The organism is Sphingomonas faeni, from assembly GCF_040407505.1.
GTDB lineage: Bacteria > Pseudomonadota > Alphaproteobacteria > Sphingomonadales > Sphingomonadaceae > Sphingomonas > Sphingomonas faeni_E.
In genome coordinates this window covers 1-56,174 of sequence record NZ_JAPZPQ010000008.1, presented here as the reverse complement: position 1 = coordinate 56,174, position 56,174 = coordinate 1, and the positions used below count along the sequence as shown (strand labels likewise).

General features: G+C 61.7%; 55 protein-coding genes, 1 tRNA gene and 2 pseudogenes (1 of these 58 running past the window's edge). 26 read left to right on the top strand and 32 right to left on the bottom strand.

All coding sequences use genetic code 11. The annotated features are described in order from the left end of the window. A protein-coding gene (locus tag O6X71_RS18600; RefSeq protein WP_235654548.1) for an AraC family transcriptional regulator crosses the window boundary here: on the bottom strand, positions 1-103 show its 5' portion. 674 nt of this gene lie to the left of the window's left edge; the window shows 103 of its 777 coding nt (coding positions 1-103); it begins with the start codon at positions 101-103; the stop codon falls past the left edge of the window. Positions 104-191: 88 nt separating this feature from the next. Between O6X71_RS18600 and O6X71_RS18595 the strand changes: the two genes are divergently transcribed. From O6X71_RS18595 to O6X71_RS18580, 4 genes are read left to right on the top strand one after another with little or no spacing between them, the layout of a single operon-like run. Next, positions 192-2,291 (top strand): FUSC family protein, encoded by a 2,100-nt coding sequence (locus tag O6X71_RS18595; protein ID WP_353467185.1) that lies wholly within the window; start codon positions 192-194, stop codon positions 2,289-2,291. Continuing rightward, a complete protein-coding gene (locus O6X71_RS18590) occupies positions 2,288-2,503 on the top strand; it encodes a DUF1656 domain-containing protein (RefSeq protein WP_097383938.1) in 216 nt (71 codons plus the stop codon). The genes O6X71_RS18595 and O6X71_RS18590 overlap by 4 nt, the downstream gene beginning before the upstream one ends. After that, positions 2,500-3,390: a biotin/lipoyl-binding protein gene (locus O6X71_RS18585; protein WP_097383939.1), complete on the top strand. Its 891-nt coding sequence runs from the start codon at positions 2,500-2,502 to the stop codon at positions 3,388-3,390. Before O6X71_RS18590 ends, O6X71_RS18585 begins: the two co-directional genes overlap by 4 nt. Further along, positions 3,387-4,793: an efflux transporter outer membrane subunit gene (locus O6X71_RS18580; protein WP_353467184.1), complete on the top strand. Its 1,407-nt coding sequence runs from the start codon at positions 3,387-3,389 to the stop codon at positions 4,791-4,793. Before O6X71_RS18585 ends, O6X71_RS18580 begins: the two co-directional genes overlap by 4 nt. 174 nt (positions 4,794-4,967) lie before the next feature. On the opposite strand, the pseudogene O6X71_RS18575 reads toward O6X71_RS18580, so the two are convergent. The 3 genes and pseudogenes from O6X71_RS18575 to O6X71_RS18565 form a co-directional block, all read right to left on the bottom strand. Continuing rightward, positions 4,968-5,570 (bottom strand): annotated as a pseudogene (locus tag O6X71_RS18575) (integrase core domain-containing protein); the annotation flags it as partial. A 226-nt stretch (positions 5,571-5,796) separates the two neighbouring features. Continuing rightward, entirely contained in the window at positions 5,797-7,041 is a 1,245-nt protein-coding gene (locus O6X71_RS18570) for an FAD-dependent monooxygenase (RefSeq protein WP_097383940.1), read from the bottom strand. A gap of 296 nt (positions 7,042-7,337) precedes the next feature. Then, a complete protein-coding gene (locus O6X71_RS18565; protein WP_150131241.1) occupies positions 7,338-8,105 on the bottom strand; it encodes a MipA/OmpV family protein in 768 nt (255 codons plus the stop codon). Positions 8,106-8,299: 194 nt separating this feature from the next. On the opposite strand from O6X71_RS18565, the gene O6X71_RS18560 reads away from it, so the two are divergent. After that, the gene (locus O6X71_RS18560) at positions 8,300-8,839 is read left to right on the top strand and encodes a TetR/AcrR family transcriptional regulator (RefSeq protein WP_353467182.1); all 540 of its coding nucleotides are present in this window, start codon (positions 8,300-8,302) and stop codon (positions 8,837-8,839) included. A 245-nt stretch (positions 8,840-9,084) separates the two neighbouring features. Here the strand turns inward: O6X71_RS18560 and O6X71_RS18555 are convergent, their stop codons facing one another. From O6X71_RS18555 to O6X71_RS18545, 3 genes are all read right to left on the bottom strand, one after another. Continuing rightward, positions 9,085-9,390: a hypothetical protein gene (locus O6X71_RS18555; RefSeq protein ID WP_353467233.1), complete on the bottom strand. Its 306-nt coding sequence runs from the start codon at positions 9,388-9,390 to the stop codon at positions 9,085-9,087. Beyond that, a complete protein-coding gene (locus O6X71_RS18550; protein ID WP_353467231.1) occupies positions 9,275-9,625 on the bottom strand; it encodes an NAD(P)H-dependent oxidoreductase in 351 nt (116 codons plus the stop codon). The genes O6X71_RS18555 and O6X71_RS18550 overlap by 116 nt, the downstream gene beginning before the upstream one ends. A gap of 69 nt (positions 9,626-9,694) precedes the next feature. Beyond that, the gene (locus O6X71_RS18545) at positions 9,695-10,255 is read right to left on the bottom strand and encodes a TetR/AcrR family transcriptional regulator (RefSeq protein ID WP_097383943.1); all 561 of its coding nucleotides are present in this window, start codon (positions 10,253-10,255) and stop codon (positions 9,695-9,697) included. A gap of 76 nt (positions 10,256-10,331) precedes the next feature. Between O6X71_RS18545 and O6X71_RS18540 the strand changes: the two genes are divergently transcribed. Further along, a complete protein-coding gene (locus O6X71_RS18540) occupies positions 10,332-11,381 on the top strand; it encodes an aldo/keto reductase (RefSeq protein ID WP_097383944.1) in 1,050 nt (349 codons plus the stop codon). Positions 11,382-11,627: 246 nt separating this feature from the next. Here the strand turns inward: O6X71_RS18540 and O6X71_RS18535 are convergent, their stop codons facing one another. Next, a complete protein-coding gene (locus tag O6X71_RS18535) occupies positions 11,628-12,473 on the bottom strand; it encodes an oxidoreductase (RefSeq protein ID WP_097383945.1) in 846 nt (281 codons plus the stop codon). 107 nt (positions 12,474-12,580) lie between these two features. On the opposite strand from O6X71_RS18535, the gene O6X71_RS18530 reads away from it, so the two are divergent. Beyond that, a complete protein-coding gene (locus O6X71_RS18530; RefSeq protein WP_353467181.1) occupies positions 12,581-13,108 on the top strand; it encodes a TetR/AcrR family transcriptional regulator in 528 nt (175 codons plus the stop codon). Between the two features lie 43 nt (positions 13,109-13,151). Here O6X71_RS18530 and O6X71_RS18525 read toward each other — a convergent pair whose 3' ends face one another. From O6X71_RS18525 to O6X71_RS18515, 3 genes are all read right to left on the bottom strand, one after another. Beyond that, positions 13,152-13,712, bottom strand: a complete 561-nt coding sequence (locus O6X71_RS18525) for an NADPH-dependent FMN reductase (RefSeq protein WP_353467180.1) — start codon at positions 13,710-13,712, stop codon at positions 13,152-13,154. A 27-nt stretch (positions 13,713-13,739) separates the two neighbouring features. Then, positions 13,740-14,561, bottom strand: a complete 822-nt coding sequence (locus tag O6X71_RS18520; protein ID WP_353467178.1) for an aldo/keto reductase — start codon at positions 14,559-14,561, stop codon at positions 13,740-13,742. 137 nt (positions 14,562-14,698) lie between these two features. Further along, positions 14,699-15,655 carry an aromatic alcohol reductase gene (locus tag O6X71_RS18515; protein WP_309737037.1) on the bottom strand — a complete coding sequence of 319 codons (957 nt, stop codon included), beginning with the start codon at positions 15,653-15,655 and terminating at the stop codon, positions 14,699-14,701. Between the two features lie 70 nt (positions 15,656-15,725). On the opposite strand from O6X71_RS18515, the gene O6X71_RS18510 reads away from it, so the two are divergent. After that, on the top strand, positions 15,726-16,166 hold the full coding sequence (locus O6X71_RS18510; RefSeq protein ID WP_309703872.1) for a winged helix-turn-helix transcriptional regulator: 441 nt from the start codon (positions 15,726-15,728) through the stop codon (positions 16,164-16,166). 408 nt (positions 16,167-16,574) lie between these two features. On the opposite strand, the gene O6X71_RS18505 is transcribed toward O6X71_RS18510, so the two are convergent. Continuing rightward, the gene (locus O6X71_RS18505) at positions 16,575-16,901 is read right to left on the bottom strand and encodes a putative quinol monooxygenase (RefSeq protein ID WP_353467176.1); all 327 of its coding nucleotides are present in this window, start codon (positions 16,899-16,901) and stop codon (positions 16,575-16,577) included. A 181-nt stretch (positions 16,902-17,082) separates the two neighbouring features. On the opposite strand from O6X71_RS18505, the gene O6X71_RS18500 reads away from it, so the two are divergent. Continuing rightward, on the top strand, positions 17,083-17,358 hold the full coding sequence (locus tag O6X71_RS18500) for a winged helix-turn-helix transcriptional regulator (protein WP_353467175.1): 276 nt from the start codon (positions 17,083-17,085) through the stop codon (positions 17,356-17,358). Positions 17,359-17,638: 280 nt separating this feature from the next. Here the strand turns inward: O6X71_RS18500 and O6X71_RS18495 are convergent, their stop codons facing one another. From O6X71_RS18495 to O6X71_RS18485, 3 genes are all read right to left on the bottom strand, one after another. Next, positions 17,639-17,806: a hypothetical protein gene (locus O6X71_RS18495; RefSeq protein ID WP_156359564.1), complete on the bottom strand. Its 168-nt coding sequence runs from the start codon at positions 17,804-17,806 to the stop codon at positions 17,639-17,641. A gap of 113 nt (positions 17,807-17,919) precedes the next feature. Continuing rightward, entirely contained in the window at positions 17,920-18,423 is a 504-nt protein-coding gene (locus O6X71_RS18490; protein ID WP_056413624.1) for a methyltransferase domain-containing protein, read from the bottom strand. Positions 18,424-18,660: 237 nt separating this feature from the next. After that, positions 18,661-19,578: an AraC family transcriptional regulator gene (locus O6X71_RS18485; protein ID WP_320482208.1), complete on the bottom strand. Its 918-nt coding sequence runs from the start codon at positions 19,576-19,578 to the stop codon at positions 18,661-18,663. Between the two features lie 169 nt (positions 19,579-19,747). Here O6X71_RS18485 and O6X71_RS18480 point away from each other — a divergent pair, with 169 nt between their 5' ends. Next, on the top strand, positions 19,748-20,320 hold the full coding sequence (locus O6X71_RS18480) for a DUF2306 domain-containing protein (RefSeq protein ID WP_056413621.1): 573 nt from the start codon (positions 19,748-19,750) through the stop codon (positions 20,318-20,320). 17 nt (positions 20,321-20,337) lie between these two features. Then, on the top strand, positions 20,338-21,324 hold the full coding sequence (locus O6X71_RS18475) for an SDR family oxidoreductase (protein WP_353467229.1): 987 nt from the start codon (positions 20,338-20,340) through the stop codon (positions 21,322-21,324). Positions 21,325-21,426: 102 nt separating this feature from the next. Here O6X71_RS18475 and O6X71_RS18470 read toward each other — a convergent pair whose 3' ends face one another. The 3 genes from O6X71_RS18470 to O6X71_RS18460 all read right to left on the bottom strand — a co-directional run bounded on the left by O6X71_RS18470 (position 21,427) and on the right by O6X71_RS18460 (position 24,064). After that, positions 21,427-22,341: an SDR family NAD(P)-dependent oxidoreductase gene (locus O6X71_RS18470; protein ID WP_056413614.1), complete on the bottom strand. Its 915-nt coding sequence runs from the start codon at positions 22,339-22,341 to the stop codon at positions 21,427-21,429. Beyond that, a complete protein-coding gene (locus O6X71_RS18465) occupies positions 22,338-23,063 on the bottom strand; it encodes an SDR family oxidoreductase (RefSeq protein WP_056413668.1) in 726 nt (241 codons plus the stop codon). Before O6X71_RS18465 ends, O6X71_RS18470 begins: the two co-directional genes overlap by 4 nt. An 83-nt stretch (positions 23,064-23,146) precedes the next feature. Then, the gene (locus O6X71_RS18460) at positions 23,147-24,064 is read right to left on the bottom strand and encodes a LysR family transcriptional regulator (protein ID WP_353467174.1); all 918 of its coding nucleotides are present in this window, start codon (positions 24,062-24,064) and stop codon (positions 23,147-23,149) included. Between the two features lie 92 nt (positions 24,065-24,156). Here O6X71_RS18460 and O6X71_RS18455 point away from each other — a divergent pair, with 92 nt between their 5' ends. Both O6X71_RS18455 and O6X71_RS18450 read left to right on the top strand, forming a co-directional pair. Then, positions 24,157-24,615 (top strand): ester cyclase, encoded by a 459-nt coding sequence (locus O6X71_RS18455; protein WP_056413609.1) that lies wholly within the window; start codon positions 24,157-24,159, stop codon positions 24,613-24,615. Then, positions 24,612-25,538, top strand: coding sequence for an NADP-dependent oxidoreductase (locus tag O6X71_RS18450; RefSeq protein ID WP_353467173.1), 927 nt, complete (start codon positions 24,612-24,614; stop codon positions 25,536-25,538). Before O6X71_RS18455 ends, O6X71_RS18450 begins: the two co-directional genes overlap by 4 nt. Before the next feature lie 828 nt (positions 25,539-26,366). Here the strand turns inward: O6X71_RS18450 and O6X71_RS18445 are convergent. The 7 genes from O6X71_RS18445 to O6X71_RS18415 form a co-directional block, all read right to left on the bottom strand. Further along, entirely contained in the window at positions 26,367-27,068 is a 702-nt protein-coding gene (locus tag O6X71_RS18445) for a DUF2971 domain-containing protein (protein ID WP_353467172.1), read from the bottom strand. A gap of 41 nt (positions 27,069-27,109) precedes the next feature. Continuing rightward, positions 27,110-29,056 carry a DUF3732 domain-containing protein gene (locus O6X71_RS18440; protein WP_353467170.1) on the bottom strand — a complete coding sequence of 649 codons (1,947 nt, stop codon included), beginning with the start codon at positions 29,054-29,056 and terminating at the stop codon, positions 27,110-27,112. Beyond that, the gene (locus tag O6X71_RS18435) at positions 29,053-29,553 is read right to left on the bottom strand and encodes a three component ABC system middle component (RefSeq protein ID WP_353467169.1); all 501 of its coding nucleotides are present in this window, start codon (positions 29,551-29,553) and stop codon (positions 29,053-29,055) included. The genes O6X71_RS18440 and O6X71_RS18435 overlap by 4 nt, the downstream gene beginning before the upstream one ends. 6 nt (positions 29,554-29,559) lie before the next feature. Next, positions 29,560-30,753 (bottom strand): ABC-three component system protein, encoded by a 1,194-nt coding sequence (locus O6X71_RS18430; RefSeq protein WP_353467168.1) that lies wholly within the window; start codon positions 30,751-30,753, stop codon positions 29,560-29,562. Positions 30,754-31,134: 381 nt separating this feature from the next. Then, complete coding sequence (locus O6X71_RS18425) at positions 31,135-32,808, bottom strand: EAL domain-containing protein (RefSeq protein WP_353467167.1); 1,674 nt, start codon at positions 32,806-32,808, stop codon at positions 31,135-31,137. A gap of 26 nt (positions 32,809-32,834) precedes the next feature. Continuing rightward, on the bottom strand, positions 32,835-33,683 hold the full coding sequence (locus tag O6X71_RS18420; RefSeq protein WP_353467166.1) for a hypothetical protein: 849 nt from the start codon (positions 33,681-33,683) through the stop codon (positions 32,835-32,837). Between the two features lie 605 nt (positions 33,684-34,288). Then, the gene (locus O6X71_RS18415; RefSeq protein WP_353467165.1) at positions 34,289-35,197 is read right to left on the bottom strand and encodes a hypothetical protein; all 909 of its coding nucleotides are present in this window, start codon (positions 35,195-35,197) and stop codon (positions 34,289-34,291) included. A gap of 2 nt (positions 35,198-35,199) precedes the next feature. Here O6X71_RS18415 and O6X71_RS18410 point away from each other — a divergent pair, with 2 nt between their 5' ends. The 5 genes from O6X71_RS18410 to O6X71_RS18390 all read left to right on the top strand — a co-directional run bounded on the left by O6X71_RS18410 (position 35,200) and on the right by O6X71_RS18390 (position 42,174). Beyond that, the gene (locus tag O6X71_RS18410) at positions 35,200-35,700 is read left to right on the top strand and encodes a hypothetical protein (protein ID WP_353467164.1); all 501 of its coding nucleotides are present in this window, start codon (positions 35,200-35,202) and stop codon (positions 35,698-35,700) included. A 460-nt stretch (positions 35,701-36,160) separates the two neighbouring features. Continuing rightward, positions 36,161-36,922, top strand: a complete 762-nt coding sequence (locus tag O6X71_RS18405; RefSeq protein ID WP_353467163.1) for an ImuA family protein — start codon at positions 36,161-36,163, stop codon at positions 36,920-36,922. Between the two features lie 163 nt (positions 36,923-37,085). Beyond that, a complete protein-coding gene (locus O6X71_RS18400; RefSeq protein ID WP_353467162.1) occupies positions 37,086-38,627 on the top strand; it encodes a Y-family DNA polymerase in 1,542 nt (513 codons plus the stop codon). After that, entirely contained in the window at positions 38,624-41,887 is a 3,264-nt protein-coding gene (locus O6X71_RS18395; protein ID WP_353467161.1) for an error-prone DNA polymerase, read from the top strand. Before O6X71_RS18400 ends, O6X71_RS18395 begins: the two co-directional genes overlap by 4 nt. Then, complete coding sequence (locus O6X71_RS18390) at positions 41,887-42,174, top strand: hypothetical protein (protein WP_056056312.1); 288 nt, start codon at positions 41,887-41,889, stop codon at positions 42,172-42,174. The genes O6X71_RS18395 and O6X71_RS18390 overlap by 1 nt, the downstream gene beginning before the upstream one ends. Positions 42,175-42,245: 71 nt before the next feature. Here O6X71_RS18390 and O6X71_RS18385 read toward each other — a convergent pair whose 3' ends face one another. Continuing rightward, positions 42,246-42,470, bottom strand: coding sequence for a hypothetical protein (locus tag O6X71_RS18385; protein WP_353467160.1), 225 nt, complete (start codon positions 42,468-42,470; stop codon positions 42,246-42,248). A gap of 178 nt (positions 42,471-42,648) precedes the next feature. After that, the gene (locus O6X71_RS18380; RefSeq protein ID WP_353467159.1) at positions 42,649-43,428 is read right to left on the bottom strand and encodes a SirB1 family protein; all 780 of its coding nucleotides are present in this window, start codon (positions 43,426-43,428) and stop codon (positions 42,649-42,651) included. 387 nt (positions 43,429-43,815) lie between these two features. Between O6X71_RS18380 and O6X71_RS18375 the strand changes: the two genes are divergently transcribed. Continuing rightward, a complete protein-coding gene (locus O6X71_RS18375) occupies positions 43,816-44,307 on the top strand; it encodes a nucleoside deaminase (protein WP_055879861.1) in 492 nt (163 codons plus the stop codon). 424 nt (positions 44,308-44,731) lie between these two features. On the opposite strand, the gene O6X71_RS18370 is transcribed toward O6X71_RS18375, so the two are convergent. The 3 genes from O6X71_RS18370 to O6X71_RS18360 are packed head-to-tail and all read right to left on the bottom strand — an operon-like array spanning position 44,732 to position 48,375. Beyond that, the gene (locus O6X71_RS18370) at positions 44,732-45,691 is read right to left on the bottom strand and encodes a TniQ family protein (RefSeq protein ID WP_353467228.1); all 960 of its coding nucleotides are present in this window, start codon (positions 45,689-45,691) and stop codon (positions 44,732-44,734) included. 15 nt (positions 45,692-45,706) lie between these two features. Further along, positions 45,707-46,618, bottom strand: coding sequence for a TniB family NTP-binding protein (locus O6X71_RS18365; protein WP_147079688.1), 912 nt, complete (start codon positions 46,616-46,618; stop codon positions 45,707-45,709). Continuing rightward, on the bottom strand, positions 46,615-48,375 hold the full coding sequence (locus O6X71_RS18360; protein WP_082463427.1) for a Mu transposase C-terminal domain-containing protein: 1,761 nt from the start codon (positions 48,373-48,375) through the stop codon (positions 46,615-46,617). The genes O6X71_RS18365 and O6X71_RS18360 overlap by 4 nt, the downstream gene beginning before the upstream one ends. A 117-nt stretch (positions 48,376-48,492) precedes the next feature. On the opposite strand from O6X71_RS18360, the pseudogene O6X71_RS18355 reads away from it, so the two are divergent. The 3 genes and pseudogenes from O6X71_RS18355 to O6X71_RS18345 all read left to right on the top strand — a co-directional run. Then, positions 48,493-49,173: pseudogene (locus O6X71_RS18355) on the top strand (ATP-binding protein); the annotation flags it as partial. A gap of 66 nt (positions 49,174-49,239) precedes the next feature. After that, positions 49,240-49,324 (top strand) — tRNA-Leu (locus O6X71_RS18350). An 86-nt stretch (positions 49,325-49,410) separates the two neighbouring features. Then, entirely contained in the window at positions 49,411-50,082 is a 672-nt protein-coding gene (locus O6X71_RS18345) for a cell wall hydrolase (protein ID WP_353467158.1), read from the top strand. Between the two features lie 4 nt (positions 50,083-50,086). On the opposite strand, the gene O6X71_RS18340 is transcribed toward O6X71_RS18345, so the two are convergent. Both O6X71_RS18340 and gntA read right to left on the bottom strand, forming a co-directional pair. Further along, complete coding sequence (locus O6X71_RS18340) at positions 50,087-50,674, bottom strand: DUF1989 domain-containing protein (RefSeq protein ID WP_176498659.1); 588 nt, start codon at positions 50,672-50,674, stop codon at positions 50,087-50,089. Continuing rightward, on the bottom strand, positions 50,667-51,353 hold the full coding sequence (gene gntA, locus O6X71_RS18335; protein ID WP_056051135.1) for a guanitoxin biosynthesis heme-dependent pre-guanitoxin N-hydroxylase GntA: 687 nt from the start codon (positions 51,351-51,353) through the stop codon (positions 50,667-50,669). The genes O6X71_RS18340 and gntA overlap by 8 nt, the downstream gene beginning before the upstream one ends. 131 nt (positions 51,354-51,484) lie before the next feature. On the opposite strand from gntA, the gene O6X71_RS18330 reads away from it, so the two are divergent. From O6X71_RS18330 to O6X71_RS18315, 4 genes are all read left to right on the top strand, one after another. Then, positions 51,485-52,201 carry a Crp/Fnr family transcriptional regulator gene (locus tag O6X71_RS18330; RefSeq protein WP_353467157.1) on the top strand — a complete coding sequence of 239 codons (717 nt, stop codon included), beginning with the start codon at positions 51,485-51,487 and terminating at the stop codon, positions 52,199-52,201. A gap of 53 nt (positions 52,202-52,254) precedes the next feature. After that, positions 52,255-52,437, top strand: coding sequence for a hypothetical protein (locus O6X71_RS18325; RefSeq protein WP_353467156.1), 183 nt, complete (start codon positions 52,255-52,257; stop codon positions 52,435-52,437). 103 nt (positions 52,438-52,540) lie between these two features. Further along, positions 52,541-54,673: a M3 family metallopeptidase gene (locus O6X71_RS18320; protein WP_353467155.1), complete on the top strand. Its 2,133-nt coding sequence runs from the start codon at positions 52,541-52,543 to the stop codon at positions 54,671-54,673. Then, the gene (locus O6X71_RS18315; protein ID WP_107952251.1) at positions 54,673-55,962 is read left to right on the top strand and encodes an MFS transporter; all 1,290 of its coding nucleotides are present in this window, start codon (positions 54,673-54,675) and stop codon (positions 55,960-55,962) included. Before O6X71_RS18320 ends, O6X71_RS18315 begins: the two co-directional genes overlap by 1 nt. The last annotated feature ends 212 nt before the right edge of the window (positions 55,963-56,174 follow it).

Sequence of the window (56,174 nt, the reverse complement as noted above, 5' to 3'; positions counted from 1 at the left end):
GGACATGGGTGGGCACTTCGGCGGCATGGTCGGTGAAGTCTAGCCGGTGCGCGATCGCGGTCGCGTCCGCCGCGTCCGGATCCAGGATGGCAGTGGCTAGCATAGGTCGTGACATCAAGATGGCAGTTTATAGGGATAGATTGGCTGGATAGCTAATATCATCGCTTGCTGAGAGTGACTATCAATAAGCGATGGGATATTGGCTTTTCTGGTATGGCGGGTGGATCGGACCCGAAATCGCGCTGCCCCAGTGGCAGTGGCCGCGATGGCGGAACCCGCTGCGCAATCCGGTCGTCAAGACGGATGTCGAGGCGCTACTGTTCGCCGCCAAGAGCTTCGTTGCCGCGCTGCTGGCCTATTATGTCGCGCTTCGCATCGGGCTGCCGCGCCCGTCCTGGGCGATCGTCACAGTCTACCTCGTGTCGCAGCCTAGCGCCGGAGCCTCGCTGGGGCGTGGCGTCTACCGGCTGGCGGGCACGCTGGTCGGTGTGATCGCGACGGTGGCGATCATCCCGATATTCGCGAACGAGCCGCTGGTGTGCAGCGTGGTGCTGGCCGGATGGATCGGCCTGTGCCTGTTCCTGTCGCTGCTCGACCGGACACCCCGCGCCTATGCCTTCGTGCTGTCCGGTTACACCGCCAGCCTGATCGGCTTCCCTGCCGTCGCGGCACCGGACACGATCTTCGATACCGCATCGGTGCGGGTGCAGGAGATCGCACTTGGGATCCTGTGTGCGGTGCTGGTCCATCGCTACGTGATGCCTCGACCGATGACCGGCCAATTCAAGGCGAAGCTGGCGGCGACGTTGCGCGATGCCCGCCAGCTCGCTGGCGACGCGCTGCGCGAGGTTTCAGAGAACGAGCGCCGCGAGGATCGCCACCGGCTGGCCCTGGACCTGCTCGCGCTGCGGGGGCTGGCGACGCACCTTCCTTATGATCCGGTCGCGGGAAGGCCGAGTGCTGCGTCGGTGCAGCTGATGCACGACCGACTGGCGCGGCTGCTGCCGCTCCTCGCCGACGTCGAGGAGCGGATCGATGCCCTTCGTGCCCGTCGCTTGGGCATGCCGGTGGAACTGGCGCAGCTCGTGCTTGACGTTCGCGCCTGGATCGCCTCGGACGAACTTGTCGAGCGGGAGGCGGGCGCGCTCTGGTTGATCCGTCATGCCCGTTCGCTCGCACACGGTGGATCCGACACCGGAGATGCGCTGTCGGCCAATGTCGCGGGGCACCTCGCCGACCTGGTCGGCCTGCTCCACGACGGCGACCGGCTTGGGCATGAGGTAATCACGGGGGCGTCGGCGTTCGCGGTAGAGCCGCTCTTCGTCAAGAAGCGGGTTAAAGGCTACGTTTTCCACCGCGATCCCGTCATGGCGGCACGCGCCGGGGCGGGCGCCATCGTCGGGATCACGCTCGGCTGTTTCGCCTGGATCTGGTCGGCATGGCCCGATGGCGGGCTGGCTGTATCGGTGCTGGGGGTCACCTGCGCGCTGTTCGGCAATGTCGACAACCCCGTTCCCTTCGTCCGAAAGTACATTGTCGGCTCGATCTACGGCGTCGCGATCAGCCTGGCCTACAGCTTCGTCATCCTGCCGCGCGTCTCCGACTTCCCAACCCTGCTCGCTGTGCTTGCACCCACCTTCCTGTTCGCCGGATCTTTGCAGGCGCGGCCCGCGACCGCCTTCATGGCGCTCGGCGTGACGTTGACAATTCCGATCCTGGTCGGGCTGGGGGCCGAATATGGCGGCGATTTCGCCGACGCCGTCAACAGCAGCATCGCCCTGTTCGTGGGCGTCGGCTTCGGCACGGTGAGTATGGCGCTGTTCCAGACCGTCGCCCCCGATGCCGCGATCCACCGCCTGCTGTGGCTCGGTCGCCGCGACGTGGCACGCCGCGCGCGAGGCGGTGGTCCGGCAGAGGCGGCATGGACCGGGCTGATGATCGACCGCGCCGCGCTGCTGATGCCGCGGCTCGCCCTGTCGGCGCGGCCGACGAAGGCGACGCTGGACGAGACCTTGCGCCACCTGCGCATCGGGCATGCGGCGGGACTGTTGCATCGTCGGCTCGGTCGGCAGGGCGGAGCGGTCGCGGACGACGCGCGGGCGGTGCTGGCGGACGTCGCTGCACATTTTGGGAGTGCCAGCGCGCCGAGCCTCGCCGAACTCAGCCGCAGTGTCGACGCGCTGGCTGTGAGGATCGCCGACGCGGCAGAGGCAGATCGCTCGCTGCTCGACCCACTCACTGACCTGCGGTTCGCGCTGGCTCCGGTGCCACAGGGCGAGGTCGCGGCATGATCTCCGACATCGTCATCGGTGGCGTGCTCATTCCCGGTCTGCTGGCAGTCGCCTGCTTGGCGCTGGTGCTGACAGTCGCGATTCTTCGTCTGCTTTCTGCCACCGGCGCATCTCGGCGGCTCGCCTTGCCGCCCGTCGTCGAGCTTGCCGTCCTCGTCATCGTCTTCGGCCTGCTCGTGCAGAGCCTGCCTGCCACTGGATTACTCCAATGAAGCCATATTTCGCCTTGCTCGGGCGCTACGCCGTTACGCTTTCGCTTGTCGCTATCGCCGCGCTGGTGGCGCTGCACCTGTGGGACCGTCACCAACGCACGCCGTGGACCCGCGACGGTCGTGTCCGCGCCGACGTGGTGCGCATCTCGACCGACGTCGGCGGTCTCGTCACCCAGGTGCCGGTCCGCGACAATCAGGTCGTCCGTCCCGGGCAGTTGCTAATCGTCCTCGACCGGCCACGCCTCACCGCCGCTATCGGCCGCGCCGATGCCGCCATCGCCGAGGCTCAAGCGCAGCTCGAACAAGCACGTAAGGAAGCGCGTCGCGATCTTGCGCTCGGAGATCTCGTCGCGACCGAGGCGCGCGAGCAGAATGTCGCCAAAGTCAGGACAGCCGAGGCGGCACTGGCGCGCGCGATCGCCGACCGCAACGTCGCGATGGTCGATATGCAGCGTACCGAAATCCGTGCCACTGTTGCCGGCACCGTCACCAACCTCGACATTCACCCCGGCGACTATCTCGCGGCGGGGGCGCAGGCGATGGCGCTTGTCGACACCGCCTCGCTGCGGATCGAAGGCTATTTCGAAGAGACGAAGCTGCACAACGTGGCCATCGGAGATCGCGCCCGCATTCGCCTGATGGGCGACGATGGCGAGATCCTCGGCCATGTCGAGAGCATCGCCGCTGCGATCGCCGACGACCAGCGCGACGATACCGGCAACCTCCTACCCAAAGTCGCGCCGACCTTCTCTTGGGTACGGCTCGCCCAGCGTATCCCGGTCCGCGTGCATATCGACCGGATGCCCGCGACGACGCGCCTGATCGCGGGGCGGACCGCAACGGTCGAGATCGTGCCCGCCGCGATCGCGGCGGGAGGCCGCCCGTGAGGCGCCTGCTCGCACCCCCCTTCGTGGCGAGCCTTGCGCTGCTGTCCGCCGGCTGCGTAGCGGGACCGGACTACCGCATGCCGCCCGCAGCCATCGTCAATCGACCACAGGCGTCCGCGCCGTTCTTGGGCAGTCGAGATCCTGCCGTGACCCAGGCAGACCTGCCACCGCATTGGTGGCGTCTCTACGGCGATCCCCGGCTCGATGCCTATGTGACCGAAGCACTTGGCGCCAACACCGATTTGCGCGTGGCCGATGCCAATCTGCGCCGGGCGAGCGCGATCGTGCGCGAGGCCGCGGCCGCGCGCACGGTCACGACAGGCATCAGCGGCCAGGCGGCGGGCGCCCGCATCGGCGGGCCGACCGGGACCTTGCCGGCGCCGCTCAGCTACGCGCTCGGCTTCGATCTCAACTATCCGCTCGATCTGGCGGGCGGCATCCGCCGGGGGATCGAGGCGGCGAACGCACAGGCAGAGGCGACACTTGCCGCGCGCGACCATGTGCGCGTGGTGGTGGCGGCGGCTGTCACCCGCAATTATGCGCGCGTCTGCGCCGACGGCGTCGCGCTCGCCGCTGCGCGGCACGTCGTCACGATCCAGCGTTCGACCCTCGACGTGGCGTTACGAATGGTGCGCGGCGGCCGCGGCACACGCTTCGACAGCGATCGCGCACGCGCGGCCGTCTTCGCCAGCGAAGCCACCATCCCCGACATCCTCGCCGACCGGCGTGCCGCGTTGTTCGCGCTGGCGGCGATGATGGGACGCGTTCCGGCCGACTATCCACGCGAGCTGGAAGGCTGCACGACAATACCGTCGCTCCGCCGCCCGCTGCCGATCGGCGACGGTGCGATGCTGCTCAAGCGCCGCCCCGACATCCGGCGAGCCGAACGGCTGCTGGCCGCCGCAACCGCCGGCATCGGAGTCGCCGAAGCCGATCTTTACCCCCGTATCAGCCTCGGCGGTTCGGCGGGAACCGCTACGTCAGTCGGCCGTGCGCTGGCGCCTTCGTCGTTCGGCTTCAGTCTCGGCCCGCTGGTCTCCTGGTCCTTTCCGAACCGCAAGGCGGTCCGTGCGAGGATCGATGAGGCCGGTGCTGATGGCGACGCCGCGCTCGCGGGCTTCGATGGTTCGGTGTTGCTGGCCCTTCAACAGACCGAAACCGCCCTGTCCGCTTATGCGCGGTCACGCGACCGACTGGACGCGCTGGAACGGGCGGCGGGAGCTGCCGACAAGGCAAGCGGGGACGCCGAAAAGCTGCAACGCTTCGGTCGCACACCGTTCCTCGACGTATTGAACGCGCAGGCCAGCTACGCCGACGCGCAAACAAGCCTGTCGTCCGCGCGCGCCAGCCTGGTCGATCGGCAGATTGACCTCTTCCTTGCACTCGGCGGCGGTTGGGAGTGAGGCCGATAAAACTTGTGGTTCAAGCGCTACATCCTGATTATCCGCGCTTGCCTGAGGCCAAGCGCCGTTGTTTGGGCGGTCGACACAGACTCAAGCAATGAATGGCCGTCATTCGGGAACGTTTATGAGAGCCGTTCCGCTTTCCCATAACTCGATTGACGTGACCCCGGTCTTTCATCCAACGGCAACCAGAGACCGACCGGTGTTGTCGCGCATGAGCGCGGGTGAAGCAACGGGCGGGGTTAACCCCGCCCGTTGCTGTTCGAGCCCGGCAGCGAAGGCTGCCGGGGTAGCGTAGCCGAGCGACGAGTGCGGCCGCTCGGTGTTGTAGTCGTCGACCCAGCGCGCCAGGATCGAGCGGGCCTGGCGAACCGTGAAGAACAGCGTCTCGTTGAGCAGCTCGTCGCGCATGCGACCGTTAAAGCTTTCGACGAACCCGTTCTGCGTGGGCTTGTCCGGCGCGATGTAGTGCCACTCGATGCGGGCATCGCCGGACCAGGCGAGCACCGCGTTCGACGTCAGTTCGGTCCCGTTGTCGCTGACGATCATCGTCGGTTTGCCACGCTCGGCGATCAGATCGGTCAACTCGCGAACGACCCGCCGGCCCGAGATCGAGGTGTCCACTACCGCCCGGAGGCACTCACGCGTGACGTCGTCGACGATATTGAGCACGCGGAACCGCCGGCCGGTGACGAGCTGGTCGTGCACGAAGTCCAGGCTCCAGCGCTGGTTGGGGAGCGCCAGCACCGGCGCGGGTGCGCCCCACGCGACAACACGCGGCTCACCGGACGCTTACGATAGGACAGATGTTTTATTGCACTGCGTTGCACCTGTGCGGGAAGCGACGCGCCGCCTCCCGTCGGATTGACAGCTTGCTCGGGAATACTGCGGAAATCGGACCTCCCGGCGCGACGGGAGCAAAGACGGGTGCAGGTTCGAACTTCGACCGAAACTGGAAAAGCGGCGGTGCGAAACGCCTAACTACGCCTCGCGGTGACCTGCCTCATCCGTTGCGCAAGTCATCGTGATACTCCGACAGATCCAGCGCACTGTGTTCTGGCCGCGCAGTATCGCCGTCGAGGGCAGACGTGCCAGCGATTTCCTTCAGACCCACGGCACGCTGTTCCAACTGCTCGGAAGTGGCTGGTATCATCCCGACCATGCCCTGCGCCACAGTCGCCTGGTTCACCTCGACGAACGGGCGGAGCTTTCGCTCGTAAGCCGTGAAGGCGTCCCGATGGTCGGGATGGCGGGCGAGCTCACTGGCCAGCACATAGGCGCCAGTGAGCGCCAGGCTCGATCCCTGCCCGGTCAGGAAAGACGGTGCGTAGGCTGCATCTCCGACCAGGGCGACCCGGCCGCGTGTCCATGCGGGCATTCTGATCTGTTCGACATGATCGAAATACAGATCATCCGCCGTTTGCATCGCCCTCAATAACTCGGGAACCTGCCAGCCCGCACCTGCAAACGCCTTGGCAGTGAGGTCACGCTGGAATGCCGGGTCCCGCGCGTCGCGCCCGAGCCGGTAAGGATGTGCGAACGCCATCAGCACGAACACCTTTTCTGGCAAACTTCCAGCTGCGTAGATCGCCACCATCCGGCCCGGTACGTTGGAGATGAGGGCCTCGCGGTCCAGACCAAGCGTGTTGGAGATAGAGAAGCCTGCGAAGCAGAAGCCGATAGGCTTGGAAAACTGGGCTTCGTCACCAAAGACCAGAGCGCGCGTGTTGGAATGTACGCCATCGGCACCGATCACGATGTCGAACCGTCCCCGCGACCCATCGTCGAAGGTGACTTCAACGCCTGTGCCATCCTCTTCCAGGGCCGCGATCGAGGTATTGAACCGCCGGGGAATCCGATCCTCGGTCAGGCCGGAAAGAAGCGAGGTCAACTCGCCGCGCGCGATTTCGACGTCGCGGCCGGGGACGCCACCATGGATCCACTTGGGATCGAGTGCGACAACCACATCGCCATCACCATCAAGGAAGGTGACTCGCTGCGAGTCTATATCGGCATCAAGCAGGGCGGGACGAAGGTCCATTTGCTCGGCGACGTCCATCGCGACAGCTCTCAAATCGATAGGATAGCCGCCCAGCCTGATTGTGGCTGCCTTTTCGACGAGGGTGACGTCGAACCCATACCGATCGAGCCAATAGGCGGTAGCCGGACCTGCGATGCTGGCACCGGAGACAAGGACGCGGCGCCCGTTTGCGGGGCGGGAGGGCGGGGTGGTACTAGCTTTGTTCACGTCGAAAGCCTTTCGTCACATGTTGCAAGATGGAACTGCTATCTCGAAGTTGGGCGCGATCTGATCTCACGGGGCCAAAGCAATGGCAGAACCGGAAGCAGGAATGTGCCCATCATCACGGCGGCGATTGCCGGGTCGCCAAGCACCGACCACAACCACACAAAGAACGCGATTCCCCCGCTGACGGGGACGCCCGCCAACACCGCGATGACCGCAAATCGTCGGGCGGCACCAAGGCTGAGGCGCGATCCGCGATAACTTCGCGCTTTGCGCATGGCTTGTGATCCGCGCCTGCGTCAGAAGGCGTAGCCGAAGCCGAGCACCGCCATGGGCGACCAGCCACGCTGATTGAACGGACTGTCGGCTACCCGATCGAGGTTGCGAACGAGCATGCCAACACCCACGAGGTTGACCCTTTGCGTCAGTCGGTAGCTGACGGCCAAGCGGGCATCGACATCCTTGAATCCGCTCGACGGGCGATAGATGGGCAGGCCCGATGCCGCCGACTGCTCCTCGTCGACGCCGAAATATCGCCGCAGATGCTTCGCGTCGGCCCAGCTCACGCCGATGCCCGGACTGATCGTCACTTTCTCGCTCAACCGGAAAGAGCGGGAAATGCGCGCGTTCACGATGACCCCTTTCGCATCGCCGCCGAACACTGGTGATGTCACGGACAGGTTGCCGGTGAAGCCTGCGACCTGCCCTGTCACGAAAGCCCGCCCACCGAAGGTATCGTTCAGCTTTCCGATACCATCGGGTACATCCTTTCGATCATAGCCGAGCATCCAGGTTACACTGACGCCCGCTTGTAGCTTCTCCTGATTGATCAGGTACAGACCGATGCCTTCCCCTGCCTTGGCGAAGAACCGGCCCTGTTCGACGTCTATGACCAGGGCGGGCTGAACCTGAAAATCGCGCGAACCCTGAAATTGCGGAAGGACCATCGTGCCCATGCCGACGACGACATGATCGCGATTATTCCGCTCGACTTCCGGCGCCGGCGAGATCGTCAACCCATCATCCGCCTGTTTAGCAGCCGCAGGCGAAGAAAGCCCGATCGTCAACACGCACGCGCTGGATGCGAAAAGGACGCGCGGCCACGGCCACGGAAGTGCGGCTATTGTCACACTGAAACTCCCGATATAAGATGCGACCCGGCATCTACGAGAATGTCTGCATTGGGTCAAGATGCATTAGCGCATCTTATATGGGGCGAGATGTGACTGAGCGAAGGCGGGGAGCAGACCTGGAACATGCATTGCTAGATGCAGCGTGGCTGGAATTGACGCTAAGTGGCTACACAGGGCTGACGATGGAAGCGGTCGCGGAACGTGCCGGTACCAGCCGTCCAGTGATCGCGCGTCGCTGGGACGGGAAGGCAGCGCTGGCGGTTGCGGCTATCCGCCAACAGATGTCGCGATACTCGCTCGATGTACCGGATTGCGGTGATGTCAGAACGGAATTACTTCAGTATCTTGCGCGCGCGTCGCAACGCGCGGAAGGTATTGCTGCGGCACTTTCGCTATTCACCAGCGAGTATTTCTCGGAAGATGGATCGAACCCCGAAAGCTTGCACAATGCGCTGATCCGTGGCGAACAGGAAATCGAGACGGCAATCCTGAAGCGGGCGGTTGCTCGGGGTGAAGTGTCTAAGGATAAACTGGTTCCACCGGTCTTGACATTGCTTGGTGATCTATTTCGGCATCACGTGATCATGAACTTCGCCGCGCCTTCGGAGATCCTGCGAGCAGCTTGGGTCGACTCGATCTTTCTTCCGCTGATCCGAGTAGACCGATAGGTGCAGACGCCGGTCGCAATAGCGTACTGAACACATAGCGTTGTCGGATCGCCCAAACTTGGCGTCGCGACCAAACGGTTGCGACGCCAATCATCGCCGTTCAAAGCGCTTAACCGGCGTCGATCGTATTCTCGATTGATGCTGTGCTGTGGTTTTGGGAAGCCTTAGGCATTCCCGGAACTCGATCCCAATGAGAACGCCCCAGCAGCCGTCTCGCTGGCCGTTCCCAAGTGGGAACGGCTACGCTAGCTTTGCAGATGCGCCGCAAACCCGGTCAGGGTAGGTGCGGCGGCCTCCTCCCGTAGTTCCATGGAGGGGATGGCATAGTCGCCCGCGTTCTGTCGGCGGTATGGAATAGGCTCGTCGGTGAACAGCGCGCGCATCCGGCCGCGCAACATGTCGGACGTGGCGCGAGGTCCGTCGTCGTCCATTCGATCAGCTTGGTAGACAACGAATGGCGGCAGCACGTCGTAGCCCGGATAGAACAGCACGCCGTGGTTGATCGGGAACACCAGATCGTCGATCGGGCTGTTGATGCCGCGGCCCGTCATGTGGCTCCCAACCACCGGCAGTGACGATCAGCATGGCGCGCTTGCCGGCCAGCTTCCCCTCACCATAGCGATCACCCCAGCGCTGGTCGCTATGCTCGCCCACCCCGTAGGCGAAGCTGTGGGAATAAACCCGGTCGATCCCGCCCTTCAGGATCGCCGGCATCGAGAACCACCAGAGCGGGAAGGTCAGGATCAGGGCGTCGGCCCACAGCAGCTTGTCCTGCTCCGCGACCACATCCTCCGTCGGCGTGCCGTGGGCGAACGCGTGGCCCGATGCGGCGGGCACGCGCCAACGCTCGCGTCGCTATCCAAGCGCTGGCCCCATCGCTCGGAACGCCATCTCGACCAATCGGGCTTCCCGCGCAGTGCCTTCCGGATCATCGGGAAGTTGAGTCAGCAGCGCGAGCAATTGCAGGAAATCGTCGGCATCTAGCGGCTGGGCCAAGGCGCCGGTTCCTGCACAAGCCTGCATCAATTCTCGCACCGCACTCGCCAAGGCCTGGTAAGTCGCTGCAAATTCCCGATCGGACATGACCGCGCGGACCATGTTCGCAATGCCGTGCTTCTTTCGGCTGTAGTCGCTGAAACGTCTCGTCCAAAGCCGGAGCGCATCGAGCGGCGGATGCTCGACAAGCAGCCTCGGCGCCAGCGCCGCCAGTTCGTCGATGCTGTCCTGATAAACGGCGAGGACCAGCGCTTCGCGGCTTGCGAAATGGCGATAGAGCGTACCTTGCCCCACCCCCGCCAGTTTGGCGATCGCATGCAGCGACACCAATGGATCATGGCCTAGCGCATCCCGCGCTATCGCAACCAGCCGTGCACGATTGTCTCTCGCATCGGCACGCATTTTATCATCGTTACGCATCGCATCCTTGCTAACCGGACAGCTGTCCGTTAAGCGCTAAGCGGACATCTGTCCGCATGTACTACAGGAGGCTGCGATGCTCTATCAAAAATTAGGCCGAACCGGGCTTGATGTGTCACCGATCTGCATCGGGAGCATGGGGTTTGGAGAGCCTGGGGAAGGTCATCCTGCCTGGTCGCTCGATGAGGACACGTCTCGTGGCATCATCCGGCACGCGCTGGAGGCGGGAATCAACTTCTTCGATACCGCGAACCTGTACTCGCGGGGCACGAGCGAGGCGTTTCTCGGTCGTGCGATTAAGGACTTCGTCAACCGGGATGCGGTGGTCATCGCCACCAAGCTGTCGGCGGGAATGCGAAACGGTCCCAACGCCGTCGGCCTGTCGCGCAAGGCGATCATGATCGAGGTGGACAACAGTCTCCGCCGGCTCGGCACCGACTATATCGATCTGTATCAGATCCATCGGCGCGATCAGATGACGCCGTGGGAAGAGACGCTCGAAGCCCTTCACGACATCGTCAAGGCCGGCAAGGTTCGCTATCTCGGCGCGTCGTCGATGAAGGCTTGGGAATTTGCCAAGGCGCTCCATCTGCAAAAGGCGCATGGCTGGACGCGCTTCGTCTCGATGCAGCACAATTACAATTTGCTGGCGCGGGAGGAGGAGCGCGAGATGATCCCGCTTTGCGCGGACGAGGGCGTGGCGACGCTGATCTACAGTCCGCTCGCACGCGGCAAGCTCGCCCGTCCCTGGGGAACGACGACCGAGCGTATGCAGACGGAACCCGCGGGTGCCGAACAGAACCCGGCCACGATCGAAAGCGACCGCGCTATCGTGGAGGCGGTGAACGCGATCGCCGCCGAACGCGGCGTTAGCGCGGCGCAAGTCTCGATGGCATGGCTATGCCGCAATCCCGTCGTCGCGGCACCGATTGTCGGCGCTCTCAAGCCCAAGCACATCGACGATGCGGTCGCGGCGCTGACACTCCGTCTCACGGACCTGGACGTAGAGCGGATCGAGAAACCCTATACGCCCAGGCGGGATGGTCAGGGCGTGTCGGATCCGGCGCTGATCCACCGCGCCATGGAAGCCGCCACAGGCTTCAAAGCCGACGCGCCGCTCATCTGAGATGATGTCGCGCCATCGTCCCGGGTGGCGCGACAGCGATCGACAGGAAGCGTCTATTGTCGCAAACGAATGGCACGTTGTGCAATCGCGCGGTAGGTAGGCCGAACGGCCGAAATCTGGCCGCGTCGCCGACTCGCGAGCCGCGACAACGGCCTTTCGACCTCCTGAATCTGTCCTTCCATTCAAGGCGTTCAGCAAATCAGCGCGACGTGCCCTAAGCAACCATTCGCATGGCTCCGTGGCCAGTCACGATGCGAAGCTCGTCGATCGGGAAAGCGCGTCCCACCGGTCGCGTTCTTCTTTCATCGCCTCCAGCTTCTGGTCGACCAGGCCAAGCGCGTCGGCGCCGAGGAACAGCCGCGTCGGCGGCGTTTCCGCGTCGATCAGGGTAAGCAGCGCCTGCGCGGCCTTGGCCGGATCGCCCGGCTGGTGGCCGCTCTTGGCCTGCCGTGCCGCGCGCAGGGGGTCCATGACCGCATCATAGTCGGCGATACTGCGCGGCGTGCGGTCCATCGAGCGCCCCGCCCAATCGGTGCGGAACTGACCGGGGGCGAGCGCGGTGACACGGATGCCGAAGCCGGCAACCTCCTTGCCGAGCGCTTCCGAGATACCCTCCAGCGCGAATTTGCTGCCGCAGTAGAAACCGATTCCCGGCATGGTGATGAACCCGCCCATCGAGGTCACGTTGACGATATGGCCCGCCCGGCGCGCGCGCATGCCGGGGAGCACCGCCTTTATCATCGCCACCGGCCCGAACACATTGGCGGCGAACTGGCGTTGGAGATCGTCGATCGACGATTCCTCGACCACGCCCTCGTGACCATAGCCGGCATTGTTGACCAGCACGTCGACCGCACCCGCCCTCCGCTCCGCGCGGGCGACGGCGTCAGGGATGGCGGCATAGTCGGTCACGTCCAGCACCAGCGGATGAGCGCGATCGGGATCGAGCGCCGCAAACGCATCGGCGTCGCTCTCGCGCCGGACGGTGCCGATGACCCGGTGCCCGGCATCGAGCGCCCCTTTCGCGAAGGCGCGGCCCAGGCCCGAGCTGACACCGGTGATGAGGAAGGTCTTTGGCGCGGCGGAGTTCATACGATAACCCTGTAAAACCGAATAACTATATCACGATATAGGTGCGTATGACGTTAAGCAAGCCCAACGGCTCCCCCGGCGAACGGGGAGAACCCGTCCGCCAGCGGGTGCTCGAAGCGGCGGAACGGCTGCTCCGCTCAGGCAAGGCCGAATTTTCGATGCGCGATCTGGCGGCCGAGGCGGGGGTCAGCTTTGCCACCCCCTTCAACCAGTTCGGCAGCAAGGCAGGGGTCATGCACGCCCTGTCCGGCCGACGGATCGAGACGATGGCGATGCGCTATACCGCTGCCACGCCGCCAGCGGATGCGGCAGGCCGCGTCAGGATGGCGGTCGAGATCGCGGTTGCCGTCATGCTGGAAGAGCCGGACGTGAATCGCGCCGTGATGGGATCGATCGGGACCGCTGGCCTGACTCAGACAGATGCCTTGGAACGATCCGCAGCCTTTTGGGCGCTTGCATTGACGGGCGAGGACAGTGTCAGAGTTTCGCGTCGGCAGTCACCAAACGACTTGCCTCGCCATCTCGCTCTCGCCTTCCGCGGTGCCCTATCGTTTTGGTGCGCTGGCGAGCTACCCGACGACGAACTTCGTCAGGCAGCCCTTGCCATCGCGGACGCGCTGATGCTCTCCGCTTAGGAGTAGCAACGGCCGTTAAGGGTGTAAGGTCAAGCCGCTAGGTTTATCCCTTCTGATGGACGAGGTTTCTCGTCACAAACGTACTGAAGGTGTTCATCCAGTTCTGGAAGAAAGCCTGACTTCCGTCGGCAAAGATGCCATCTTCGTTCACCAGATCGGCCTGCCATTGAATGTAAGTCTCAGGCTGCCCGAACATCGGCATGTCGAAAAACGTGAGGACGCTGCGCAGATGTTGTTGCGCGATAGCTGTGCCGGTGCCGCCGGGGGAAACGCCGACGATTCCTGCGGGACGACCCGACCACGAGTTGTTGCCATAGGGGCGTGAGCCATGATCGAGGGCGTTTTTCAGCGCGCCGGGTATGGAGCGGTTGTACTCCGGCGTGACAAAGAGGACACCACCCGAAGACTCGATGGCAGCCTTCATCCGGAGTACTGCCGCGCTTTGGTTCGCGTCATCGTCCTGATTGTAAAGCGGAAGGTCGCCGATCGACACGTCGATGAAATCGAAGTTCGACGGGGCGAGACGTATCAATGCGTCCGCGACGCGGCGGTTGATCGAGTCCGCGCGCAGGCTGCCGATGATGGTGGCAATGCGATAGGTCATGGATAGCCTCTCGGGTTGGATGGCGGCTCAGGCTTCGATGCGCCCGCGGTCGCTCTGGTAGACATTGGGGTCGAGGCCGAACGAGCTCTGGTTCTGGTCGAGCGCGGAGATGCGGGCCATGTCGTCCTCGGACAGCTCGAAGTCCCAGGCGGCGACGTTGTCGGCCAGATGCCTGGCGTCCGCCGCCTTCGGGATGACGACGAGGCCGCTCTGGATGTGCCAGCGAAGGACCACCTGCGCGGCCGACCGTCCAAGGCGCTGCGCGATCTCGATGATCGCTTCCTGCTTCAGGATCAGGCCATGTTCCAGCGGGCTCCAGGCTTGTGTCAAAATGCCCTTGGCGGCGTTGTAGGCGCGCAGTTCGCGCTGCTGGAAACGCGGGTGCAGTTCGACCTGGTTGATGACCGGCATCACACCGGTTTCGCCCGCGATCCGGTCGATCATGTCGGCGGTGAAGTTGGCGACGCCGATCGAGCGGACGCGGCCCTCTTCCTGCAAGCGCACCAATGCGCGCCAGCTTTCCGCATACAGGTCCTTGGCGGGCTGCGGCCAGTGGATGAGATAGAGGTCGATCGACCCGATCAGCTTCTCGCTGGCATCGAAGGCGCGCAGGGCATTGTCATAGCCGTGCATGCCGTCCTGCAACTTGGTGGTCACGAAGACCTCGCGGCGGTCGAGGTCGAGCGAGCGCAGGCCTTCGCCGACTTCCCCCTCGTTGCCATAGACGGTCGCGGTATCGAAGTGGCGGTAGCCGACCTTGGCCGCCTCGCGCATCAGCGCGGGCAGCGTGCCTTCGGGCACATACATGACGCCCAGGCCCATTTGCGGAATGGCGGCACCATCGCGCAACGGCAGCGTCCGTGCGGTATTATCCATGAAAGTCTCCGGTATGGCGCGCAGGGAATGGCACTGGTGGTTACACCAGCCCCAAAAGCCCTGAGCATATCGATGTTGGTATGGGCGGCGCTGGTGCCGCCCGGCTCGCATCACTTGTCCTGCTGAACTGCCGGCAGCTCGGTCTTGATGAGGGCGGCAACGTCGGTGACCGGAATACCCTGACGGTCGTTGAACGTGCCTGCCTTCGGCCATGACATGCCGCGTCCGATTGCGAAGGCGGCGCGGTACTTGCGCATCATGTTGTTCGGATCGTTCGCCAGCTCTTCCATCAGGAAGGGAACAGTCCAGACCGACCGCTTGAAGGGGCGGCCGAACGCTGCCTCCAGCTTGTCCGCGACCTCGCCGTAAGTGACGGTGTCGCCAGCGAGGAAGACGATCTCGTTGCGGATCGTCGGCTCGTAGAACACGATCTCGGCGGTCAGCACGCCGATGTCGTCGGGCGTCGTCAGCGTCACGGCAGTGTCGAAGCTGCCGAGCGCATGGACCTCGCTATTCTCCAGATCGACGACGCCGAAGTCCGGCTCGAACAGATAGCTCATGAACATGCCGGTGGAGATGATGACCCACTCGGTCTTGTCCTGCGCGCGCAGCAGCTCGCGCACGTCGAGCTGCGCATCGAAGATGTCCTGCGGTCCACCGCGACCGATCGCTTCGAAGTCGACGCCGAACTGCCACGGGAAGTAGCGTGGGATGCCCGATTGCAGCGCCGCCTTGGCGAGCTTCATCGGCGTGTTGATCCCCGCCGCATAGCCCGCACAGCCGATCACGGTGTCGTAGCATGCGAACAGCTCGGCAAGCTCGTCGATCGTGTCGTTGACCAGATCACCGAGGACGATTGCGATGCCCGCCGCACGGATTTCGGCAATGTCGCGTTGCTTGGCTGGATCGCCGGACTCGATGGCGCTTTCGCGCAGCAGGACGCTGATCTTCGCGCCGTCGATGTCCTTCGCGCGACGCCCCAGGTTGCGCAGCACTGGCATGCCAAGCTCGCCTGCACCCAGGACGAGGATGTTCAGTGACTTCACGGAAGAGGTTGTATCGTTCATCGTTCTTGCTCGTTTTCACCTTGGTTGCCCGCGATCTGGCAAGCCTCGGACAAGCGCGAAAGATGGGTACATGCGTGATACTGCTATTAATTCCCTGAGCCAGGAGGACATCCTTCGCTACTCGCAGACGGTTTGTGACGGCCTGCGCGACGATGACGACGGCGTGCGCCGTGAGGTGCTTGCTCATGCCGGTAACCGCTGGTCGCTCGGCGTCATTCACACGCTCGGCGTCTACGGCCAGCTTCGTCACGCGGAGATCGGGCGCCGCATGCACGGCATCACGCAACGGATGTTGACCCGTACCCTGCGGCACTTGGAACGCGACGGGCTGGTGATACGTCACGACTTCGATGAGATCGTGCCGCACGTCGAATATTCGCTGTCCGGCACAGGCCTAGAACTTTTGGTCAGGCTCGTTCCACTGTGGACGTGGATCGTCGGGAACGTCGATAGCTTCCGCGCCTCCCGAGAAACGTTCGACCGGCACCATCCAGTAGAAGAAGCTATCTGACTCGCAACCTCAGGCTTTGTCCCAAAATACCATGTTTTTAGGACGCTCGCGAACGGCAGCTCTCGGTTAAACCCGCCTTTCGGCTTAGCCTCTGCGGATGACGGATTTGTCCCACTTTTCGCTGATCCGCGTCCTCGACACGTCGCTTACGGCGAGCGGATCAGTCTACATGAATGAACGACCGAAGCTGTGAAGCGAGCAGGGTGCCTTGAACGTCCATTTGTGGGTCGTTTAACCTTGGTCCACCAGAGGTATACCTAAGAGGCACAATTGGAAATCGATCATAGCCGCTGTCTAATCGGGCGGGGCAGAGGGCTGCGAATGGGAGGTGCCCTTACGAAGTGTCGCCAGCCATCCAGCCGCCCTTCGTTTGCGGGAAAAGCTTAGAGCTCCCGGCTGTCACTTCACTCAGGACGGCATATCGAGCGTCGCTCTGCCTGAGATTGAATAGGCGTCAGCCTGACGGTCGATGATGCCGAGTTTCCCGGCTTCTTCGAATACCGATTGGAAATCGGGCGTGGAGAGGTGCGCGCTTAATGCCGCTTGATCTCGCCAAGCTTCAATCAGGCGGAACGTGCCGGCTGCGCCTACTTCCTCCGTGACGTCGAGAAATACGCAGCCGTCCCGCAGCCTGGCCGCGTGTGCCATGCGCAAAGCGACATCCCGGAATGCTTCCACGTCGCCGGGCTGGATGTGATATTTCGCATAGATTATGATGGTCGGCGTGTCGGTCATGTCTAGGCTCCATTGTTACGACGGAAAGGATGATCGATCCCATCGCGTACGTTCCCCGGATATGGACCGGCACTGCCAGTGGGGGTAGAACCTACCTTTAGGTAAGTACCAGAGAGACCGGATGAATGTTCCTCAATCTAATCCTCCAACTGACTGCGGCCTTGATGTCGCGCTGGCCATCATGGGCGGTAAATGGAAGCCGCTGATCCTGTATCACCTTCGCTCGGGTCCGCGTCGGTTCAGCGATCTCAGGCGGGCGGTCCGAGGCATCAGCGAGAAGGTGCTGATCCAGCAATTACGTGAACTCGCCTCGGCAGACGTAGTGGTTCGTCACGATTATGGCGAAGTGCCACCCAGGGTCGATTACACCGTCACGCCGTTCGGCATGACGCTGATCGAGGCTCTGCTGCCCCTATGCGAGTGGGGCGTGAGGAACCGCACCGCCACTTCGGCCTAGTTGATCGGAGTTTTCCAAAAAATTCGATCGATTCCGAGAACGCCCGCGTCGTCTCGCTGAGCGTTCCCAATCGGGAAGATCGTCATAACGCGAGAGCGCTATCGCTAGATGCACCGGAGTTGATGCTGATGCGCGGGCATTGCGTGTAGGTGGTATGACCTTGATGAAAAGGCATGCTCACATGCGTTCGCCACAGGCTCAAATCAGATCAACCTGCCCGACTATGGCAGGCAGACAGGCGACTGGTGTTCGGGTGGGCCTTCACCAGCTCGGGCGATGGCTACCACGCGGGGTCGAAACGGCCTGAAACGAGGAAGGCCAGATCCCAGAAGATCGTACCGCTTGCTGCCCTGCGCTCCTTCTCGATACGGTCCGCGAGCATGTCCAGATCGACCTCGCCCTCGCGAGCGATACCCCGCTCGATCATCCGCGGCAGCATGACGCGCATGAGCGTCGGTAAAAAGGAGTCTTCCCAAGGCTGGATGAGAACGCCTTCGCTTCGCGCATCCTCGATTGCGAAACCGGCAGCACGCACGAGGCCTGCTAGACGGTAACCGAGCGCTACGTCGCCTCCCTCGCGGCAACGGTGTCCCACGCCATTGTGTAGCACTGCCGATGCGCCGGAAGCTCACCTGCTCCGACTGGTAGGTCGGCGCGTGCATGCTCTTGAAAAGCCAGGATTGTGGCTGGCTTGGCCAGTCGTGCAAGTCGGGCCAGAGTGGCGGCAGCATCGGGAAGATACATCAGTACGTGGCGTCCAACGATCGCGTCGAAGTGGCCTAGGTCAGGCAGCGCCCCGCTCAGATCCGCAATCTGGTAGCGGATAGGCGCCATCTCCGCGGAGGGCGATACCGCGCGAGCCGATGCGAGCGCTTCGTTGCTCCTGTCGATACCAACGACCTCACCTCCAGGCCCGACCAGCGTGGCCACGACCCGGCTCAGATCGCCATTGCCGCATCCCACATCTAGCACGCGCATGTTTGCGGCCAGCCCGATGTGGGGGAAGAAGCGTGCACTCGGAACGTTGGCGGGATTAGCAGGCGCGAGCTTCTGATGTGACATCATAACATAGTAGAAAGCGAACGTCAGGCTGACAAGGCCGGAGCGCTGAACTTGTAATCCGTTCGCCTGCTAAGCCGGTCTCAAACCATAATCGTGTCCAAGAACGCCTGCGCCGTCTCCATCGCCGCTAGTTTGAGGGAAAGCCTTGAGGCCCGGCCGGCATTCCCGTCAGAGCGGCATGTCGGGTGTCGCTTTGTCGGAATGCGGATAGGCGTAAGCCTATCGGTCGATGGTGCCGAGTTATCCAGTTTCCACTTGGAAAGACCTTTTTTCCAGACTGCGGGGTGACCGGCCATTAGCGCGCTTGAACGCCGCACCAAACGCGCTTTCGGACTTATACCCGACCGATGCAGCAACGGCGGACAGGGACATGCCGCCCCCCGCTAGCCGGTCCGAAGCAATCGTCATCCTCCAGCGTGCTAGATAGCCGATCGGCGTCTCGCCCGTGACCTGCTCGAAATGCGCGGCGAAGCTTGACCGCGACATGCCCGCGCACTGCGCCAGCTCGCCCAGGGACCAACGATGCGCGACGTTTCCGTGCATCGCCTCCATCGCCCGCCGCAAATTGGGATGTGCGAGCGCGGCGAGCCAACCACGATGCACTTGACCGCTTTTAAGATGCGCACGCAGCGCCTCGATTAACAACGCCTGGGCGAGATGGCTGGCGAGTAGCGCGCCTCCCGGACGCGGCTCGCGCAGCTCGCGCATCAGGCGCCGTATGCCCGCCAGCAAGGCGTCCCTGCCTTCACCCTCTCCGACATGGACCAGGGGTGGCAAGGTTGCGAGCAGCGCTGCGGCCTGTCTGTCGCCGAGCTGGAAGAAGCCGCCTACCCCAATGCAATCCCCACCGCCGTTTAGCGTCACGAATGCGCCTGCGGAGACGCTCGACAACAGCGCCACGGCATCGACCGGCACGGCGGCATCGGACGCGCCGAGACGTGCTGCGCCCGACGTCATCAGCACGACGTCGCCTGCTTGAAGTGTCGTGGGCGCCGTGCAGCCTTCCAGCCATAAACGACAGGTTCCCGTCTCGATGGCGATGCACCGGATGCCTTGCGCGGAATCGTACGCCAAAGCCCAATCGCCAGCGGCGTCGAGGCCACGAAAACCGTAGCTCGTCGGCCGCATCATTGTCAGAACGTCTGAAAGTGGATCCATGGTTATTGGACGATCGCGATGAACTACAGGACATATGAAGATGGATGATCCAGCCGGCGAAGTCTAGTTGAGGGGCTCCCCTCCTTTTTTCCGTAGGCCCATGAGTAAAGAAGCGACCCTCTCCATATTCGCCGATCGAGACTCCCGACCGTCGATTAGTCGGCGTGTGATGTGGAGCGGCCTGGCCGCGCTAAGCAGCGTCGTCGCGCTCGCATCCTACCGCTATCTTGCCGGGGTCGGCCCGGTTCCGCCTAACATCACCGCCAACCGTCACCTCAGTCCGTGGATCGTTATACACGCGGCAGGTGCCGCCACCGCACTGCTTGTCGGACCTTGGCAGTTCGTCCCAGCATTGCGTGGACGCCGACCCGTGATCCACCGGACGCTTGGACGGGTTTATGTCGCCAGCTGTGCCGCGGGCGGCGTGTCGGCGCTAGTCTTAGCGACTGGCGTATCGGCGGGACCGATTGCTGGTGCCGGCTTCGCTGCATTGGGAACAGCGTGGCTCACCGCCACGACAATCGCAGTGCGGGAGATCCTGATGGGCCGCGTGCCGGCGCATCACCGCTGGATGATCCGCTCGTTTGCGCTGACGCTGTCGGCGGTGACGCTGCGGCTCTACCTGCCACTAACCAGCCTGATGGGGCTCGATTTCACAATATCCTACCGCGTTATCGCTTGGGCTTGCTGGCTGCCCAACATGATCGTCGCGGAGCTGTTCATCGGTGCCCCCGACACCTGACACATTTGCGAAAGAATATGAGAATGAGAGTATTCATTACGGGCGCAACCGGCTTTATAGGTCCCGCCCTCGCCACGAATTTAATTGCGCGCGGGCATGAGGTTGTAGGCCTTGCCCGGTCGGAAGCATCGGCAAAGGCATTGCGCGATGTGGGCGTCAGTTCCCTCAGCGGCAGCCTCACTGATCTGGCCGTACTGCGACAGGGCGCCGCGGAGGCGGACGGCGTGATCCACCTGGCCTACAGCTTCTCACCGGGCGACATGCCGCGTAGACGCCTGCTCGGCGCGGTGCTGGGCGGCTGGCCCGGCAACATGATCGCCCGCATGATGAGGGCAATCACCACAACCAACGACGCTGCGCTCGACGCGCTCGCAGGCGCGCTGCAGGGCTCGAACCGGCCGTTGGTCACCGCCTTTGCCACAATGGGCATCGCCGGCGCTTCGGGGGAACGCGCACCACGCGTTGCCACCGAGGCCGACGCGCCGAACCCTGGATCACCCGGCTATGTGCGCGCGGTGAGCGAAGCCCGTGTATTGCAGTGGGCGACACGCGGCGTGCGCGCCTCGATTGTCCGGCTGGCACCTTCCGTCCACGGAATGGGCGATAAGGGGTTGATCCCGCAGCTCGCGGCTGCCGCGCGCAAGCATGGCGAGGTGCTGTATGTCGGAGATGGCGCCAACCGCTGGACCGGGGTGCAAATCGACGACGCAGTGACTCTGTTTAGGCTCGCGCTGGAGCAAGGTGTTGCCGGGGGCGTGTACCACGGCGTCGGAGACGCCGGGCTGACCTACCGAGAGATCGCCGAAATCATGGGTCGGCGGCTGTGCCTCCCTGTACGATCGGGCACTAAGGCCGACGCCAAGCGCCAGCTGGGCTTTACCGCACCGTTCGTTTCCGTCGACAATCCGGTGGACAGCATGCGGACGCGAGAGCAGCTTGGCTGGGCACCAAAGGGAATGTCGCTGGCCGACGATCTTTATGGACCTGCTTATTTCGGCGACTGATTGCTGGTCGGCGCGGTAAAGTCGTGTTGACCGGCTGCGTCCTCGAGATGCCCTTAGAATTTTCTCTTATGATCACCCTTTGTGGGAAGGTCGATCAAGCCTCTAGGAGGCTGTCGCGCTCGGTAAAAGGTCACCCAGGCCGAACGCATCGAGCAGCAGCCGCTGCCGTGCGTCCTGCACGGTGGTGATCTCCTCCACCCCCTTGTGCTGACCGTCCACGAACACTCGGAACGGGCGGTTCCCACGAGGGCGAGCGAGCGCGTCGCGCAGCGCCTCCCCAACTGCAGACACGTCCAGCGAACCACCGTGCGCGGCGTCGATCTTGCGCAGCCGATCGCCCAGGGTTTCGGCACGCGACGGCAGATCGCCATATTGCGCCACGACGGCCGGTTGCGCCGGCCTGCCGGCATGGGCGAAGTGGTCGGTGCCGCTCGTAAACGCGCCTGGCACGAGGATGACCGTCTCGATCCCGAACGGCCGTGCCTCCATGGCCATGACCTCGGCCAGCGCCTCGCCTGCCGCCTTGGCGGCGGCATAGGGGCCGAGGAACGGTTCTGCGATGTGGGCGGTGGTACTGCTGGTATAGGCAAGGACGCCGTGGCCCTGCCGACGCATTACGGGCAACGCGGCACGGTTGACGCGAAGCCACGAGGTAGCGTTGGTGTCAAATATAGCCTGCACTTGCTCAGGCGCGAACGCTTCGGTGATGCCCGTCATCAACATGCCGGCGTTGTTGACCACCACATCGAGCCGGCCGCGTTCACCCATCACCTGATCGATGGCGGCGCGGCAGCTCACCTCCGACAGCACGTCGAGATCGACGACCCGTAAATCGAGTCTTTCCTTGTCGGCAAGATCGCGGATGGCGGAGGCCCGTTCTTTCCCTTCGACCCGCGACAGTCGTAGCCCCGCATGGACGTGATGCCCGGCGCAGGCGAGAACGGTCGCGATGGCAAGGCCGATGCCGCTGCCGGCGCCGGTTACAAGGACGACCTGATGGTTGGTGAGGGCGCTCATGCGATACCCCCGTTCGCCCGTACGACCTGTCCGTTGACCCAGGCGGCCTGTGGTGATGCGAGGAAGGCGACGACACCGGCGATGTCGTCAGGCCGGCCGAGCCGCTTTTGCGGCGCCATGCCGGCCATGCGCTGCACGTCCGCCTCCGACTTGCCATCGAGGAACAAGCCTGTCTCGACCGGGCCGGGGGCAACCGCGTTGACCGTGATACCGCGTCCACCCAGCTCCTTGGCGGCGACGCGCACGATGCTTTCGACCGCGCCCTTTGTCGCATTGTAGAGCCCGTAACCGGGCGCGTTGAGCGCCAGCGTCGTACTCGATAGGCCGATCAGGCGGCCGTTGTCGCGCACCCGCCGGGCAGTTTCCCGAAAGACGTTGAACGTGCCGCGCAGGTTGATGCCGATCACGCGATCAAACTCATCATCGCCAACCTCCGCGATGGGACCGGTGGTCATCACGCCTGCGCTGGACACCACCACATCGATCCCATCGAATGCGGCTTCCGCCCCGTCGAACAGGCGAGCGACGGCGGTGGCGGACGCTACATCGGCTTGGACAGCTAGCGCCTTGCCGCCGGCACTCTCGATCTCGCGCACTACCTGAGCCGCTTCGTCGGCCGACCCGGCATAGTTCACGACGACCGCGAACCTCTGCGCGGCGAGTGTAATGGCGCAGGCACGTCCGATCCCGCGCGATGCTCCCGTGACTATAGCCGTTCTCATGCTGCCCACTCCGCTGGAAACTATGAGGACAAGCTAAGAGCCGATCAGTTATCGCGCCAATCGATAGGCCGTATGTCCGTCTATCAGCTTGGTGGATAGAACGGTTCCAGTTCCGCGATCGTCTCGCGCAGCCATCGTTGTGCCTGATGCGCCTCGTTGCGTCGGTGCCACGACATGACGAAGGACACCGGGGCTAGATCGACAGGCGGCGGAAACATGGCGAGGCGATTCCGGCTGCCGGACGCCGCGACGACACCTTCCAGCACGGTCGCGATCATGTCGGAGCAGGCAACGGCGTTGGGCGCGGCGTGCATCTGCGGCAGGCTGAGCGCAACGCGCCGACGCTGGCCTTGAGCCGCCAGCACGGCATCGACTTGGCCGAAGCGATCGCCTTCGGGTGATACGAGCAGGTGCGACAGGCCGAGAAAGGCGGCCAGATCGAGCGGCTGCGATGCGGCCGGATGGTCGCGGCGCAGGATGCAGACGAAGCGATCCTCGAACAACGGCCGCATCAGGATGCGGCCACCCGCCCCCTGACGGGCTGGCACCCCGATCGTTAGATCTGCCTCGCCGGCATCGAGCAGTGAGACGGTATCGTCGCGGTGAGTGTAGGCGTTGACCCGCAAGGTCACGCCCGGCGCCACCGCCCGCAGCCTGTTCGTCAGACGCGGCAGCAGCACGAAGGCGGGGTGGTCGGACAGCGCGAGCGTGAAGCTCTGCGTCGAGGTGGTGGGATCAAAACGTTGGGTAAAGTCCAGCGTGCGGCGGATTTCGCCAAGCGCGCGGCCGAGCGGTTCTGCCAGTTCTATCGCACGCTGGGTCGGTTGCAGGCCGGAGGGGCCGCGCACGAACAGCTCGTCCTCAAAGAGGGCGCGTAATCGGGCAAGCGCCGCGCTCATCGCCGGCTGGGTGCGACCGGTGCGCCTGCCAGCGCGCGTGACGTTGCGCTCCGCCATCAGCGCGTCGAACGCGACGAGCAGGTTCAGATCGACGGTCTGCAAATCCATGGTGATGATGATGCCACATACCGACTATCTATTTCAACGATGTGGCGCCGGCTCTTACCTTTCTGCTGTCATCAAGGAGATAGAGCATGGCTCAACCCGACGCTGCGGTAAGCGGCACCCTAAGTGAGGAGGATCGCGTTGCGGTCGAAACGCTGTACCGCGCCTTTTCCGAACATAACCCCGATCTGCTCGATCAGGCTGTCACGGCCGACTGGCAGGACATTCCGCTCGCACCCGGCCAGGAGCCCGGCCGTGATGGCATGAAGCCGCTGGTCCGGGGCTTCAGCGCCGCCTTCCCCGACGCAAAGGTCACGATCCACGAGATTATCGGCGCGCCCGGCCGGGCCGGCGTGCGCGCGGAGATCACGGGCACGCACAAGGGCGAGTGGTTCGGTGTGGCGCCGACCGGCCGCCCCTTCACGCTGCCGATCCATGAGTTCCACCACATCGAGAACGGCCTAGTGACGCACACCTGGCACATGGAGGACTGGTTCGGCTGGTTGCGCCAGATGGGCGCGATGGGCGCCTCCAGCGAGCAGGCATGATGAAGGCGTTTCAGCTTAGCGGCTACGAAGTCGATCCCGCGCTGGTCGAGGTCGAGACGCCGCCGCCCGGCGCGACTGAGGTGCTCGTGCGTGTCGCCTGCGCGGCGCTCAACCCGCTCGACGTGAAGCTCTGGAGCGGTGCGATGCACGGCTACTTCCCGCTCACCTTTCCGGCTACGGTCGGCACCGATCTCAGCGGCACGGTCGAGGCGCTCGGCGCCGACGTGACCGGCTGGACGATCGGCGACCGCATCGTCGCCCGCACGGCGCCGACCAGCGGCGGTGCCGTCGCCGAGTTCACACTCGTGCCGGCGGACCAGCTCGTGAAGCTGCCCGATGCGATCGGCTTCGAGGATGCCGCCGGTATCCCGACGGCGGCAGGCACGGCATGGCAGGCGCTGTTCGAGGTAGCGGACCTCAGAGCCGGACAGACGGTCCTTATCCATGCCGGTGCGGGCGGGGTCGGCAGCTTCGCCATCCAGTTCGCCCGTGCCGCCGGCGCGCGCGTGATCGCGACCGCATCGGAGGACGGCATCGCCGTAGTCGAAAGGCTCGGCGCGGACGTGGTGATCGACTACCGGCACGAGGATTTCGCCGCGCGCGTGTCTGACGCAGACGTGGTTGTCGATACGGTCGGCGGCGAAACGCAGGTTCGTTCGTTCGACGTGCTGCGCGCGGGCGGCATCTTGGCCTCCACGGTGTCACCGCCTGACGACGCTATGGCCAAGGCGCACAGCGTTCGTGCGACCTTCGTCTTCCACTCGTCAGACGCGGCTCGGCTCGCGAGCGTGGTGGATAAGGTGGCTGGCGGTGTCCGCGTGCTGATGGACCGTGCCGTTCCGCTCGCCGATGCTTCGGAGGCATTTGCCTATCAGGCGTCCGGCCGGGCGCGCGGGAAGATCATCCTTCGCGTCGCGCGCTGATTGGAATAGCTAAATCGGGACTGGTCCTGGTCACCCCAATCAGGGCCAGTTCGTGTGTCTGCGGCAGACGATACACTCCTCAGATCGTATTTCCCACAGGTTTCGGGAAGCCTGTCCCATTCTCTAAACTCAATCGTTTGTGGGACGGTCGCCAGCAGTGAACTGCAACGCGCCGACACCGCCTTGCGAGCGCATACAAGGCAAAGCTTTAACCCTCAATGGAGCTTCGGCGGTGCCGTTTGGTAGGGTGCCGTTTGGTCTTCCTTGATTAGGACTCCAAGCGGACCAAAGGGGCAATCCAAGCCAAATTTTTGATGTTCTTTTTTGGCGGAAATCGGACCGGCCAGGGTAGGAACGCAGAGGGTATACCCTAAAAGCACTGCGCTGCGGACATACGTTTCGCACCGGCTCGAATCTCGAGCAGTGGGGCATGCCCGCGATACCGCGTCAAAGTTCGTGCTATTGATGACACCGTCGACGACTGGAGCCTGTTCGCCATTAACGAGGCTAGTTAGACAAAGCCGGGATCGAAGATGGGCCGGTCTTCCGCAATTTTAAATTGCAATGTCGGCTGACAGCAGGACCTATGAGCGTTCAAGATGTGGCTCTGGTGATGAAAACTGCCGCTCAAAAAGCTGGCTACGTCCCCGGCTTATTTTTCGGCCAATAGCTCAGGGCCGGCTTTCTCACCGAGACGGGGCGGCAGAACGCCAATCTGTTTAAGACGCGCGAACACAGCCCGCACGGGGCGATCGATATGGTCGCTGAGTATGTGCGCGATCATGAGCGATTTTGCGAGCATGCGAAGGCTTTCTATAAAGCCGACGGTTAGCTTGGACGTCGCAGCAAACGGGTCGGTCGAGGCAGAGGTTTAAATGTGATTGCGTATGCCTCGATCGCCATCTTTACGACAGGTACGTCCAACCTGCGACCGACGTCCAGAACCGCTGTCTCGTCAGACGGCTTAATGCGGGAACCAAGGTAAATCTTTGTAACCGCCCGGGCGTCGCCATACCGCGCCGGGCCTTGATCTAATTTAAAGAGGCGCCACTCCCTTTCGCTAGCCCAGCGGACGGTCTTGCTTGAGAGGCACAAGCGGGCTCGGTCAACCGCATCACTACGATCATCAAGCAATACCGGTTCGCGTTCTGAATACATCATTCGCGTTAGTGCGATATCAGGAGCGAGCCCCTTCAGGAGCCGATTGAGACTGTACTGCACGCAGATACCTTTAAACTCATCGGCGTAATGCGCCCACATTGGTTCGTGATCGAACACCTCCGACATGGAAGCGATGCCCATGGCATCTAGCGCCGTCTGGACCTTGGCTGGGCTCTTATCACCACCAGTGTTGGCAGATAGTCGGGTGGATATACGGTATGTTCCCTCCATCGGATCGTTCATTGCGGAAAAGGCTGGACAGTAGATATAGCCCTCGCGAAGAGCGTCCAGCTCTTGGTCGACATTTTCGTCAAGCCCCCGGTATCGATACAAACTCGACGGCTTTGCATAGATTTTCAATTGAGCCATTTACTAGCTACCTGACTTCCACTCACAGATATTGACAATCATCAGGTCTGCTCGGTGATCCACGCCGCAGGGATGAGCTTGTCGCCTTTGCGCCAGCGTGCCGTGACGGCGTCTTCAAACCAGGCGCCGGATAGATCTGCATGATCCATGACGATAATCTGCATGTCCGGAGCTAACTCCGTTGCGGCGTCGGCAATAAGCCTAAAAAGCTGCTGAACTGCCGTCTGATCCTCGTCGTCCAGTACATCTAGCGATCCATTGGCGTCATACTCCGGCGGATAGTGCGCCTGCGATGGCTGATCGAGAATAAGAAAGCCTGGAACAGGGCGACTCTTTTGCCTGAACCACTTATGCAAGGCGAGGTGCGCGAGCACATGGTAACCAACCCAATTTTCGCCGCTGCCCATGCGAAAAAGGGGAACGGCGCCGTCCAAGGTATCTGCCACGACGGTAAGATTGCGAATATCCAGTCGCAGTGTGCTGCCGCGATGCTCCAGCTCCAACCGATCGGAATACGTGCTCATGTAACGGCCGATGATGTTCAAGAAGGCTGCGAGCTTTTCACGTACAGCGACCGGATCCAATTCCGCCTCGAGCGTGTCGACGAGCGATCGAGCAGTTCCGACCGCCTCTCTAAAATGAGAGGCGCCATCGGTGCTTGTCACCGTCTCCACGTATTGCGTGATCTTACCGGTTGCACGAGCTTGAAGGATGAAGTTCTCCTGCTGGACCCGCATGATTTCGTTTTCTCGCATACGAGCGGCTATGCGATGCTGATTTTCCCGTAGACGCTCCTCGATAAGGCTTTCGTCACGCAGCAACGCGGCAAGGCGTAGTTGCAGCCTCGGATTTTCTGCTTCGACTGCCTCAAGTTGTTCGCCAAGTTCGTGCAGCGAGCGACTTATCTGAGCGACCGTTGGAGGTGGACTGCTCAAGTGGCTATCACAGACGGGACATTGGGTGTGATCGTGCGGTGCGCCTTTGATAAGGCTTATCGAACTGAGGCGAGCACGTTGTTCTTTGGTTTCTCGTTCATAACCGCTCGTCTCGGACGTGAAGGTGCGTGTCGATCTGATTTGGGCATTCACTTGCTCAAGTTCAGAGCGAAGTCCCTGCCGCTCGGACCGAAGGCTACTGAGAAGATCCTCACCGTCCCCCATAACGACGTCGTCGCGTACGCGTGTGTCGGCAAGGATGCCCGAAAAGACACGCATAACGGCATCATAGCTCGTTGCCGCAGTACGCTCATCGATCAGCCCAACCTGTCTGGCTTCGTCCAAAAGCGACTGGGCCCTTGGAAAGCTGCTGGTATCAAGGGCCTCGGCCTCGCGAAGCTGACGCTCGAGCTGACGAAGCCGCCTCCGGGCAAGGTCGAGCTGCGCCTGCTTGAGGAGCCGGTCTTCATCAATCGCACCCAAGAAGTAGGGGAGGGTGTCTTTGATCGCCTGACCGATGAAGTCCTCGCCCTGACGATGAAACAGGCGTTGTCGGCTATCGATGTCGTTCTGATCCTGAAAGGAAAACAAAATGGCGTGACGAAACTTAGCCTCTAGTGGATCACGCGTAGGCATTGCCGGACGGTGCTCGTTCTCGCTGATGCCTATTGCGGCACCTAGGAACTTGTTGAGCGTGTTCACGGTCGTGTTCTTCACCAAGGATTCGTACGCCGGAATCTCGAGTTCGCTTCCGCGAGCAAAATAGACGTCAGAGTCGGTGCGCTCCCCTGGCGGAGGATTTTTGCGAGCGACGAATATCTGTCCGTCGCCTAGTTGAAACAGAATTCCATACCAGCTCACGTATTTGCGGATCACCCCATCGGCTACGTTGCAATCGCCTCTTCCCGTGCAATAGTCTACAATATCGATGATGGCCGACTTTCCGGTCTTTGACGCGCCGGTGATGATATTAAGAGCGCCAGTTCGAAACGGAAGTTCGCGCCGGTCACCGTCATGATTATAGAGAACGATCTTCGCGATTTGCAGGCTCATGGGGTTACACTCCAAGCGGCGTAGATGGTCGCGGTCGTACCTGCTGTTGCAAACCAGCGACCTATGAAGCCCGCACGATCGACACACTCGCGTGCTTCATCAGTAAAAAGTTCGGTTCGTTTTTCTGTCGCAGAGCGATATTTGCTGCCGAGTTCGACGTCCCCATTGTCGTTGAGGGAGAGAACCTGATGCTGCAAGCCGAAGAGCAGTGTCTCGCGTGTGATAGGCCGTATTCGTTCGACGCGTTGTGCAAATCCCACAAGTTGGTTGCGATGATCTTGCACCCAAGACAACATCGATGTCAGAATCGTTCCGGGTAAGGCGGAGCGCGTTTCTTGATGAAGGATGATAGGAAGAACAATAAAACAAAGCGAAAAAGGCAATGGTCGATCAACCTTCTTGCGATGCTCGTCTACACTCTTTGCAATAAGTGTCGTGCAGAAAGCTGGATTGAAAAGGTTTGCCTCTTCGACAACGCGTGATGGCCATGGCTGCATGGCTGTTTAAGCCTCATCCGATAATGAAGGGGAATCTACTTTGTAGTCGGGATGCCAGCCAAGCACGTATCGATTTGCAAGGATATGAAAGCTACCGTGCGTTAGAAAGCGATCTCGTACTGATCGCAGTGGATAGTTCGCCTCCTGCTCAGCCCAACGGAATAGACCCTGTCCTAGCTGAACCCTCTTGGCTGGTGGGCAAGTTGGCGTTAATTCGTCTTGAAGAGCGGCATGGCGGGGCTCCCAAGCCTCCAGAAGATCGCGCTCATACTTTGCTAGTTCGCCGTCAACCAGTAGATCTTCTCTTGCCCATCGCGATCTCTGCTCCGATGCTCGGTAGTAATCGCGGATTGCCCATTCGACGCGGCTGGTTCCAACATTTATCTGTCTCAGTTGGCGAACGAAGGGGCGTCTATCGAGTTCTGCAATCACCGCCGCAGGTGGCTCGACAGCGCCGAAGTCGATCGGCAAGGCACCACGCTTAAACTCCTCGCGTAATTCGTCGACACGCTGATCAATCGCCAAGACGGCTATTGATGACGGGCCGTTTCCGGTCAAAGCATCGATAACGATGCTGAACCACCAGCCTTCTAACCGCTGTGTGAGGTGATCAACCTGATCGCGCGGCGCAGCGTGGTAAAGCTCGCGTGCGATCTCATCTCGCACATCGACGATATTAGGCGAACGATCGAGTACGACGACCGCCTTCAGAAGGTTAAGGCGCTGGCTAGGTAGCAGCCCGGCGTATGCCGCGTAGGAGGCTTTGTTTTCCTGACTCTTCGAGGTGGCGGCGACTTCCATCAGAAGCTTGTCGGCTTCTCTTTCGTTGCGATCGTGAATACGAAGGAACGACGCTGCCGAGTTAGCAGGTGCAAGTGCGGTAGTGAGCAGATTGAAGCTTACCCGGAACGGTGAGTCGATGTCTGTTGCAACACGCTTCGCCCAGATATGGATCGTCTTCCACAGATCGACGCTGGCGTCGGTCAAACTTCCTGCCTTGCCAAGATGATGTTTCGTCTGAATTAGTTGGGTTGGTTCACCACGAGCGTCGAAGGCAACATCATCGAACTTCTCGATTGAGATAGCCAGCTGAGGTCTCTCGGGAATGGCTCGAAGACCCGCTAACAGCGCATAACGGCACTGGAAAAGGTAGCCGATCGCAGAAGCGCTCGCCTCATGCGTGTTATCCGCTTTGCTCATCGACGCCGGTTACCCCCCTCCGGGCCAGGCATCTGCCGGCTCAGTTAGCATACGATAACAACATGTTTGCAATAAGGTAAATCCTGCCGCGAAGTGCCGATCTTGTGTTGTCTTGCGGTGATAGCTCGTAGCCGCGGGGTTGCCGACCAGCGTGGGCTAGGCTGCCGACATCAAGGCTACGATGCCAACATCGTTATGACAGAGCTGCGACAGGCCAAAATCTGGGAACCCGAAGGAGCGGGGACACATTGAAGGTCGCCCAATGCAAGGAGGCGATGCCGCATTCTTGGTTCGTAATCTCACGTTCAAGAGACAATAGAAATTCGACAGTCTAGCAAGAACTCGACCCTAATCTGCAAGCAGGCGATACCGTACTCAATACTAAACCTTTGGATCGCTGCGAGATTCTGCGGACTTCCATAGCCGTTTACCTAACGAGGGGCGCGCAGGTTCACTGTGAAGGACCGACCGAATGTGGTCGTCGGAATTTAGCTTTCTGAATGTGTCGATCCCAACAGGGCGTGAAATGTAGAAACCTTGAGCCATGTCGCAGCCCATAGCGCTGAGAATGTCCAGTGCTGCATGCGATTCAACGCCGTTGGCAGTCACCTCCATATCGAGCGCGTGCGCTAAATCTATCGTCGATCGCACAAGCAAGGGGTCACGAGTCCGACTAGCTAACTGGGATATGAAAGTCCTGTCGATTTTCAATTCATCAGCGGGGAGATTTTTCAGATAGGCGAGTGACGACAGCCCTGCACCATAGTCATCCACGGCAAGTCGTACGCCGTGATCGGATAGCCTTCGTAGATTGGATATCGTTCGCTCCGGATTACGGATCACAGCCGTCTCCGTAATCTCAAAACCGATCTTTTGCGCATCCCCATCGGACAGCATATTGCAAATACTTAGAACAAATTTGTCTTCGTTTAGAAGCTCAGTCGACAGATTTATGTATATCCTGAATTCCTTACTCGGGCCGGAAATCTGTTCATGATCGGCAATTGCTTGGTGCAACATCCACAAAGTCAGGACTTCTATCTGTCCGTTCTCTTCTGCCAACGGAATAAAATCCGCAGGCATGATCGTTCCAAGCGTCGGATGTTCCCAGCGAATTAGTGCTTCCGCGGCAACAATTGCTCGACGTCGTAGATGAATCTTGGCCTGGTAATGAATGGTCAATTCATTGCGTTCGATCGCTTGCGCCAAGTCCGCTACTAACCCCAACCGAGCGAACACTTCGTCAGGACGTGTCATATCGATAAGGACCACGCGGTATTGCATGCGGGCGCGTTCCAGAGCTAGTTCGGCCGATTGGTGAAGGTTAATTTCCTCTAGATCATCAATCGGGGCAGCTGCGGCGCCAAGGAAAAGCTCTAGCTGCACCTTCTCGCCAGCCCGTTCGAAGGGCCGTACTAGGACCTCTTTCAGCTGTTCAATATCGGCTTCCGCCGAACGTGGGCCGTCGCCGCGCATAGTTATATCAATGACGGATTGGGTAATGCCAATTTTCAGCGTCGGGAGTGCCCCCCCGATACGGTCAACGATATGAAACATAAGGTCATCCACGAAAGGAGCGCCAAGCCGGTAACGAAGCGCCTTGATGTTTGCGACTTCGCACAGGCAGCGAATAACCCAATGGGGACCTTCGCCGAAATACTCTGGCATCGGCGCTAAGTCCGCGGAGTCTTGCGGTGCTGTCGACGCCGATGACATTGCGAGCGCGCGATCGATGCCGACTGGCAATTCCCGCTTGGCGACCGCTACCCCTATCTCTCCAGGCCCCGCGTGGGAAAAAGCGTCGAAGTCGGCTGCGAGATGTAGATCGTCTCCCTCAAAACATGCGGCATCGAAATTCGCTTCGCTGACGAATGCCCCGTTGAACCGGCAGGACACAAACGTCGTCCCGGAGAAATTGAAACCGCAAAGATTTGCACCACCGAAATCGACATTGCGCAAAAGCGCATTCGTGAAATCCCGTTTAGGATCTAGGCCGGCAGCCTGAACCAGCAGCGTGAAGTCGTCCGTGGCAGCCGACAGGACCCGATCGATCATCGCGGACGCATGCGCGCTGAAGTATCTCATCTTTCGTACCTCGCGATGACGTTTTCTTGTCGGGTAAGTGCTACCCATCCATTGGTGGCTTGCGTGTCAGCAAGCTGCTTCGAGAAGATTTGCTCTATAAGCGCCTGCTTGTTGGGCGAGGGTTCTGCGGTGTCCTGACTGGCGCACGTTGCCCGATCATACAGGTTGACCTCGACGCGAGACATCAGGACGGTACCGTCGTCGTAATCCTCGATCGTGACGATCGGTGCATCACGGGTCGCATATTCGCCAGACAATATCGCTGGCTCAGGATCGTCTCGTTCGATCTGCCAGCGGAGCCGTTGGGCCATCTTGTCGCCCGAAAGGACAGCGTTGCCGATTTGAACAGGGACAGGCGAGCCAAGCCGGTGCACCGCTCGGGCACCATTTACGCAACTGATCTCCAGCGTCACGGTCGCCTTCCTAAATCCGAAAATCATGCCGCTTTTGTGAAAAAACGGCTCGAAGTGTACGGCGAGGAAAAATTGCATCGCCGTACCAGCGGCTGTCGACTGTCCGAGATCGGTGAACTCGTGGCGTACCATATGCGGGTCGACGGCGTTGAATTCACGTAATGTCGACCTGAAGGTTACTGAGCCGCCCCGCCAAATTCCGTCCAAGTGATGCCGAAATTCTTCGGCAGTGTCTCGGCCGGCATAGCCTTCAACCGTGCAAGAGCGTCGCCTCGCCTCAGGTACCGCGTCATCGACCCAGCTGTCATGCTCCCGGTCAAACCTGGCAAGCGACGCAATAGCATCCTCGATCTTTGGCGATAGCCGCCCCCCAGCCACCGAAGTTTTAAGGGTCGTATACGGTACGGCGATCTCAGCAGCGAGCGCCTTCATATCCCCTCTTTGTAATATGCCGGCACGAAGAAGGACGACGCAGATCACCCCGATCTTTTCCTGTGCCTGAAATATAACGCGGGCCGTGGGCATGATGCCGAAGTGTCCGATCTATCACCGTTCAGGATGCGGTAACGGTCTGAATTCGCAGCGTCGATGGCCATTCTCCGTATTCCACCGTCCTGGCCCGTCTCACGCCGTCCAGCGTCGTATATTGCCCTCCCAATCCGATTTGGCCGTGACTGCAGAGAGCCCAGCTGAGACGAGTGAAATGCAAAGATCTGGCGCCCGCTCGCTGTAATATATGCGCACACTACCGAACGACTAAACGGAGATAGAAAATGGCCTGGGTTGAATGTATTTTGAGTATCGTGCTGGCGGTCCTTTCCCTGCTACGCGCACTCGATCTCCTCTAAGATCGGGCGTGTAGTTGGAGCCAGGGTGCGCTGTGCTAGGTTTGTTAGCTCATCTCTTAGCTGAAGATCAGATATTTGATCGCGATGACGGCTAGTAAGCCCATTCGCGTAAACTCTACCCCGCGACGATGGGTTTATTTGATCGAGCACGCCAGCCCTCATCTAAAAGCAAATGACGGGTTCAACAACTTATTTATGACTGGAAGGTGCCTCTTTCTTCAGCATCGCGTCCTTGAGCGTATTGCCTGCGATGCCCCCGGCAGCGACCGCAACAACGACATTGCCGACGAAGAACTCGACGATGCCGACAACGCTGCCGAACGCGATCAGCGCCGACGTCGTGACCGGCAGTGCAGCTGTCGCCTTACCGATCGCGACCTTCGCCTCCTGGCGGACAAGCCGGAGCCGTTCGAGCATCGGATCGAGCGATCGACCTTGATCGACTGCCGCGATTAGATCGCCCAGCGCATGGTGCAGCGCCTTCAGCTGCTGCAAGGCTACCGCCCGATCAGCATCGACCGGGCCACCATTGTCGCGGGCAAGCTCTTCATCGTCGATCAGCCGTTGCACAGCTTCCAGGGCAACAGGTGCTAGCGCCTGAATGACAGCGGCATGCTCGCGCAGGGAAGGGCGCCCAGTCCAGGACGCTGAACTGACGGTATCGGGTCCTCGAACCTCGTCCCATAGCGCCTTGAACTGCTCACGGACCATCTCACGCCGCAGGGTGCGATCCTTCGTTTCCCGGGCATGGCGTACAAACGCTTCAAGACTGGGCTGCGCTGCGACAAAGGCCGGCGCCAACGGCCGCAGGTCCGTCCGGCCAAGCAGCGCCCGACGCAGCGCTTTGTAGCGCGTGTCGTCCGCCAGATCCTGAATGCCATCGCAGGCACCCAGACATAGAGTTTGCAAACGCTGCAGCGCCTCTTCGTCGTTCAGCCCTTCCGGCCAGTGTGTTCCTGAATAGCCCATCGCATTCGATCCGTTTCGACTCAGCTGACCGTCGAATGCACGAATGTTTGCCTGTAGGACATAGCAAGAACATCGAAGCGCCAGAACGTCGCTAGACATACCATCAGCGATGATGTTGGTGGACGGCACCGATGCCGATCCGCCCAGAACATATCTTCCTGTATCCAATCGATTGGCCCCAGCTATCGCATCTGGTCCGCTTTATACGGGCAGGCGGACGCTGCGAACATTGCGGGCGCCCGCACGGGCAACGGGTCTTCCACCTGGGGGACGGACGCTGGTGGGACAAAGGCCGGTCGTATTGGCGTAACGGCGACGGCAGACGTGTTCGCCGACCGACCGAGAACATCCTCGATTCAGGCAAATGGACACCGGTGGTGCTGGCCTGCGCGCATCTCAATCATGACCCCAGTGACAGCGCGCTTAACCAGCTGGCAGCGCTCTGCCAGCGCTGCCACATGATTTACGATGGCCCTGAACATCGTCGTCGACGTTGGATGAACGCACATTACCGGCGTGCGCTCGGCGATCTGTTCTACGGCCCATATCCGATGCGGGGGGCGGACTGGATCACCCCGACACCCATCAGCATGCTCGATGACAGCCGATCGCTATACGCGAACGTCCGGTAGCTCGGAGCACCGGAAACGCTGTGCCGGCTGCGTCCGGGCAAAAAAAAGGGCCGCCAAAAGCGACCCGGGAAGTTTTTAGGAGAGGATGCCTGAAAGGCGTCACCTTGGTATCCGGCAGGCCGGGCAATGGCGAATGCAAAACAGGCTAATCCGGATTGCATTTCATGCACTTGGCGGGATGTCGGAGCCAAACTCATCCCTTGGCGAGCTCGGCGATAAGGCACGGCTGACGAAGGTTCGACACCGCGAGGAAACGGTCTGGATCCCGCACACTTGATCGCATGCCCGACGACAGTCGTCCACATACGCGCAGGTCCGATAGCCCGCCTCCGCGACACATAGCTAAACGCGCTTCGCAGCGTTCGTAGCCGGAACCTTATCCACATGAGTATCGAGTCTGACGCTTGACCAAACGGTTCTGGTAACGGAACATAAAGGGAACAGGTAGAGTCTAGACATCATGATCACCGCCCTCGAGTCCCTGCCGACAACCATCGCCCACCTGCGGACAATCGCAACGCCGGTGGTGGATCACCGCATCATGCCGTTCGGTATCCCTGCGCTCGACGATCGCCTCGCAAGCAGGGGCCTTCGCGCTGGAGCACTGCACGAGGTCGCCGCCCAAAGCTGTTCGATGGTCGACGATGCCGCAGCAACGCTGTTCCTCACAGGCATCGCCGCGCGAGAAGCGGCGCATACAGGCGGACCGGTGCTGTGGGTGAGCTGTCGCAACGATCTCTATGCGCCGGGCTTGGAGCAGGCGGGGCTATCATCTGCCGACTTGATTCACGCACAACCCCGTGACGATGCAGCCTTGCTGGCCGTCGTCGAAGACGCTGTGCGCGATGGAACGCCGTCAGCGGTAATCGCCGAGGTTAGCCGGATGTCGATGGTGGCGACCCGGCGCCTGCAACTGGTCGCGGCCGACGCCGACATTCCCGTTCTCATCCTGCGACGCAGACGTAATCGCGACCAGGATCCGCTCGCTGAGCCGTCTGCGGCCTGGACGCGCTGGCGGATCGCCAGTGCGTCGTCCGAGCGCCTGGGCGTCGCCGGCGTCGGCCGATCGCGGTGGCAGGTCGAGGTCGCACGGCAGCGTGGCGGCGAAGCATTTTCGATGATTTTGGAGGGCTGCGATGAGACGGGTTGTCTCGCTGTTCCTGCCGCACTTGGCCATCGAACGGCTGAGACGGCTGGACCGGCACGCTACGCGGCCGCCTGAGCGGCCAGCCCTTCAGCTTCCCGTAGACGACGATCCAGGGGCCTGTTCGGTACCGCGGGGCGGCGGGTGGCGGCCGGGCGCGCGGTGGGCTCGTGCCGACATGCCAACCAGGCAGGATGTGGAAGGTGAGATCGCAGCGCTGCCCGCGCATGCGAAACCACCCATGCGTGAACTTGGCCGACGATCGGAGGCGGCGAACCATCCGTTTCATGGGTTTGCGCAAGCCGACAGTCACGACAGGGTCGCGGCGACCGTTGCCGCGTTTCACCGGGCGCCGCTCGCGCTGGTGGGCAAGGTCGGCCGGCGCGAAGAGGTGGTCGCCGCCTGCGATGGCGCGGCAGCATTGGGGATCACGATCGGGATGGCCGCGACCCATGCGCGTGCGCTGGTGTCCGATCTCGACATCCGACCGTCCGAGACGGAGGCGGATGCCGCGATGCTGGATCAGCTCGCGCTACGCGCGGTGCGCCGCTGGTCGCCGATCGCAGCAGCCACACCGCCCGATGGACTGTGGCTCGACCTGACCGGTTGCGCGCATCTCCATGGCGGGGAAGAACGGTTCTGCCGGCGTCTGCGCGCGTTTTGCCAGCGTGCCGGGTTCACCGCCCGCGTGGCGGTTGCAGACACACCGGGCGCGGCACACGCTATTGCCCGGTTCGGGCCTGCCGACATCGCGATCGTGCCCACAGGGCGGACGGTCGAAGCGCTCAGCGGCCTGCCGGTCGCTGCACTGCGCCTTGCAGGCACAGCGCTGGTTGCTGCCCGCAAGTTCGGCTTCGAACGCGTGGCCGATCTCCTGCCGGTAGCCCGCGGACCTTTGGCACGCAGGCTTGGGCTGGCGGCGATCACGCGGCTCGATCAGGCGCTCGGTGCGGTCGCCGAACCCATCACGCCGCGCACCGACGAGGTCATGCCGATCGTCGAGCGCCGGCTGCTCGAACCGATCGTCACCACAGACGCGATTGCGCAGGTCATGGAGGATCTGCTCGGCGACATGGCCGAACTGCTGCGCGCGAAAGGGCTTGGCGTACGATCGCTGCGGCTCGGTGGCCTACGCGTCGATGGTACCGAGCAGGTCGTGGCCGTCGGCACCTCACGCCCGACGCGCGAGGTCTCGCACCTGTTGCGACTCATGAAGCTCAGGATCGAGCGGATCGATCCGGGCCTGGGGCTCGAGCAATTCTATCTGGCAGCATCACATACCGAGCCACTCGACGCGGTCGACCTCGGTGCGGTTCTCGCCGGTGAGGTACTCGTGCGTGACCCGGCCCGTCTCGTTGACGTCGTTGCCGGCCGCATCGGTGCTGACGCTGTGTTCCGGATCGCGCCAGTCGAAAGTCACGTGCCCGAGCGCGCCGTCATGCGTGCCGACCCGGTGGTGGCACCCACGGGCTGGCCAAAATGGCGGCGACCGACGCGCCTGCTGGCGAGGCCCGAACCGCTGTGGGGCGTGATCGCGCTGATGCCCGATCAGCCGCCCCGACGGTTCGAGTGGCGCGGCCGGCCGCACAAGGTGGTGGCTGGCGATGGCCCCGAGCGGATCCACGGTGAGTGGTGGCGCCGTGACGCGGAGGTGTGGGCGGTCCGCGACTATTACCGCGTCGAGGACGAGACAGGCGGCCGCTACTGGGTGTTCCGGCGTGGTGACGGGTTCGTCGAGGATACCGGCGATCTGAGCTGGTGGATGCACGGCGTGTTCGCATGACCGACTATGTCGAACTCCAGGTCCTCACGCACTTTTCGCTACTGCGCGGCGCCTCGAGCCCCGAGGAGCTGTTCGCGGCTGCCGCGCTGCTCGGCTATCCGTCGATCGGGGTCAGCGACATCGGCACCGTCGCGGGTGTGGTGCGCGCATGGGAAGCGCAGAAGGCGACGGGCGTTCGCTCGATCGCCGGCACACGAGTCAATCTATCCTGTGGCCGGCAGTTGCTGCTCTACCCGACCAACCGCCCCGCCTGGTCGCGCCTGACGCGCCTGCTGACAGTGGGCAAGAAGCGGGCGGGGAAGGGCGGGTGTCTTCTCCACTGGCATGACCTCGAACCCTGGTCGGAGGGCATGATCGCCATCCTGCTGCCGGTTGAGCCGGACGAGGATAATCTGGCAGCGCTCGCCGACCTGAAGATGGTCTATGGTCGTCGCGGGTATATGGCATTGTTCCAGCGGCGCCGGCCGGACGATGCCGTGCGGATCGACGCGCTGGCACGGCAGGCGGGTGGCTCTGACGTTCGCGCGGTGGTGACGGGGGATGTCCTCTATCACGCGCCCGAAGCACGGTTGCTGCAGGACGTGGTGACGGCCGTGCGCGAGAAATGCACCGTCGACGAACTCGGCTACCGGCGCGAGGTCAATGCCGATCGTGCACTCAAATCCCCCGACGAAATGGTCCGGCGGTTCAAGGCGTATCCCGATGCGCTGCGCGCTAGCGTCGACATCGCGCGTCTGTGCACCTTCGATCTGGGTGAACTGGCCTATCAGTACCCGCATGAGCGGCTGATCGACGGGCTGACCGCGCAGGAGGCGCTGCAGAAGCTCGCGGAAGACGCCGTCGACACGATGTTCAACGGCGCGGTGCCGGCTGCCTATACCGAGCAGATCGCCCATGAGATGCGGCTGATCGGCGAGCTCGGCTATGCGCCATATTTCCTGACCGTCTACGCGATCGTCCGCGAGGCCCGCCGGCGCGGGATCCTGTGCCAGGGCCGCGGTTCAGCTGCCAATTCCTGCGTCTGCTTCGTGCTCGGCGTTACCTCCATCGACCCGATCAAGCACGAACTGCTGTTCGAGCGCTTCGTCAGCGGTGAGCGCCGCGAGCCGCCCGATATCGACGTCGATTTCGAGCATGAGCGCCGCGAAGAGATCATCCAGTGGATCTACGAGACCTATGGCCGCAACCACTCGGCATTGACCGCGGTCGTTACACGCTACCGCGCGCGCGGCGCCGTGCGCGATGTCGGCAAGGCGCTCGGCCTTCCCGAGGACCTGACATCGTCATTGGCAGGGCAAGTGTGGGGCTGGTCGGCCGAGGGCGTCGGCGAAAAGCAGGTCAACGAGCTGAACCTCGACATCGGCGATCGTCGCCTGCGCCTGACGCTCGAGCTGGCCCGCAAGCTGATTGACGTGCCGCGCCACATGTCGCAGCACCCGGGCGGCTTCGTGCTCACCCATGACCGTCTCGACGATCTGGTCCCGATCGAACCCGCTGCGATGGAAGATCGGCAGATCATCGAATGGGACAAGGACGACATCGATGCGCTGAAGTTCATGAAGGTCGACGTGCTAGGTCTCGGCATGCTCGGCTGCATGAACCGCGCCTTCAACATGCTCGAGGTAGACAAGGGGCTGCGGGTCGGTTTGGCCGATCTGCAGGACGACGATCCCGACGTCTACGCCATGATCTCGAAGGCGGACACGCTCGGCACTTTCCAGATCGAAAGCCGCGCGCAGATGTCGATGCTGCCGCGCATGAAGCCGCGGCGCTTCTATGATCTCGTCATCCAGGTTGCGATCGTACGACCGGGACCGATCCAGGGCGACATGGTCCACCCGTATCTGCGCCGGCGCGAAGGGCTGGAGAAACCGGAATACCCACGACCCGAGCTGCGCGCGGTGCTGGAAAAGACGCTTGGCGTGCCGCTGTTCCAGGAGCAGGCGATGAAGGTCGCGATCGTCGGCGCGGGGTTCACGCCGGCCGAAGCCGATCAGCTGCGCCGCGCCATGGCGACGTTCAAATTCACAGGCGGCGTGTCGCACTTCAGCGAAAAGCTGATCGGGGGCATGGTCGAGCGCGGCTATCCACGTGAGTTTGCCGAGCGCACCTTCCGCCAGCTTGAAGGCTTCGGGTCCTACGGCTTCCCCGAAAGCCATGCCGCCTCGTTCGCCAAGATCTCCTACGCCTCGTCGTGGGTGAAGCATCATCACCCGGACGTGTTCTGCGCGAGCCTTATGAACGCGCAGCCGATGGGCTTCTACGCGCCCGCCCAGATCGTGCGCGATGCACGCGAGCACGGCGTTGTGGTTCGCCCCCCTTGCGTGAACGCAAGCCGTTGGGACTGCACGCTGGAGCCGTATGGCGGGCGGTACCTCGCCGTACGATTGGGACTCCGGCAGATCCGCGGCCTGTCCAACGCGGACGGCGCCAAGATCGTCGGTGCGCGCGAGCTGATCGCGTTCGAAAGCGTGGAGGACGTGTGGCGACGATCGGGCGTGCAGCGCGCCGTGATCGAGAAGCTCGCGGACGGCGATGCCTTTCATAGCTTTGGTGCCGATCGTCGGCAGGGCTTGTGGAAGGTGAGGGGGCTCGGCGAAGCGCCGCTGCCACTGTTCGCCGCGGCCGATCGCGCGGACCAGGCCGTCAGCACGGAAGGGATCGAGCCTGATGTCGAACTGCGCCCACTGACCGATGGTCGCGAGGTGATCGAGGACTACCGGGCACTGCAGCTCTCGCTGCGCGCGCATCCGCTGACTTTCGTGCGTGATGAACTGGCCAGGCGTGGCGTGACCAAATGCGCGGACCTGGCCACCATCCGCGACGGGCGCCATGTCGAGGTCGCCGGCATCATCCTCGTTCGCCAGAAGCCCGGGTCTGCCAAGGGCGTGCTGTTCATCACGATCGAAGACGAGACCGGGATCGCCAACGGCATCCTGTGGCCCGATCGGTTCGAGCGCCAACGCCGTACCGTCATGTCAGCGTCGATGATCGGCATGAAGGGCAGGGTGCAGAAGGAGGGCGAGGTCATCCACGTCATCTGCGACCGGATCATCGACCACGGGGACCTGCTGCACCGGGTTGGCGAGATGTCCTTCCCGCACAGGACCGGTCGCGGCGACGGTGCAAAACATGCCGGTTCCCCTGATCGTGGCGACAAGGGTTGGAGCCCGATCCCGCGCAATTCCTACTGGCCGCCCCATGCGGACGGCATGGATCCGGAAGCTGTCGTGAAGTTCAAATCTCACGACTTCCATTGATGGCCAAGCTCGTCCGTCATCAACGCGTTGTCATCGCGCTATCGGTGCATATCTTGCGGGGCGGCGTTGCGCGCTGCTCGGACGCTCGCGTCGATGTCGTCGAGATCCGGTTGGCGCTGCGCTGCCTGCTGCCGCACTGCCCGGAACGCTGGCCACTCGAACTCTACTGGGATGCCGCAGCCCAAGAGAACGAGATTGGCAGGGCACAGGGCGTGACCGCGGCTTTCAACGGGATTGTCCGGCAACTGAGGCGCGCTGGCTGTTATGAAGAGGTAACCGAACCGTGAGCATGAGACTACCGCGAGCAGCCATTGCTCGCGTTCCCGACGGCACGCGGATCGTCAGCGTTGAGCGAATGTCACGGGCTTTTACCAAATACCATCTGGATGACGGACGCGCACTGCACCGGTTCAAGATGGAAGAGCCGCATGCGACCCCGCATGATCACCCCTGGAGCTTCGACACCGAGATCCTCGATGGCGGCTATGTCGAAGAGGTGTTCAACCTGGATCCGGGCGGTGGTTGGCACAGCGGGCTTGTTCACCGGCTTCCCGGCGAAACCTACCATGTCGATGCCACGCACATTCACCGCATCGTCGAGTTGCCAACTGGCGAGTGTTGGACCCTCGTTCGTGCAGGTCCCCACACGCGGGAAACCCGGTTCTGGCGGTTTGGAGACATTGTTCAATCCCGGGCGTGGCATGAGCGACGGTGGATGCGCTTGGGATAAGGCGTCACGGCGAGCCAATCCACCGCAACGTTCAAGACGGCGTTGGCCGGGGAAGGGCATCGAGCGCTGCGGATACCTGCAGGCGCAGATCGTCGTCCCGGGTAATTTCCAGCATCGCGCTGAGACTGCTGCGGGCGCCGGCCACATCGCCTGCGACCAGCTGAAGTCTGGCTCGCTCCCACCAACCATGGGCGTGTGTGGGTGCCACGATCGTCATGCGGTCGTACAGGACCAGCGCGCGCGCAGAGTCGCCAGCCTGCTCGGCACGGGTTGCCTGGTTGAGCAACAGTCGAACGAGCGCCGATCGGTTCGACAGGGGAAGCATCCCGTCGGAAAACCGGGCCTGACCCGACATCTGCTCTAACAAGGCTTGCACCTGTGCAGGGGCGACGATGCGACCATCGTTGAAAGGATCGATGATCAGCGCATCCGATGCGTCGCCGAGGCGGACCAGGACGTGGCCGGGGGTATTGAGCGGCATCGCCGACCATCCGAGACGTCGTGCCATCGCCACATAGAGGATCGAGAGACTGATCGGCAGGCCAAGCCGACGATCGACAACCGCGATCAGGTCCGCATTCTGCGGATCGTCATAGTGTACGCGGTCGCCGGAGAACCCGAATTCTTCCACCATCACGCTGCTCAGGGCCTGGGCCTGAGCAGCGCTGCCCACTGCGTCGCCGTCAGCGGCGCGGAGGGCTATTTCTATGTCCGTGAGCTCGTCGAGATATTCATCGAGATCGATACCGGGATGATCGAGCGCTGCAAGTTCGAGGGCGGCCAGATCGAGCTCGATCTCCGCGTCTTCCATCAGCCCGAGATGAAGAATGCTATTGGTCATGAGGCGGTAGATGGGAGGCTGCTTCGACGGTTTCTATGGCGACGCCAGGATACGGCGCGCCTGATCCATGACCAGTTTATGATACGTGAGCAGCGACTGTGCGGCACAGCCGGTTCCGTCCCTGATCACGATTCTGGACCCTGCCGACATCGATACCTGGCTGCGTGGAACCTACGACGATATCGTTGGCCTGCAGAAACCCTACGACCCTGCCAAAATGACCGTCCGGGGGCCTGTCTTCCCAACACGCAGCAAGGAACGGTAGCATTCGGCTATCCTTGGCATTCGAAAATGACCGCGCCGAACGATCCATTGTGTCCGCTGCGTGTTGTAAGACGGTGACAGGGAGCCAAGACGATGACGCAAGAGGACGAACGCTGGATGCACGAAGCGATCGCAATCGCCCGATCGAAGGGTTCCGACCCCTCGACCTCACCGCTGGGGTGCGTGATCGTACTCGATGGCAAGGTTATCGCGGGCGAGCGCAATCAGACCAAGGAATTGCCGGACGCAACCGCGCATGCCGAGATGATGGCGATCAGACGGGCGTGTGAAAGCACCGGGGAATTGGAGCTGCGCGGTGCGACGCTCTACTCCACGCTGCAGCCCTGCGGCATGTGCACGATGGCGTCGATCTGGTCGAAGGTCGGGCGCGTTGTTTACGGGGCGGGCCGCGATGATGTCCACGAGATGTATTTCGAAGCACAGCACGTCGACACGCTGACGTTCATCGGCGACGCCTACCGCGACGATATCGTCATTGAGGGAGGCTGCCTTCGCGACGACTGCGCCAAGCTCTATTATGGTCCGGACGCAGAGCTGCCAGTCGACGAGCAGGCAAATCTATAGCGTGCTGCGGCTGCGCGTCCGTTCGGCGCTGAACGAATGACGGTATGTCGCCAGGTCTTTCCAACGCGGCGCGAAGAACGATAAACCGATGGCAGCTTTCGGTCCCGCCTGTTCGGCCGCCCCCCCCGAAGGATGAGCACCATGAATGACGCACAATGGGTTCTCGCGCGCACACGGTCAGACGAGCAACATGCGTGGCTTGCTGGTTTTGATGGAAATAGTCCGGTATGGGTGGCGAGTGTCGATAACGCCGTAATCTATCAATGCGAGGGTGCAGAAGCGGCAAGGCTGCGATGCACTGACCAGCCCGATCACGACGACGTTCTCTATGCCGTCTGCCATCTGAAGGCTGACGACACGACTCCTCCTTCTGCTGGCGACGGCCCTCTAAAAGACTGTCGATAAGTACAGAACGATGGCTGAATCAGGTTCCGTGTAGATACCTGTCCACCACCGTTGTATACTCAAACGGGATTGAACTCCGATCTCCTCGAAGGGCCCAGGAACGCCACATGCCTGCTTCCGCGCAGAGTGCGACGAACTTGTACGGCCAACCATCCAGTAACTGCGCAACAATTGCCATCATCCTATGCCTTTCGCTACTTGACAAAAACTCCGGAGCCGAGATAATACCTTCAAAAGTTGGCTCACTGGGATCCCCGCCATTGTGTCTGCATACGGTTTCTCTCAACCGCTGAGCTCGAGGGTTGGCAGTCACAATCGAGAGGATCTGTCGAACTAGGTTGAAGAAGGCAAGTGGGTAGATATTACTGAATGCTTCGGGCGGGTGGGCGCGACCGGCAAGAATTTCACGAAAGTTATGTTCGAGTTGAAGCGCTTTTGAGTCCGCGATCACGTGAGGGTAAGAGCGTCGATCACTTCCGCAAACGTGGCAACACGGATCAAGTCCTTGGTGAGGCACTGCAGGAGAACCGCAGTCGATGCAGCGGTCGGCAAGCACAATTCCATGTTTTGAACACGTGCTTACTATGGCGAGGCGCCAATTTTTCCGGTAATACGCCTGTCTATCAGTGCTGAGGCAAATTGCGCACCATTGCTGACCTCCTCGGCGCCGAGTTCGGTGATAAATTCCGAGAGGCAAAATCCAACGAGAAGCATTAGTTATTCGAATGCGTTCATATAAGATGCCCTCTAGTGAATAGAGGGTCGTAGCCCAGGCTTCATTTTCGCCTGTTCCAGTTAGTCTGGCTAAGTCATTTACGACATCGCGCGGTGCCATTGCATCGAGATCTCGGTTCCAAAGCTGTCTTCCTGGCCAAATCAAGTGAGAAAAAGTCTGCAATTTTGGAGAGTTACCGTGGGCAACACGTAACAGCCATGACGATAATAATTCGTCGACTTGTGGTTTGGGCCGCCATGGCAAAAGCGGTTTCAATAGTTAATCTCGATACCCCAACGAAAGCTCGGCCGCCCGTCGGCGATCCCCTGGCGGAATCCAGCGCAATCCGTCGATAACGGAGGCATCGATCCGCTCGGCTCCGTTCTGTATCGCTTCTGCAGCCGCTGCATTAACCAGGCGGACAATCTCCCCTATCGTTCCTCCAGACAAGGCAAGCACCCGGCTCATAATATCGGGTTGTGACAGTTCAGACGCGTGTTGTAGCGGTAAAGTCGACTCTAAAGTGTTCAGTAGAGCTCGAGTTCCGTTCTCTGAGGTCCATTTAGGAAGCGGCCAATGCTCAAAACGGTTTGCAAGCTGCTCGTCTGATTGCAGTGCGCGAACCGCAGTTATGAGGCCGCAGCCAACGAGGTGTATTTGCTTTTCATTCGAGACGTAACGAAGTACATTTAAGAATGCGCGTTGCTGTTCAACTCGACCGGAATGGATATTATGTAATTCATCAATAACTAGGACCTTTAAACCCACCGCTTCAACTAAACGTAGTGCTTGGCTCTGTAGTTGGCTCAAAATAGCCGTTCTACGGACTGGTGCGTTTAGACGATCTAGGATAGAGGTGTAGAACTGTCGAGGATCAGGTGTCGGCGGCATTTGAACATATAATACTTTTGCGGTGATGGCCTCGGCAGAGGGGTCGTCGTCGGGGGGATGTAGCCCGATAAAACGATTAACGAGCATTGTCTTGCCGTTGTTAGTGGGTCCCGAGATAAGAATACTCGCGGGACGGTGCGACCTTTTGCTTATTAATAATTCTTCTAACCGATCTGAAATGCGTTTGGCGGTGCCATAGGCGACGAAGGGTTGAGCCTTCAGCGCTTCCAGCCTGACTTCCGGAGATGCCCCAATTATAGCGTGAATTTTTGGTGTGAGGCGGCGCAGAGGAGCGTTCACTCGAGTATCTCGAAAACGTCATCTTCGTCTGGCGCTGCAGCTTCCGTATATCTCCAAGGAGCCTGTGGAAGAGGCGACTGGGGGAGCATCGTGTCACTGGGAGCGTTCGAGTTGCCCGCATCGTTCCGCGCTCTCCGTTCTACGGCAAGTCGAGAACGTCGCGCTTGTGATTTATTGCCTGCCGCTGTGTTCGCGATCTGGCGCTGGGCTTCTACTGCTGCGAACAATGCCGTTTCGTCATAGTCCGCTCGTCCCTCCGCCCGTATTGCTCTGCGGCCGGCCTCAAGTTCCCACAATGACAATGAAGGCCGCGAGATTTCTTTCGTTCCGATGCGGTAATAACGGTTCTCGTCTGGGGCTAACAACCAGATCGCTGAAACGTCGCGCGGGTCACGCCTGACCAAAAAATCCCGGTGTTTTCCATCCATTAGGTAGCGGCGCAAAATATCGTCCATATAATGGACGCCGCCCCACCGAATACCTCTTTGCGTAAGCCTTCGGCGTTCCATTGGCAAAAAATCGATGAGTAATCGTTGGGGGTCCTGAATTTCTGTCGGGACACCCCGTCCGCGCTCACTCTTGTCACCGAATATACCCTGCATCCACTTGGTATTCGGAGTCAGGCCATGGTGCTTGTGAGGCGTGCAATGATATTGGCCCGCAAAAAAGGTAGCGAACATTAACTCCAGCTCGGGGAGCGTCATCGCTGCATCTCGATCTGGATCCCTGTCTCCTCGCTCGATGATCGATGAACCGGTTGCCCCAGGCAATGTCTTAACTGACGACATCGCTGTCCTCATCATTCTCTCAATAATACCCCCAAAGTGTGGCATGCCTCCAGGCCTGAAATTGATTTGCATGCCCCAGGCGTCGCATCCGCGCTGAACAGCTTCTGAGTGAAAGTCGGAACCGTTATCGACATAAATTTCGTCTGGCCTACCGTACATTGGCCATGGAAACTGCAAACCAATCTTACCTGACCAATCGTCCTTGGGTAGGATGGAATGGACTAGACACAATCCGACGGACGTTGCCGAAGGGGCTTCAAGCGATAGGTGGAATCCTAGGACGGATCTAGAAAACTCGTCGAGGGCGATCGTGATGAACGGTCTTTGAAGAGGGAGTCTGTTCTTTTCGTCGACGACAATGAGATCAACCTTCGTGTGATCAATTTGAACCCGTTGAAGCGGAGCGTTTGTGACAGGTGTTGCGCCCGACACCGGACGGAACCGCTCGCCAGCCTTCTTTCTGCCCTCTCGTGCTGCGACTATTTCAATTTCTGGAATGCGGGCAAGCCGTCGGCGAATTGAGTCGGTGCTTGGAAGCTTTAAACCTTCCAACGTACAAATACGTCGAATTTCGCGCACAGTTTGAACAATGGTCGGCCGCATACGGCTGAGATGATGTGTCTCAAACACCCGAACGATGATCGCTTCGACCTTCGGATCGAGAAAACTTCGTCCGCGGGTGCCTCGTCTCTTTGGAGGCAAAAGGTCGCGAAGCCGTCGGGTGCTGCGATACCGCTTTATGATGGTCCAGACAGTCCTTGTAGAGCAACCGATCTGCTTAGCCGCGTCGCTGACGTCCGCGACCGAGCATCGGTCACGTGCTACAAGCGGCTCGATGATGCCCCTGCGAATCACCGCAGTTGCGATCTCGGTGTCGGTTAACTCTGCGCCGTCCACCCCAGAGTTTGAGGCTAAGATAGCACCTAGATCTTCGGAATCGGCGGCATGGATTGGCATGTTGCGGAACATCTAACGTAAGCCGCCGGAGCGCAAGGCTGACGCAGTGCAACGAAACGTGCGGTATAGTGCAGCGGAATGTGCGTCATTGATCAGCCGTGACTGTCGCTTGGTGCAACGAAAGGGAAGCTTTCCACAGGCGGGCTGAAGGTAAAGCCGGGGGAGGTCAGCCTCGCGCATCTCGGTGTACTTTTCCTCGACGAACTCCCGGAGTTCCAGCGCGCCGTCCTCGATTCGCTGCGCCAACCGCTGGAGACGGGTACGGTCAGCGTCGCGCGGGCCAATGCGCACGTTACCTTTCCTGCGCGCGTACAGTTGATCGCCGCGATGAACCCGTGCCGGTGCGGCCACCTCGGCGACGCGAGTCTGGCCTGCGCGAGAGCCCCGAAATGCGCCGCGGATTATCAAGCGAAGGTGTCGGGTCCGCTACTCGACCGAATCGACCTGCACATCGACGTCCAGGCGGTCAGCGCCGCCGACCTGATCCTCCCGTCGCCGACCGAAGGATCGGCGGAGGTTTGCGCGCGCGTTGCCGCGGCCCGCGCGATCCAGACCGAGCGCTACCGCGACCACCCGGTTCGCACGAACGCGGAGGCGGATGGTGCACTGCTCGACGCCGTCGCCACGCCCGACGAACCCGGCCGCAAGCTCCTCGCCCAAGCCGCCGAAGCGATGCGCCTGACCGCTCGCGGCTACACGCGCATCCTCCGCGTCGCCCGCACCATCGCCGATCTCGCGGGCAGCGATACCGTCGGTCGTATCCACATCGCCGAAGCGCTCAGCTACCGTCGCCAGCCGCCGAGAAACTGAACGGCCACAATTCCGCGTCAAGACGGCTTGCGGCGGACGAAAGCTTCGTCTAGCCAACCCGCCGCTGCCCCTGTGGCGAAATTGGTAGACGCGACCGACTCAAAATCGGTTGCCGCAAGGCATGCTGGTTCGATTCCGGCCAGGGGCACCATCTCTTTCCGACGATCACCCCTCGCCTTCGGGACGAGTGGCACAGTGATCGTTTCCTTGCGAAAATTTCGCCGGTAAGGACGCGGGATGGCGAAGCGACCGGCCCGATATGTCTCATCGCGGCGGCGCAATAGATCGGGGCTGAGGCCATCGTCCGAGCATTGGCTTCTCCTGCTCGGCGCAGTCGTCGCGTTCGCGGCGATTTTCGGGTCGCTGACCGATCTGCCCTGGCCGACCGAAACCACCACGGATCACCGCAAGCCCCGGCTGACGATGGCGCAGGCGCGTGCTTCCAACGCGCTGGTCCCGATCGTTGCCGACAAACGCAAGCGCGCGGAGCCGTTCCGGTTTCGCGGCGGTTCTGCGGCGCGCCTCCAGGCGACCGAATGCCTTGCCACCGTCGCGCTCTATGAGGCTGGCGCCGACCGTGATGGACAGCGCGCGGTCATCCAGGTCGTGCTCAACCGGGTCGACGCGCGGGGCTTCCCCAAGACGGTCTGCGGGGTCGTCTATCAAGGTGCGAACCGCAAGACGGGGTGCCAGTTCTCCTTCACCTGCGACGGCTCGCAGACACGACGCCCCGAACACGAGGGCTGGGAGGAGGCGCGACATGCGGCACGGCGGGCGATGAACGGCTATGTCTTTAGGCCGGTCGGCCGCGCAACCCATTACCACACCGACTGGCTGGTACCGTACTGGCGCAGTTCGCTCGTCAAGGTGGCGACCGTCGAGTCGCACATCTTCTATCAGCGCCGTTGAGCGCTCAGTCGATCCGGTACTGGATCGGCTTGAAGCTGCCGCCGTTGGATTGCAGCGCCGAACACGCGGTCATGCCGATGACGAGGTCCATCGCAGCCCGGAAGACAATCGTGTCGCCAGCCTTGCTCAGCGGCGGTTCGACCGTGAACGTGCCCGTCTCGCCATTGATCGGCACGTTCATGAAGCAGTTGAACGCCACCGGAATCTGGTCCGGCTCGATGTCCCACGGCGCGAGCGCCTCGGCGAGGTTGCCGAAGCAGCCGCGATGCGGATCGGTATCGCCATAGATGATCGCGAAGGTTTCTTTCGAACACGGCGTCAGAAGAAAATCATGCCGTCCGACATCGTCGGCAACGATCTCCAGCATCACGTTGCTGCGATTCGAATAGAGCAGATCGCCGGTCGTCAGGTACAACCGGCTCGCATAATCCAGCGTCCGTCCCGACGAGATCGCCTCTCGTACGTCTGCGCGGTTATAGGCGAGCAAGTCCGATACCTGACGACCCTCAGGATCGATCACGGTGAGCGTCTGGCCCTTGTCGAGCGTGAAACCGGCCCCCGAACGCGGCGGGATCGTCTTGATGTCAGCCACGTGCTTCGCCTCGCTTGAAAGGGCATTTCCAGGATTCGTCGACGACGCGCCCGCTATATTGTCGCGCTTCGCTCGATTCGCCGTGGCGCGCCAGCATCGGGTTCATCGAACCGGCATATTCGAGGTCGCGCGCGAGGATCGACGAGCGCAACTTGTCGTAGCGCTGCTGGTCGCGCAGCACTTCGAACTGGTCGTGCAGGTTGAACACCATCGCCGGCGATTCGAACTTGCGCGCAGGACGGCTCGCATTGGGATGGAGGCCAACGACGAAGAAGGCTTCCCCTGCAAAGCTCAGCGAAAAATGCGGATCGTCGGGATCGCTGCTCACCGATGGATCGGGGCGGTAGCCGAGCCACTCGTCCTTATCGCTGAGTGACTGAGCGCGGGCCCAAAGATGTGCCTCGAACTCTTCTTCCGACAGCAAAGCAGGCGCTTCGAACAATATGATGAGTGTCCGGAAGATCGCACGATCCTCGCGGTATTTGCGGACGGTCTCGCCGAGCGCCGGAGAAATTCTCATGTCATCCCAAGCGGATCGCACGTCACGGGCGACGAGAATGTCCATCTGTCCCTTGGCAAGCGCCGATTTTGCACCGACGCAGGGGAATTGCGGCGCCTGCACAGTCTCGATGAACTTGCGCGCGAGCGGGTGGTCGTTCTGAAAGATTGGCTGATACATGGTCGGGGAGGAACCCGCGAACCGCGGCAATGTTTCGCATCCGGCATAACCTTTGATATTGATCAATACGAATCCCGATCTGTTCTTCTACCGCGCAGGGCGGTACGAGGCCGGATGATGAAGGGGCGTCGATGATCTCGGAAAAATTCCTCATGGGGCGTGGCCGCCATGAGCTGAGCAGCGAAGAAAAGCAGGTGCTGGAGGATGGCATCGAGTCCGTCCGGCATGTCGCTGCGCGCAAGCAGATCGTGCGTGCCGGCGACCTGATCGAGACGAGCACACTGTTGGTCGAGGGGTTCGTCTGCCGCTACATGGACGACCGCGAAGGCCAGCGTCAGCTCGTCGCAGTGCACGTGCCGGGCGATTTCGTCGATCTCCATGCTTTTCCGATGAAGCGGCTCGATCACGACATCGCCACGCTCGGGCCGGTGAAGATCGCGTGCTTCGAACATCGTACGTTGCAGTCGATCACCGAGCGCTATCCGCACCTGACGCAGAAGCTGTGGTTCAGCACGCTGCTCGATGCGGCGATGCACCGCGAGTGGATCTTTCGGCTGGGGCGGCTCGGCGCGGAAGGCCGTGTCGCGCATCTGTTCTGCGAACTGAACGCGCGACTGGAGATGGTCGGGATGGCGGCGGAGGGACGCTATATGCTGCCGATGACTCAGCCCGATCTGGCCGAGGCGAGCGGGCTGACCGGAGTGCACGTCAACCGCGTGCTGAGAGCACTGCGCGAGAAAAATCTGCTGACGTTCAAGGCCGGCGAAGTAAATATCCTGGATCGTAAAGCACTTGCAGCCGTTGCTGAATTCGAACCACAATATCTGTACGGTTCCAGGGGCGAGTGACGGGTACCCGGCGCGTGACCCCTGGCAGGATCAACGGTCAGGGGAGTGAGACCATGATGACGCCGGAAACTATTGCAGGCTTCGCCGCCGCCGAGAATGGGCTGGTGACGCTGGACGGCCTCGATGGCTTGGCGATCACCTTCACGCCGGAGGCCGCCGCTGAGACGGGGCGTAGGCTTATTGCAGCCGCGGAAGTCGCTGCGAGCCAGCCTCGCGACGATCGATCCGGCGACTGATCTTACGGCGCGTACGACCGGCGCTACGCGCTGATCAATGCGTACGCCTTCCGCTACGTAACTTTATCACTATGCTACCCGGTACATTGACCGGGAGATCCATGTGCAGTTTCTATACCTCGCCGCCAGCGCCGTTGCGTTGATGGCGTCTACGTCGATCGTCGCGCAGACTGGTGCGACGTCCACGACACCCGCCGCGAACCCCTTGCTGGCCGACTGGACCGGTCCGCTGGGCGGAGTGCCGCCGTGGGACAAGGTTCGCCCCGAGCTGTTCCCGCAGGCGTTCGAGACGACGCTCGCCGAACGGACCGCCGAATACCGCAAGATCGCCGACAATCCGGCCAAGCCGACCTTCGCCAACACGATCGTGCCGATGCAGCTGGCCGGCAAGCGCTACGGCCAGGTGATGACGCTGTTCGGCGTGATGACCGGCAACATGAACACCCCGGCCTATCAGAAGCTCGACCGCGAATGGTCGCCCAAATTCTCCGCGGCATCGGACGCGATCACGTTCGACAAGCCGCTGTTCGCGCGCATCCAGGCGATCTACGCAGGCCGCAATTCGAGTGGGTTGAACGCGCAGCAGATCCGGCTCGTGACGCGGATCTACGACAGCTATGTACGCCAGGGCGCCAAGCTGACCGACGCGCAGAAGACGCAGCTTTCGCAGTATAACCAGCAGCTCGCGACCGCGTTCTCGACGTTTGGCGAAAAGCTGCTCGCGGATGAGAGCAAGGCGATCTCGGTCACCGACGAGGCACAGCTCGCCGGCTTGCCCGATAGCGTGAAGGCGGTGGCCAAGGCCGCTGCGACCGAGCGGAAGCTGCCGGGCTTCGCGATCGTCAATACGCGGTCGGCAGTCGATCCCGTGCTGACCTACGCCACCGATCGGGCGCTTCGCGAGAAGGTCTGGCGCGCGTTCGTCAACCGCGGCGACAATGGCGATGCGAACGACACGAACGCGACGATCGCGCAGATCGTGAAACTGCGTGCCGACCGCGCACACCTGCTCGGGTTCAAGACGCATGCCGACTGGCGCATGCAGGACACGATGGCCAAGACCCCCGCCGCGGCGATGGACCTGATGATGCGCGTCTGGCCTGCCGCCAAGGCGCGCGTGGCCGAGGAGGTCGCGGACATGCAGAAGGTCGCCGGCAATTCGCTGACGATCGAGCCGTGGGATTACCGCTTCTACCAGGAGAAGGTGCGGAAAGCCCGGTACGACCTCGATCAGGCGCAGCTTAAGCCATATTTCGAGCTCGGCAACATCATCCAGGGTTCGCTGTATGCGGCGAACCGGCTGTACGGGCTGAATTTCAAGGAGATCACCGGCACCGTGCCCGTGTTCGAGCCGAACATGCGCGTGTGGAGCGTGACCGACAAGACCGGCAAGGACGTCGGGCTGTTCTATCGCGACGATTTCGCGCGGACCGGCAAGCGATCGGGTGCGTGGGCGAACACGTATCGTGGTCAAAGAGGCCTCGCACCGGCGCAGCTCGTGCTGTCGTCGAACAACAACAATTTCGCCAAGGGCGCGCCTGGCGAGCCGATCCTGATCAGCCTCGACGATGCGCAGACGCTGTTCCACGAGTTCGGCCATGCGATCCACGCGATGCTCCAGAACGTCTATTATCCGGGGCTCGCCGGCACGCCGCGCGACTTCGTGGAATATCCGAGCCAGGTGAACGAGCATTGGCTGCTGACCCGCGACGTGCTCGACAAATATGCGCGGCATTACCAGACCAAGGCGGCGATGCCGCAGGCGTTGCTCGACAAGATCGAGCAGTCGAGCAAGTTCAACGAGGGCTTCAAGACCGCGGAATACCTGTCGTCGGCGATCGTCGACATGAAGATCCATACCGTGCCCGACGGCGTAATCGACCCCGATAAGTTCGAGGCCGCGACGCTCGCCGAGATCGGCATGCCGAAGCAGCTGGTGATGCGTCACCGCGTGCCGCAGTTCCAGCACCTGTTCGCGTCGGACAGCTATTCGGCGGGCTATTACAGCTACCTCTGGTCCGAGACGATGGACGCCGACACTTTCGCGGCGTTCGAGGAGGCGGGCAGTCCGTGGGACAAGCCGACCGCGAACAGATTCGCCAAGATCCTGTTGTCGACGGGTAACGAGACCGATCGCGCCGAGGCGTATCGTGCGTTCCGCGGGCGTGATCCCGACGTGAACGCGCTGCTCAAGAAGCGAGGCTTTCCGACACAAGCTCCGCAGGGGACGAAGTAATGGCACCCGATCAGAAAACGCGCCTCAAGGCGATCATCGGTGGATCGACCGGCAACCTGGTCGAATGGTTCGACTGGTACGTCTATTCCGCCTTCACGCTGTATTTCGCACCGCATTTCTTCCCGTCCACCGATCGCACCGCGCAGTTGCTCAGCACGGCGGCGGTCTTCGCGGTCGGCTTCCTGATGCGGCCGATCGGCGCGTGGATCATGGGGATCTACGCCGATCGGCACGGACGCAAGGCGGGGCTGACGGTGTCGGTCACGCTGATGTGTGCCGGCTCGCTCATCATCGCCTGCACGCCGGGATATGAGACGATCGGCGTCTTCGCACCGACGATGCTGGTGATCGCGCGGCTCATGCAGGGACTGTCGGTCGGCGGTGAATACGGCGCGTCGGCGACGTATCTCACCGAGATGGCGGGCAAGAACCGCCGCGGCTTCTTCTCGTCGTTCCAGTACGTCACGCTGATCTCGGGCCAGTTGCTGGCGATCTGCGTGCTGCTGATCCTGCAATCGACGATGAGCGAGGCGGCGCTCGATTCCTGGGGCTGGCGCATTCCGTTCGCGATCGGCGCGGTGCTTGCCGTGGTCGTGTTCTACATCCGTCGTGGCCTCGCCGAGACGCAGAGCTTCGAGAATGCCAAGGCCGATGCGGGCGACGGCAAGCCCAAGTCGGGCTTCATCCAGCTGATCACCAAGCATCCGCGCGAGACGATCACGGTGATGCTGCTGACCGCAGGCGGTACGCTCGCCTTCTACGCCTACTCGATCTACATGCAGAAGTTTCTGGTCAACACCAGCGGGTTCAGCCGCGAGGTGGCAAGCCAGATCAACGCCGCGACGCTGTTCGTGTTCATGCTGTTGCAGCCGATCGCGGGCGGGCTTTCGGACAAGATCGGGCGCAAGCCGCTGATGGTCGGGTTCGGCATTGCCGGCGTGCTGTTCACCTATCCGATCTTCGCTGCGCTGGAGACCGCGACCAACCCGATCTACGCCGGGTTGCTAGTGATGGCGGCGCTGGTGATCGTGACGGGCTACACGTCGATCAACGCGGTCGTGAAGGCGGAACTGTTCCCGGCACACATCCGCGCGCTGGGCGTCGCCTTGCCCTATGCGCTGGCCAACACGCTGTTCGGCGGGACCGCCGAGTTCGTCGCGCTGAAGTTCAAGGGCGCCGGCTTCGAACGCGGCTTCTACTGGTACGTGACGGCGATGATCGCGGTGTCGCTGGTCGTGTATCTGCGCATGAAGGACACGCGGACGAACAGCCAGATCGTCGAGGACTAGGTGCGCGCTGCTCCCTCTCCCCTCCGGGGAGAGGGCTGGGGTGAGGGGTTGTTCCAGGCGGTGTCCTGCTTGGCGGGGGGGGGGGCCCCCCCCCCCCCCCCCCCCCGCGGGGGGGGGGGGGGGGGCGCCCCCCCCCCCGGGGGGGGCCCCCCCCCCCAGGACAACACGCACACCACCACCCGCGCACAAACAACAAAACAGCCCCACCACAC

Coding starts and splice junctions, on each gene's coding strand:
- O6X71_RS18315 (WP_107952251.1), top strand. CDS start 54,673: ATGGCACCCGATCAGAAAACGCGCCTCAAGGCGATCATCGGTGGATCG.
- O6X71_RS18440 (WP_353467170.1), bottom strand. CDS start 29,056: ATGAGCCTGCAAATCGCGAAGATCGTTCTCTATAATCATGACGGTGAC.
- gntA (WP_056051135.1), bottom strand. CDS start 51,353: ATGTATCAGCCAATCTTTCAGAACGACCACCCGCTCGCGCGCAAGTTC.
- O6X71_RS18375 (WP_055879861.1), top strand. CDS start 43,816: ATGACGCAAGAGGACGAACGCTGGATGCACGAAGCGATCGCAATCGCC.
- O6X71_RS18400 (WP_353467162.1), top strand. CDS start 37,086: ATGCGTGAACTTGGCCGACGATCGGAGGCGGCGAACCATCCGTTTCAT.
- O6X71_RS18525 (WP_353467180.1), bottom strand. CDS start 13,712: ATGACCTATCGCATTGCCACCATCATCGGCAGCCTGCGCGCGGACTCG.
- O6X71_RS18590 (WP_097383938.1), top strand. CDS start 2,288: ATGATCTCCGACATCGTCATCGGTGGCGTGCTCATTCCCGGTCTGCTG.
- O6X71_RS18535 (WP_097383945.1), bottom strand. CDS start 12,473: ATGAACTCCGCCGCGCCAAAGACCTTCCTCATCACCGGTGTCAGCTCG.
- O6X71_RS18510 (WP_309703872.1), top strand. CDS start 15,726: ATGCGTGATACTGCTATTAATTCCCTGAGCCAGGAGGACATCCTTCGC.
- O6X71_RS18475 (WP_353467229.1), top strand. CDS start 20,338: ATGAGAATGAGAGTATTCATTACGGGCGCAACCGGCTTTATAGGTCCC.
- O6X71_RS18345 (WP_353467158.1), top strand. CDS start 49,411: ATGGCGAAGCGACCGGCCCGATATGTCTCATCGCGGCGGCGCAATAGA.
- O6X71_RS18445 (WP_353467172.1), bottom strand. CDS start 27,068: ATGGCTCAATTGAAAATCTATGCAAAGCCGTCGAGTTTGTATCGATAC.
- O6X71_RS18500 (WP_353467175.1), top strand. CDS start 17,083: ATGGGCGGTAAATGGAAGCCGCTGATCCTGTATCACCTTCGCTCGGGT.
- O6X71_RS18430 (WP_353467168.1), bottom strand. CDS start 30,753: ATGAGCAAAGCGGATAACACGCATGAGGCGAGCGCTTCTGCGATCGGC.
- O6X71_RS18505 (WP_353467176.1), bottom strand. CDS start 16,901: ATGACCGACACGCCGACCATCATAATCTATGCGAAATATCACATCCAG.
- O6X71_RS18330 (WP_353467157.1), top strand. CDS start 51,485: ATGATCTCGGAAAAATTCCTCATGGGGCGTGGCCGCCATGAGCTGAGC.
- O6X71_RS18485 (WP_320482208.1), bottom strand. CDS start 19,578: ATGGATCCACTTTCAGACGTTCTGACAATGATGCGGCCGACGAGCTAC.
- O6X71_RS18380 (WP_353467159.1), bottom strand. CDS start 43,428: ATGGAAGACGCGGAGATCGAGCTCGATCTGGCCGCCCTCGAACTTGCA.
- O6X71_RS18455 (WP_056413609.1), top strand. CDS start 24,157: ATGGCTCAACCCGACGCTGCGGTAAGCGGCACCCTAAGTGAGGAGGAT.
- O6X71_RS18555 (WP_353467233.1), bottom strand. CDS start 9,390: ATGACGGGCCGCGGCATCAACAGCCCGATCGACGATCTGGTGTTCCCG.
- O6X71_RS18540 (WP_097383944.1), top strand. CDS start 10,332: ATGCTCTATCAAAAATTAGGCCGAACCGGGCTTGATGTGTCACCGATC.
- O6X71_RS18395 (WP_353467161.1), top strand. CDS start 38,624: ATGACCGACTATGTCGAACTCCAGGTCCTCACGCACTTTTCGCTACTG.
- O6X71_RS18420 (WP_353467166.1), bottom strand. CDS start 33,683: ATGAAGGCGCTCGCTGCTGAGATCGCCGTACCGTATACGACCCTTAAA.
- O6X71_RS18325 (WP_353467156.1), top strand. CDS start 52,255: ATGATGACGCCGGAAACTATTGCAGGCTTCGCCGCCGCCGAGAATGGG.
- O6X71_RS18410 (WP_353467164.1), top strand. CDS start 35,200: ATGCCGATCCGCCCAGAACATATCTTCCTGTATCCAATCGATTGGCCC.
- O6X71_RS18465 (WP_056413668.1), bottom strand. CDS start 23,063: ATGAGAACGGCTATAGTCACGGGAGCATCGCGCGGGATCGGACGTGCC.
- O6X71_RS18585 (WP_097383939.1), top strand. CDS start 2,500: ATGAAGCCATATTTCGCCTTGCTCGGGCGCTACGCCGTTACGCTTTCG.
- O6X71_RS18595 (WP_353467185.1), top strand. CDS start 192: ATGGGATATTGGCTTTTCTGGTATGGCGGGTGGATCGGACCCGAAATC.
- O6X71_RS18545 (WP_097383943.1), bottom strand. CDS start 10,255: ATGCGTAACGATGATAAAATGCGTGCCGATGCGAGAGACAATCGTGCA.
- O6X71_RS18515 (WP_309737037.1), bottom strand. CDS start 15,655: ATGAACGATACAACCTCTTCCGTGAAGTCACTGAACATCCTCGTCCTG.
- O6X71_RS18390 (WP_056056312.1), top strand. CDS start 41,887: ATGGCCAAGCTCGTCCGTCATCAACGCGTTGTCATCGCGCTATCGGTG.
- O6X71_RS18450 (WP_353467173.1), top strand. CDS start 24,612: ATGATGAAGGCGTTTCAGCTTAGCGGCTACGAAGTCGATCCCGCGCTG.
- O6X71_RS18360 (WP_082463427.1), bottom strand. CDS start 48,375: ATGTTCCGCAACATGCCAATCCATGCCGCCGATTCCGAAGATCTAGGT.
- O6X71_RS18425 (WP_353467167.1), bottom strand. CDS start 32,808: ATGATCGATCGGGTCCTGTCGGCTGCCACGGACGACTTCACGCTGCTG.
- O6X71_RS18480 (WP_056413621.1), top strand. CDS start 19,748: ATGTGGAGCGGCCTGGCCGCGCTAAGCAGCGTCGTCGCGCTCGCATCC.
- O6X71_RS18435 (WP_353467169.1), bottom strand. CDS start 29,553: ATGCAGCCATGGCCATCACGCGTTGTCGAAGAGGCAAACCTTTTCAAT.
- O6X71_RS18405 (WP_353467163.1), top strand. CDS start 36,161: ATGATCACCGCCCTCGAGTCCCTGCCGACAACCATCGCCCACCTGCGG.
- O6X71_RS18495 (WP_156359564.1), bottom strand. CDS start 17,806: ATGCGCGTCATGCTGCCGCGGATGATCGAGCGGGGTATCGCTCGCGAG.
- O6X71_RS18470 (WP_056413614.1), bottom strand. CDS start 22,341: ATGAGCGCCCTCACCAACCATCAGGTCGTCCTTGTAACCGGCGCCGGC.
- O6X71_RS18490 (WP_056413624.1), bottom strand. CDS start 18,423: ATGATGTCACATCAGAAGCTCGCGCCTGCTAATCCCGCCAACGTTCCG.